We start from the raw sequence: 57174 nt of genomic DNA, 5'->3' as shown, positions 1-57174 counted from the left end.
ATACGAGCTCGGTTGGCGAGTGATTGGGTCTTGGTGATCTTCATTTCGCGCCCCTCTGCCTGATAAAACAATGGCCTGACTATACTCTGATGTCAGTCATAATCAAAACCATTGACATCTTTGATTACGATCGACATTATAAATCTGCATTGGCGAATCTCTACCAGCACGGCGCAGATCGCGTCATTGATTAACGATTATGGAATCCATATGAACGACAAGACTTTGTTTGAGCCGTACAACCTCGGCTCGCTGACGCTTTCCAATAGAATCGTTATGGCGCCACTGACGCGAAACCGCGCTGGAGCGGGCTTTGTTCCGAGCGAATTCGCTGCCACCTATTACGGCCAGCGAGCTTCCGCCGGCCTGCTGATTTCCGAGGCTACTCAGATCTCACAGCAAGGACAGGGCTATCAAGATACGCCAGGGATTTATACCCAAGCGCAGATAGAGGCTTGGCGTGCAGTCACAGAAGCCGTCCATGCGAAGGGCGGACGTATTTTCCTGCAGCTGTGGCACGTCGGGCGAGTGTCCCATGTTGACCTCCAGGAAAATGGCGCAGCTCCGGTAGCACCCTCTGCGCTGCGCGCATCGACGAAGGTTTTCGTTAACAACAACTTCGTGGATGTTTCGCAACCTCGAGCCCTCGAAATCGGCGAGCTCGCTGGGATCGTCAAGGATTTTCGCCAAGCCGCAGCAAACGCGATTGCTGCGGGTTTTGATGGCGTAGAAATCCATGGCGCGAACGGCTATTTGCTTGACCAGTTCCTCAAGGACGGAGCGAATGTGCGCACCGATGCCTACGGTGGCTCGGTTGAAAATCGTGCTCGTTTTCTACTTGAAGTCGTAGCGGCCGTAGTCAGCGAAATCGGTGCTGAGCGAACGGGTATTCGTATCTCTCCAGTCTCCCCCGCCAATGATGTTTGCAGTACCAACCCGCAAGCTCAATTCGACTACCTCGTCGATCAACTCGACGCCTTGGGCCTGGTTTTCCTGCATGTGGTCGAAGGCGCAACCGGCGGACCTCGCGACGTGGCGCCCTTTGACTTCAACTCCTTGCGTCAACGCTTCAAAAATACCTACATCGCCAACAATGGCTACGACCTGGATCTGGCCACCTCGACGCTGATCGAAGGCAAGGCCGATCTCATTGCCTTTGGACGTCCGTTTATTGGCAACCCTGATTTGGTCGAGCGACTCAAGACCGATGCCGCTTTATCCGGATTCGACCCTGCCACCTTGTACGGCGGCGGCGCAGACGGCTACATCGACTACCCGACGCTTACCGAGAGCGCCCACCAAAACCACTGACAAAATCACTGTTGCTCGCCTTCCGAGCGATACATGTGAATCGCCAATCGATATCTACAGCAGAGAATCTTGCCATGATCAACCCTACTACCGTTCTGATTACCGGCGCCTCCACTGGCATCGGCGCCACCTATGCAGAGCGCTTTGCGCAACGCGGACACAGTCTGGTACTGGTAGCCCGCGACAAAAATCGGCTGGACGCCCTCGCGGCGCAACTGCGTGAAACACACAATGTATCCGTTGATGTGCTCCAGGCCGACCTGACCCAAAGCGGCGACTTGACGGCGGTGGAAAAACGCCTGCGCGATGATTCCAGTATTGGCATCCTGGTAAACAATGCAGGCGCAGCACAATCCGGCAGCTTTATCGAACAGTCCACCGACAGCGTTGCTCAGTTGGTTACGCTCAACACTACTGCACTGGTAAGGCTTGCCAGCGCCATCGCCCCACGCCTGGCACAAGCTGGGGACGGCGCGATTATCAACATAGGTTCGGTTGTTGGCCTGGCGCCTGAGTTCGGCATGACGGTCTACGGTGCGACCAAGGCCTTCGTGCTGTTTCTGTCACAGGGCATGAGCCTGGAGCTGACGCCCAAAGGTGTCTACGTGCAAGCCGTTTTGCCAGCAGCCACCCGCACCGAAATCTGGGAGCGAGCGGGTATCGACATCAACACCCTGACTGACGTCATGGAAGTGGGTGATCTGGTCGATGCGGCGCTGGTCGGTTTTGATCGTCGCGAGCCGGTGACTATCCCGCCACTGCAGGATGCCGACTGCTGGGATGCCTTGCAGGCTGCGCGCCAGGGTTTGCTATCGCAGATTCGGCAAGCCGAAGTCGCCGAGCGCTACAAAGCCAAACAGTAAAACATCGCGAAGCAGGTGCTTGTGCAAGAGCGCCTGCCCAACATGACAACTCATGATTCGAGACCTCAACCACAATCACCCACAGGATTCGTCGATGCCGCGAGCCAATGCGATGAGAGTTGAATCAACATGAAGGCATTTACCATCGACCGTTACGGTAAAAACAATGGACGCATAAGCGAGGTACCCGCCCCTGACGTGGGTGCCCATGACGTTCTTGTTCAAGTGCATGCGACCAGCGTCAACGTGCTCGATTCGAAGATCAGGAGAGGCGAATTCAAACTGATCCTGCCGTATTCGTTCCCGTTGATACTGGGCAATGACCTGGCTGGTGTGGTGGTTGGCGTGGGCTCCGCTGTGCGGCGCTTCAAGCCGGGTGATGAGGTTTATGCGCGCCCTCCTGAACAGCGCATCGGCACATTTGCCGAGCTGATCGCGGTGCCCGAAGAAGCACTTGCGCTGAAACCCAAAAACATCGGCATGGAAGAGGCCGCCTCGCTCCCACTGGTTGCGCTCACGGCCTGGCAGGTGCTGGTTGAAACCGCCAAGCTGAAAAAAGGCCAGAAGGTCTTCATCCAGGCCGGCTCCGGTGGCGTCGGCAGCATTGCTATCCAGCTCGCCAAGCATCTGGGCGCCTTTGTCGCGACAACCACCAGCACAAACAATGTTGAATGGGTCAAGGCGCTGGGAGCGGACATTGTGATCGACTACAAGAAGCAAAAGGTCGAAAGCGTCCTGCAGGACTACGACGTCGTATTGAACAGCCTGGGCGCTGATGAGCTGGAAAAATCGCTCAGCATTCTCAAGCCTGGTGGCCAGCTCATTTCAATCTCCGGGCCGCCGACGCCAGAGTTCGCTGAAGAGCAACGGCTGTCCTGGGTATTCGGCCTGGTCATGCGTGTGTTGAGCAGCAGCATCCGCAGAAAGGCGCGCAAAAAAAATGTCAGATATGCGTTTGTCTATATGCGTCAGAGCGGTGCTCAGCTGGGCGAAATAACGGCACTCATCGAGTCCGGAATTATAAAGCCGGTGATCGACCAAACCTTCTCTTTCGAGTCGACAGCCAAGGCTTTGAGCTATGTCGAACAAGGAAGAGCAAAAGGCAAGGTAGTGATCAGGCTGATCTGACCCGACTCCAGACACGCTCTCGAGAAAATGAAGAAAGTGAAATGGATAAAATTGCCGAAAAACATTTCTTGATCGACCCAACGGTCGGGTTGCCAGACGAGGCATCTGAAAGGGCCGATGTCAGGGATGTATCAGAATGGCCTGATTCGCTGCCCACTCCCAAGCACGGGGCACTCCAGCCAACATCAAATCTCAAACCTTCAGCACCAGCTCCCACAATCGTCTGGCGCAAACTGATGTTGGAGCCGTAGCGGAAAGACCGGCAACTTAGTGCAGTCGAAAGTGGCGCACTCTGGTTATCAATTCGTTACCCGCCCCTGCTATATCGGGATTGGTCGATCCTTTCTTCATCTCATTGACGTTTTTAGAGGTGACTCCAAGCTCTTCAGCATTGAGCATCGCATTCTGACTCGGAGTCCGTCGACTGAAGACCAGTAACCGCACAACATAAATAAAGGCATACCCCTGCGCAATGTCTGATCGTTTACCATGGTCCAAATTTGGACTACTATCAGACCAGTCCTCGCCATCAGGACCAGCACCGTACCCCATGAGAGGGTCGGCATGGCTTATCTATAAATTGTCAGAGGCACCGACTTATGCGAGTCGAAACTATCAGCTACCTGAAGAAGAACGCAGCAACGCTGGACGTATCCGAACCCATGGTGGTGACGCAAAATGGCCTTCCCGCTTATGTGATCGAGTCCTACGCAGAGCGCAAGCGCCGGGATGAGGCCGTAGCCCTGATCAAGCTCATGGCTTTTGCCTCCCGCGACAAGGAGCAGGGAAAACTCATTTCGGGCGACACCCTCTTGAATCGCCTGGCCCAGCGTTGCCATCAGTACCAAGAGGAAAACGATGGCGAAGTTTAAGATCCAGTACGCTTCAACTGCTGAGCAAAGCCTGTATTCGCAGATCACCCATCTTCAGCCTCACATTGGCAATGCTGGGGCACAACAGAAGCTATCTCGGTTGATTGTCGAGGTCGAAGCCCTGCTTTCAAACAACCCACTCGCCTACCCTATTAGCTCCCAGGCTAGCCTCTTCGGCATCACCCAGTACAGAGAGCTGAACCACGACGGCTATCGAATTTTTTACGAACCTTTCGAGAATGAGCAACTGGTAGTGGTGGGCTTGATCCTGGCGCAAAAACAAAGCGTAGAAGATCAACTGATCCACTACTGCCTTATGTTCGACAGGTAAAGAGGCGATGCGGAACGGCTTTGGAATAATGCGGAACGTTTACGGGTTTACCCGCCAAATCGCCACCAAACCCCAGATACGAAAAAGCCCTGAAATCTCAGGGCTTTAGCGTTTAAAAAGTGGCGGAGACATAGAGATTCGAACTCTAGGACCTGTTACAGTCGGCAGTTTTCAAGACTGCTGCCTTAAACCACTCGGCCATATCTCCACTTGCATTGCGGGCGTCATAATACCCGAATGAAACACGCTGTCAAACTCTCTGGGTAGCCGTTTGCGGGCTCTCTGTTATGATCTTTGCAACTCAACATTTCAACCACTAGGAGTTTCGCCATGCGCGAACAGGATTACGCAGTTAATAACGGCGTGCAGGCCGATCAGCTAGAGGTTAGCCGCGTCCTGCGCAACACGTACGGCCTTCTGGCCCTAACCCTTGCATTCAGTGGCGTCATGGCTTTTGTCGCCCAGCAGATGCGTGTGGGCTATCCCAACATTTTTGTGGTGCTGATCGGCTTCTACGGCCTGTTCTTCCTCACCAACAAGCTGCGTGATTCCGCATGGGGCCTGGTTTCGACCTTCGCCTTGACCGGTTTCATGGGTTTCCTGCTGGGCCCGATCCTCAATCGTTATCTGGGCATGGCTGGCGGTGCTGAAATTGTCAGCTCGGCGTTTGCCATGACGGCGCTGGTGTTTGGTGGCTTGTCGGCATACGTGCTGATCTCCCGCAAGGACATGAGCTTCCTTGGTGGCTTCATCACTGCCGGTTTCTTCGTGCTGCTGGGCGCGACGCTGGCGAGCTTCTTCTTCCAGATCAGCGGGCTGCAACTGGCGATCAGCGCGGGTTTTGTGCTGTTCTCTTCCGTCTGCATCCTGTTCCAGACCAGTGCGATCATTCACGGTGGCGAGCGCAACTACATCATGGCGACCGTCAGCCTGTATGTATCGATCTACAACCTGTTCATCAGTCTGCTGCAAATCTTCGGCATCATGAGCCGCGACGATTGATAGATGGTCAAGCGTCAACAAAAAGCCCGCATCGCGGGCTTTTTGCTGTCTAGAGCCTGTGAATTCTTTATCATTGCCGGAGTTTCTCTGAACGAGCATCCCATGAAGTTCGCCATTGCCCTTTTTTCCGCCGCACATGCGCCCTCTTCTCGCCGGGCACTTTTGTTTGCCCAAGCTGTGCTTGCGGGTGGACATGAAATCGTGCGGCTGTTTTTTTACCAGGACGGCGTCTACAGCGCTTCTGCCAACGTCGTCGCACCCCAGGACGAACAGGACATCGCTGCGCAATGGCGCGAATTCGTCAGCGAGAACAAGCTTGATGGTGTCGTTTGCATCGCGGCGGCTTTACGCCGAGGGGTGTTGAACGAAGAAGAAGCGCAGCGCTATCAGCGACCTTCAGCCAATCTCACCGCGCCTTGGGAGCTTTCCGGGTTGGGTCAGTTGCACGACGCCGCGCAGTCAGCCGATCGCCTTATCTGTTTCGGAGGGCCTTGAGATGGCCAAGTCTTTACTGGTGATCAGCCGTCAGGCGCCCTGGTCTGGATTGAGCGCGCGCGAAGCATTGGACGTCGTGCTGGCAGGCGGCGCTTACGATTTGCCGATCGGGCTGCTGTTCATGGATGACGGCGTTCTTCAACTGAATCAAGCGCAAGACGCGGCCTCCTTGCAACAGAAAGACCTCACGGCAAATCTCAAGGCACTGGAGATGTTTGGCATCGAAGATATTTTTGCCTGTGGGAAAAGCCTTGCGGAGCGTGGGATGTTTCCCGGCAACTTGAACATTACTATCCGCCAGCTTCCCCAGGAGCAGGATATTTCCGAACTCATCGACCGCTACGACCACGTGATCACAATCTGATGGCCACCTTACATGTGTTATCTCACTCCCCATTCGCCGACAGCCGCTTGACCAGCTGTTTGCGCCTGCTTGGCAGCAACGATGCACTGTTGTTGTGCGGCGATGCCACTTACGCCCTCACCCAGGCAACCGCGCCATTGCAGGCGCTGCAAGATCGCGTCAATACCTTTGAGCTGTATGCCCTTGAAGAAGATATTCAGGCGCGCAACATGACGGTTCCTAGCTGGGTAAAGCGTGTGGACTATGCACAATTTGTTGAGCTTTCGATCCGTTACGACCGGGTCAATACCTGGCTATGAAACGATTAACCGTTGAAGGTCGCGCAATTGCCCTGGACAAGGATGGTTTTCTTGCAGATCTCGACGACTGGTCGCTGCAGGTTGCGCAGGCCTTGTCCATCCAGGAAGGCATCGAGCTAAGCCCTGAGCATGTGGAAATTCTGCAGACGCTGCGCGACTTTTACGCCGAATTCCAGTTGTCCCCCGCGACCCGACCGCTCATCAAATACACTGCGTTGAAGCTTGGCCCCGAAAAAGGCAATAGCATGCATCTCAATCGCCTGTTCAACGGCACTCCTGCCAAACTCGCCGCCAAACTGGCGGGCCTGCCAAAGCCGACCAATTGCATATGACTGAATACGCCCCGCTAACACTTGAAACTCCCGCTGAGCATCCATTTGCGCCCTTCGTGCGCATTCTTGGCAAAGGCAAACGCGGGGCCCGCAACATGACACGCGAGGAAGCTCGCGAGGCCATGGGCATGGTGCTCGACGAAAAAGTCGAAGACACGCAACTGGGTGCCTTTCTGATGTTGTTGCGCCACAAGGAAGAAAGCGCAGAAGAGCTGGCGGGTTTCACCGAGGCTGTACGCGAACGGCTGAATGCGCCGCCGCTACCCGTGGACATCGACTGGCCAACCTATGCCGGCAAGAAGCGTCATCTGCCGTGGTATCTGCTGGCGGCGAAATGCCTGGCGCAGAACGGCGTGAAAGTGCTGATGCACGGTGGCGGCGCGCATACCGCCGGACGTTTATATAGCGAACAGCTACTGGGATTACTGGGCATTCCACTGGCTCGAAACTGGCAGGCAGTCGGCTCCGCGCTTGAACAACATAATCTGGCGTTCATCCCTCTCGCTGACTGGGCGCCGCAATTGCAGCGCATGATTGATCTGCGCAACACGCTCGGCCTGCGCTCGCCCATTCACTCGCTGGCACGAATCCTCAATCCGCTGGGCGCGCGTTGTGGTTTGCAGAGCATTTTTCATCCGGGTTATCAGAGCGTTCATCGCGACGCCAGTGGCTTGCTTGGCGATCACACCATCGTAGTCAAAGGTGACGGCGGCGAAGTTGAAATCAATCCTGACACCATCAGTCATCTCTATGGCACCACCGATGGACAGCCTTGGGACGAAGAATGGCCTGCACTCTCGGATCGTCGCCATGTGAAGCCGGCAACGCTGGATCCGCAGCAATTGGTCGCTTTGTGGAAAGGTGAGGTGCAGGACAGCTATCCGCAACTCGCGCTGATATCCACCATTGCACTGGCCTTGCGCGGTCTTGGGTTACCGCGAGAAGAAGCCTTCGAACGTGCGGAACATTTTTGGGCAAATCGAGATACATCGATTTAACCGATCGTTACACCCCACCCTTTGCGCTTTTTGTTCGAACGAATCGGCCTAAACTGTCCTCCAAAGTACGTAATCAACGAATTGGGAGTCAGATATGGGCCTTCTCGTAGAAGGGCGCTGGCACGACCAGTGGTACGAAAGCAGTAAAGACGGGGCGTTCCAGCGTGAGCAAGCGCAGCGCCGTAACTGGATCACTGCGGACGGCAGGCCCGGCCCTTCCGGCGAAGGCGGCTTCAAGGCCGAAGCCGGTCGCTATCACCTCTATGTCTCGCTGGCCTGTCCATGGGCCCACCGCACGCTGATCTATCGCAAACTCAAAGGGCTGGAAAGCCTGATTGATGTGTCGGTGGTCAGCTGGTTGATGCGCGAAAACGGCTGGACCTTCGACGTTGAAAAAGGCTCCAGTGGCGACCCGCTCGACAACCACAATTTCCTGTACCAGCGTTACCTGGCTGATACCGCTGATTACACTGGGCGAGTCACCGTGCCGCTGTTGTGGGACAAAAAGCTGCAACGTATCGTCAGCAACGAGTCGGCTGAAATCATTCGCATGTTCAACTCTGCGTTCGATGAGCTGACCGGCAATCGCCTGGATCTGTATCCCGACGCCTTGCAGCAGCCGATCAATGAGCTGAACGACCGTATTTATCCTGCCGTGAATAACGGTGTTTATCGTGCCGGCTTTGCGACGTCGCAGGGCGCTTACGAGGAAGCCTTCGACGATGTATTCGCTGAACTCGATGCCCTCGAAGTGCTGTTGGGGGAAAAACGTTACCTGACCGGCGAATACCTGACCGAAGCCGACATCCGCCTGTTCACGACCATCGTGCGCTTCGACCCGGTGTATCACGGCCACTTCAAATGCAACGAGCGTCGTATCGCCGACTACCCGAACCTGCGCAACTGGCTTCTGGAGCTGTATCAATGGCCGGGCGTGGCTGAAACGGTCGATTTCGAGCACATCAAGCATCACTATTACGCCAGTCACAGCACCATCAATCCGACCGGCATAGTGCCTAAAGGTCCGCAGCAGGATTTGAGCGCAGCCCATGATCGGGAGCGCTTGACCGGACGCAACATCTGGCACAAAACCGGGCAATAAAAAACGCCGGACTGCTTGAAGACTCTCGAATCAGAGGCCTCAAACAGTCCGGCGTTTTTGTGTCCGGCGCTGTTACTCCAGCATTGTTATTCCGGCATCAGACCGAAGCCTGAGCGCCTTCGAACCAGGCCAGTTTCTCACGCAACTTGACCACTTCGCCCACAATCACCAAGGTCGGCGCATGGACTTCATGCTCGGCCACCAATTGCGGCAAATTAGCCAGAGTGCCAGTGAACACCCGCTGATTAACCGTCGTGCCTTGCTGGATCAGCGCCGCAGGCGTATCAGCCGAACGGCCATGCTTGATCAGCTCTTCACAGATAATTGGCAGACCGATCAGACCCATGTAGAACACCAGCGTCTGGGCAGGCGAAACAAGGTCGTTCCACGGCAGATCCGTAGTGCCATCTTTCAGGTGACCGGTCACAAAACGCACCGATTGCGCGTGATCCCGATGAGTCAGCGGAATCCCGGCGTAGGCCGCACAGCCGCTGGCGGCGGTGATACCCGGCACGACCTGGAACGGAATGCCGTGGGCTGCCAGTTCCTCGATTTCCTCGCCACCACGACCGAAGATGAACGGGTCGCCGCCCTTCAAGCGCAGTACACGTTTGCCTTGCTTGGCCAGATCCACCAACTGACGGTTAATCTGATCCTGAGGCAAAGCGTGATCGGCGCGCTGCTTGCCGACGTAGACTCGCTCGGCATCGCGACGGCACAGGTCCAGAATCGCCGGCGCCACGAGTCGGTCATAAAGCACCACATCGGCTTGCTGCATGAGCCGCAAGGCACGGAACGTCAGCAAGTCCGGATCGCCAGGCCCTGCGCCAACCAGGTACACCTCGCCGGGTGCATGAGGCGGCTCGCCCGCAACCTTGGCCATCAGCAGCCGTTCTGCTTCGGCACCCTGCCCGGCCAGTTGTCGATCCGCAATCGGACCCTGGAAAACCTCTTCCCAGAAAGCGCGACGCTGGGTGACGTCCGGATACAAATTCTTCACCTGACTGCGAAAACGTGCTGCCAGACCAGCTAACTGACCGTAAGTCGACGGAATCCAGGTTTCCAGCTTGGCGCGAATCAACCGCGCCAGAACCGGGGCGTCACCGCCACTGGAGACTGCAATGACCAACGGCGAGCGGTCAACGATGGCCGGGAAGATCACGCTGCACAGCGCCGGCGCGTCGACGACGTTTACCGGCACGCAACGCAACTTGGCATCCTCGGAAACCTGAGCGTTGAGCGGCTCGTCATCGGTGGCGGCGATGATCAGCACGCAACCATCAAGATCGCTTTCGCGGTAGCCGCGAAGAATCAGCTGGCCGCCATTACCCTTGACCAACTCCGCCAATTGCGGCTCGATTTGAGGCGCGACCACCCGCAATATCGCGCCGGCGTCGGCGATCAAGCGGGATTTGCGCAAGGCAATCTCGCCACCGCCCACGACCAGCACTTGGCTGCCACGCAGGTTATGGAACAGCGGCAGAAATTCCATTTAGCCGATGACCTCGATACCGCCCATGTAAGGCTTGAGCACCTCAGGCACGCGAATCGAACCGTCAGCCTGCTGGTAGTTTTCCAGCACGGCGACCAGGGTACGGCCAACCGCCAGACCCGAACCGTTCAGGGTATGAACCAGCTCCGGCTTGCCGGTTTCCGGATTGCGCCAGCGAGCCTGCATGCGCCGCGCCTGGAAATCACCGCAGTTGGAACACGAGGAAATTTCGCGGAATTTGTCCTGGCTCGGGATCCAGACTTCCAGATCGTAGGTTTTCACTGCGCTGAAACCCATGTCGCCGGTGCACAAGGCCAGTACGCGATAAGGCAGCTCAAGCAGTTGCAGGACGCGCTCGGCGTTGCCCGTCAGGGATTCAAGGGCCGCCTGCGACTGATCCGGCGCGACGATCTGCACCATCTCAACCTTGTCGAACTGATGCTGACGAATCATACCGCGGGTATCACGGCCCGACGCGCCCGCTTCACTGCGAAAGCACGGCGTATGCGCGACGAATTTCAGCGGCAGCTGCTTGGCGTCGAGGATCTCGCCGGAGACGATATTGGTCAGCGAAACTTCCGCCGTCGGGATCAGGTACAGATCCGCCTCGCCTTCGCGAGAGATCTTGAACAGATCCTCTTCAAATTTTGGCAACTGACCAGTGCCTTGCAGCGCTGGCGCTTGAACCAGGTACGGCGTGTAGGCTTCTTCGTAACCGTGTTCGTAGACGTGCAGATTGATCATGAACTGCGCCAGCGCGCGGTGCAGACGCGCGATAGGTCCGCGCAGCAAGGCGAAACGGGCACCGGAAAGCTTGGCGGCGGTTTCAAAATCCAGCCAGCCGTATTTCTCGCCCAGCGCAACGTGGTCCTGAACGGCGAAATCGAACGCAGTCGGCGTGCCCCAGGTGCGGACTTCGACGTTATCGTCTTCGTCCTTGCCAACCGGCACGGATTCATGAGGCAGGTTCGGCATGCTCAACAGCATCCCGTCCAGCTCGGCCTGGATCGCGTCCAGTTCCACTTTGCCAGTGCTCAGTTCTTCGGCCATGCGCTCGACATCAGCCATCAACGGCGCAATGTCTTCGCCGCGCTGCTTGGCCTGACCAATGGATTTGGAACGGGCATTACGCTCGGCCTGCAATTGCTCGGTGCGGGTCTGTACCGTCTTGCGCTGGGTTTCCAGCGCTTCAATACGGGCTACATCCAGTGTAAAGCCACGGGAAGCCAGGCGATCCGCTACGTCCTGAAGTTGAGTACGTAACAGTTTGGAATCGAGCATATCGTTCTCTCGTCTATCAAAGTCTGGTCAGGGACAGGCCAACCCACGTCGCGAGCAGCCCGCCGAACACGCTGATCCCTGCATAGCCCAGGGCCAGAGGCATTTGCCCGCTTTCCAGCAGGCGCAGCGTATCCAGTGAAAAGGATGAAAAGGTCGTAAGACCACCAACAAAGCCGACAATCAGCCCGGCGCGAATCTCGATGGGCACTTCCGGGCGCAACAGGAACAGCCCGTAAAGCACGCCAATAATCAGGCAACCGACGATGTTGACCGCCAGCGTCGCCGTATAGAAATGTCGCGGCCAGTTCGCGCTGACCCAAGTGCCAGCAGCGAAGCGCAATAATGTACCAGCGATACCGGCAACCGACACCGCAAGAATCGTTCTGATCACAACTACTTTCTCCGCTGCTGGGGGCTCGCTGCGTCCAGCGCAGCCAAATGACGCAACTTCTCGCCGATTTTCAGTTCCAGGCCGCGAGGCACTGGCTGGTAATACTGGCGCGGTTCAAGTTCGTCAGGGAAATAGTCTTCGCCGGCAGCGTAGGCATCCGGTTCGTCGTGGGCATAGCGGTATTCTTCGCCGTAGCCCAGCTGTTTCATTAGTTTGGTCGGCGCGTTGCGCAAGTGCAGCGGGACTTCGAGAGACCCGTGCTCGGTCGCTTCGCGCATCGCCGTCTTGAAGGCCATGTACACTGCATTGCTTTTCGGTGCACAGGCCAGATAGACAATCGCCTGCGCGACCGCCAGTTCGCCTTCCGGACTGCCCAGCCGCTCCTGCACATCCCAGGCGGACATGCACAGCGGCAGCGCGCGTGGATCCGCATTACCGATGTCTTCACTGGCCATGCGTACCACACGGCGCGCCAGATACAACGGATCGCAGCCGCCATCGATCATGCGCGCGAACCAGTACAGCGCCGCATCAGGATTGGAGCCGCGAATGGATTTATGCAGCGCAGAAATCTGGTCGTAGAACGCTTCGCCGCCCTTGTCGAAGCGACGTCGGCTGTCACCCAGCAGACTTTGCAGCAAGTCGAGACCGATTTCCGAGCCGTCTTCAGCCAGATCAGATGCGTTCTCCAGCAGATTGAGCATGCGTCGACCGTCTCCATCAGCGGCAGCCATCAGCATTGCAAAACCTTCATCACTCAGGCTCAAGCGATGCTGACCCAACCCACGGTCCTCGGTGAGCGCACGCTGCACCAGCTTGCGCAGCGCCGACTCGTCGAGACTCTTGAGCACATAGACCCGGGCGCGGGATAGCAAGGCGTTGTTAAGTTCGAACGAAGGATTTTCCGTGGTGGCACCGATGAAAATCAGCGTGCCGTCTTCGACGTAGGGCAGAAACGCATCCTGCTGAGACTTATTGAAGCGATGCACTTCGTCGACAAACAGGATTGTGCGGCGACCGTATTGCCCGGCCTGCTGCTTGGCCACTTCGACGGCCAGGCGAATTTCCTTCACGCCCGCCAGCACTGCTGAAACGGTTTCAAAATGCGCATCGGAAACCTTGGCCAGCAGCCGCGCCAACGTCGTTTTGCCAACGCCCGGCGGCCCCCAGAAGATCATCGAGTGCAAGGCGCCCTGCTCCAACGCTTCACGCAATGGCTTACCGTGGGCAAGCAAATGCTCCTGGCCGACGTATTCGTCCAGGTTGGTCGCACGCAAGCGGGCGGCCAGCGGCTGAGCTATCGGATCACTTCGAAACAGGTCCATGGGCGACGTTTAAAACCTCTTATTCCTGAATGACATCAGCGCCTTTGGGAATCTGGAACTGGAATTTGCTCGCCGCGATCGGCTCATTGGCCTTCACGCCAGTGAACAGGATATTAGTGCGCTGACCCACGCTGTCGATCAACTGCATGTCGTTGATGATGCCGTTGCGGAACGACAGGCGCAGGCTGTCGAACAGCGTGTCCTTGGTTTTGGGCTTGAGCACGAAGTCGATCACGCCGCCCGCTTCCTTGGAGGAGATTTCAAAGCTTTCGCTGATCTTCGATACATCACCAGACAGCAGCAGGGCCGGTGTTTGAGTCAGGCGCTGGTCCAGGGTCTTGATAGTGACTTGCTCAAGATCGGGGTCCCATAGCGAAACCTTCTTGCCATCCGAAACCATCAGCTGTTCCTGTGGCGCATCGGTGTGCCAGTTGAACAGCCCTGGACGCTGCAAGGCCATTTCGCCTGCGGTTTCCTGCAACTGAGTGCCGCTGCCATCCAGGGTCAGCTGGGAGAAGCGTGCCGTCAGTGTCTGGGATTTCTCCAGCAACTGGGTCAGCCGCGCGACATCCTTGCTGTCGGCATGGGCCGGAATCGCGGAAAAGGTCAGTGCAGTTACCAACAACATGCGGATAAGACGCATGGGAGTCCTCATTGAGTTCGGTGAAATCCCGCCGACGCATCCAATGCATCGGCGGACAGGTTGTTCATAGTCTTGCTGTCAGTCACGCATCGGCGCCGGTGCGATGACTTCGCGAGACCCGTTGGTGTTCATGGAAGTGACGACGCCCGCCATTTCCATGGCTTCGATCATGCGCGCGGCGCGGTTGTAGCCGATCTTCAGCTTGCGCTGGACCGCAGAAATCGAGGCGCGACGACTTTCCAGGACGAACTTGACCGCTTCGTCGTAAAGCGCATCACTTTCACTGTCGTCGGAGCCTTCGCTGCTGCCGCCATCGAAGCCACTGCCCGGCTCTTCAACGCCTGCCAGAATATCTTCGTTGTAGTCCGGCGTCCCGCGCAGTTTCCACGCTTCGACAACGCGGTGAACCTCATCGTCGGAAACGAAGGCGCCATGGACCCGGATTGGCAGGCTGGTGCCCGGCGGCATGTAAAGCATGTCACCGTGACCCAGCAATTGCTCGGCGCCGCCTTGGTCGATGATGGTCCGCGAGTCGATCTTGCTCGACACCTGGAACGCCATCCGCGTCGGAATGTTGGCCTTGATCAGACCGGTGATCACATCAACCGAAGGCCGCTGGGTTGCGAGAATCAGGTGAATCCCTGCCGCACGAGCCTTTTGTGCGATACGCGCGATCAGCTCTTCGACCTTTTTGCCGACGATCATCATCATGTCGGCAAATTCGTCCACCACCACCACGATGGTCGGCAACTTGGTCAACAGCGGTGCTTCGTCGTGAATGCTTTCACGCTTGTACAGAGGATCAACCAGCGGGGTTCCGGCTTCCTGCGCTTCCCTGACCTTCTGATTGAAGCCCGACAGGTTACGCACGCCCATCTTCGCCATCAGCTTGTAGCGACGCTCCATCTCGGCAACGCTCCAGCGCAAGGCGTTGGCGGCGTCCTTCATGTCGGTAACCACCGGACAGAGCAAGTGCGGGATGCCTTCGTAGATCGACAGTTCAAGCATTTTCGGGTCGATCATGATCAGCTTGGCGTCTTCCGGGCCGGACTTGAACAGGATCGACAGAATCATCGCGTTCACGCCCACCGATTTACCGGAACCGGTAGTACCGGCAACCAGCAAATGCGGCATCTTCGCCAGATCGGTAATCACCGGCTTGCCGCCGATATCGTGACCCAGGGCCAGCGTCACCGGCGATTTGGCATCGTCGTATTCAGGCGTCGACAGCACTTCGGAGAAGCGCACGATCTGCCGGTCTTCGTTAGGAATCTCGATGCCGACCGTGGTTTTGCCAGGAATGACCTCAACTACCCGAACGCTGGTGACCGCCAGGGAACGCGCCAGGTCCTTGGCGAGGTTGGAGATACGGCTGACTTTCACGCCCGCAGCGGGTTGAATTTCGTAACGGGTGATGACCGGGCCTGGATGAATCGAGTCGACGGTAACCTCTACGCCAAACTCCTTGAGCTTGATTTCCAGCAGATTGCCGACTGCGGCCAGGGACTCTGGCGAGTAATTGAGCTGCTTTTTTTCTGCCGGGTCGAGAATCGAGATGGGCGGCAACGTGCCTTCCACAGCGCTGTCGACGAAGAGCGGCGCCTGCTTTTCTTTCAGCACGCGCTTGCTTGGCTCGGGGGCCTTGGCGGGTGCTGGCGGGATGACCGCAGCAATGTGTTTTTCTCGCTCGGCCACCGGCTTGGTGAAGACTTGTTCACGTGGCGGCTCGATCGGGCGCTCTTTGGGCTTGACCGGCTCGCGCCGCTCGCCTGCGACAGACGCTACTTTGTCGTAGCTCCGATTATCGGCTTCCCGCAATTGCGCAACCATTTGCTTGCGCTCGTTGCGTGCAGTCCACCAACGGCTGGCCGCGCCCTGGAACAGCTCCAGCAGATCCAGGGTGATCTTGCCGGTCACGTCCATGACCTTGAACCAGGACAGATCGGTAAATACCGTCAGGCCGAACAAAAACAGGGCAATGAACAACAAGGTGCTGCCCTGGATGTTCAAGGCTTTCTTGGCCATATCGCCCAGAATTTCACCCAGAACGCCACCCGCCGAACCGGGGAAACCTGCCGCAAAGTGGAAATGAATATGCGCCAGCGCCGCACCGGCCAGAACCAGAAACACCAGGCCGATCAAGCGCCAGGAGAATAGCCAGCCGCTCCACTGCCAGGGTTCGTGGCGATGACGGAAGATCTGATACGTCTTGATCGCCAGCAGCAACGGGAATATGTAGGCAAAGTAGCCCAGCACCATGAACAGGATGTCAGCGCAAAAAGCACCCGCACGCCCGGCCGCGTTCTGGACTTGTACCGCGCTGCTGGTGTGGCTCCAGCCGGGATCATTCTGGTCGTAGGTCAGCAGTGCCATCATCAAATACAGGCACAGGGCGCCGAAAGCGATCAGCGCACCTTCCTTGAGCCGGTAGTGCAATTGCTGCCGCCAAAGCGGAACGGGGCTGGGTGCTGCGGTGGATTTCTTCAAAACGCTTTTTTTCCTGCGCTGGAGCGCGAACATCTGATGGTTGACGTCGAACGTACTGTATTCACGAAATAAGGATCGTCAATCCTGAAAACGGGTGTAGACGGTGCGCTGCCAGGCGCGGACCGGACGATGACTCGAAAGACAAGAAACAAGGTTGGCATTGTACGGGTTTGCACCGTCGATGCCACGCTAGTCTGGCTTGGGTGTAGCATATCTTCAAGACTCACCGGGAACGGTCAATTTGAGCACGCATTGCCTTTGCTGACAAAGACTTATGAGACGTACCTTGCTCAGCTTCGCGAAACGTTCCAGGCCGTACGAATTCAGGGTGACTTATCACCCAAAAAGCCATCATACGGTCAGGAGACCGACCTCAAAAGGACGACCGCTTATGACCACGCATGTCACGCAGAGTTGCAGCATTGCGTTTATCGCCCTCCCCTCTCGCACAGCCCTGACCTCATGCTGACCTGGTTGCAGCGCAACAGCCTGGTATTTCCGCCGCTGGAAAAAGCCCTGCGCGAGCCTGATGGCTTGCTCGCCGCGGGCGGTGATCTGTCTGCGGACCGGCTGATTCAAGCTTATCGCCACGGCTGCTTCCCGTGGTTCCAGGAAGGCCAGCCGATCCTCTGGTGGTCACCGGATCCGCGCACGGTGATATTTCCCGAAGAGCTGCATGTATCACGCAGCCTGGGCAAAGTCATTCGGCAGGGGCGTTTTCAGGTGACCTTCGATCAGGACTTTGCCGCAGTGATACGCGCCTGCGCAGGGCCGCGCAGTTATGCGGACGGCACCTGGATCACCGGACCGATGCAGGCCGCTTATCTGGAATTGCACGAGCGCGGTCATGCCCACAGCGTAGAAGTCTGGGAAAACGGTACGTTGGTGGGCGGCTTGTACGGTTTGGCCATGGGGCAGCTGTTCTTCGGGGAATCGATGTTCAGCCATGCCGATAACGCATCGAAAGTGGGTTTTGCCACCCTGGTGGAGCGTTTGAGCAACTGGGGTTTCGTACTGATCGACTGCCAGATGCCAACCGGCCATTTGCACAGCTTTGGCGCTCGCCCCATCCCGCGCCAGGCGTTTGCCGAATATCTGCGTCGGCATCTGGACCTGCCAAATAACGCCGACTGGCTGCCTAGGCGAGTTCAGCAGCCTGACATACACTCTAACTAAAGGTTTTTATCAGGGGGGCGATCATGACAGAGCTGGCCCGGCTTAAGTTTTATGCCACTCAACCCCATTCCTGCAGCTATTTGCCTGAGGAACAGGCGACCACGCTGTTCCTGGACCCCAGCCAGCCGATGGACGTCAAGGTCTATGCCGACCTCTCGGACATGGGCTTCCGCCGCAGTGGCGATCACCTGTATCGACCTCACTGCCAGAATTGCAGCGCGTGCGTCCCTGCCAGAATCCCTGTCGACCTGTTCGTACCTAATCGGCAACAGAAGCGCATTTTCAAACGCAACGCGGATATCCAGGTCAGCAGTACCAAGCCGCACTTCACCGAAGAGTATTTCGATCTCTATCAGCGCTATATCGAACAAAGGCACGCCGATGGCGACATGTTTCCACCCAGTCGCGACCAGTTTTCGACTTTTTTGGTTCGCGACCTGCCCTTCTGCAGATTCTACGAATTTCGCGTCGAGAAACGCTTGGTTGCAGTGGCGGTTACCGACCTGCTGCCCAATGGCCTTTCAGCGGTTTACACCTTCTACGAACCAACTGAAGAGCGCCGCAGTCTGGGGCGATACGCGATTTTGTGGCAAATAGCTGAAGCCTCGCGCCTCAAGCTCCACGCGGTCTATCTGGGGTACTGGATAAAGAACTGCCAAAAGATGAATTACAAGACTCAATATCGGCCCATTGAGCTGCTGACAAATCAGAGATGGGTCACTCTTTACTGAAGCCCTTGGCTTAAACATCATTTTTCGGGCACAATGCACGCCGCTTTTGCCTGGCGCCACTTGCACCGGGCCACTCATTGGATACCGAGGGCTTTACTGCATGTCGAAAGAAGACAGCTTCGAAATGGAAGGCACTGTCGTCGACACCCTGCCCAACACCATGTTTCGTGTGGAGTTGGAAAATGGGCACGTCGTAACCGCGCATATATCCGGCAAGATGCGCAAGAACTACATCCGTATTCTTACCGGCGACAAGGTGCGTGTTGAACTGACGCCCTACGACTTGAGCAAAGGGCGCATTACTTACCGCGCCCGTTAAGCAAGTCTTGACGAAAACGCCCGGCATCTGCCGGGCGTTTTTGTTCGTCTGAGTTTTGTCGCGCGCAAAGGGTTTTCCTGGAGCGAGGCTTGCCCGCGAAGGTCGATTACAAGGCTTGCCTGCCGTACCGCAGCGACTGATTCGCGGGCAAGCCTCGCTCCAACAGAATAGTGTCGCCAACAAAAAGCCCCGCGGCTCTTGCGAGACGCGGGGCTTTTTTTCGGGGCTGTGTTCGAGGCTTAGGCCATTTCCGCCGTGGTCTCGAAATCGAAGGTCATCTCGCCATCCTTGACGTCGATGTGCACAACACCACCGTGCTCAGCCAATTCGCCGAACAGGATCTCTTCAGCCAGCGGACGCTTGATCTTGTCCTGAATCAAACGCGCCATTGGTCGAGCGCCCATCTGTGCATCGTAACCACCCGCCGCCAACCAGCTGCGTGCCGCATCGGTGACTTCGAGCAGGACTCGCTTGTCTTCCAGCTGCGCCTGAAGCTCGGTAAGGAACTTGTCCACCACGCTCTTGATAACCTCGTGACTGAGGCGACCAAATTGAATGATGGTGTCCAGACGGTTGCGGAACTCAGGCGTGAAGCTCTTCTTGATCACTTCCATCGCATCAGACGAGTGGTCCTGATGGGTAAAGCCGATGGACGCACGCGCTGCCGTTTCGGCGCCTGCGTTCGTGGTCATGATGACGATCACATTGCGGAAGTCAGCCTTGCGCCCGTTGTTGTCGGTCAAGGTCCCGTGATCCATCACCTGCAGCAGCAGATTGAAGACTTCCGGATGCGCTTTTTCGATTTCATCGAGCAGCAATACGCAATGCGGCTGCTTGGTGATCGCTTCAGTGAGCAAACCGCCCTGATCAAAGCCGACATAACCTGGAGGCGCACCGATCAGACGCGATACGGTGTGACGCTCCATGTACTCGGACATATCGAAACGCACCAGCTCGATACCCAACGCCTTGGCCAGCTGACGAGCCGCTTCGGTCTTGCCGACACCGGTAGGACCGGCGAACAGGAAGGAACCGACCGGTTTGTCCGGCGACTTCAAGCCCGCACGCGACAGTTTGATAGCCGTTGACAGTGAGTCGATCGCCGCATCCTGACCAAACACCGTCAGCTTGAGATCGCGCTCAAGGTTACGCAGCAGCTCCTTGTCGGAGCTATTGACGTGTTTAGGCGGAATACGTGCGATTTTCGCCACGATGTCTTCAACTTGCGCCACTTCAATCCGTTTGACGCGCTTCTCGATCGGCTGCAGACGTTGATAGGCGCCCGCCTCATCGATCACATCGATAGCCTTGTCCGGCATATGCCGATCATTGATGTAGCGCGAAGCCAGCTCGGCAGCCGCGCGCAGCGCTTCGTCGCTGTACTCGATATTGTGATGCTGCTCGAAACGACCTTTGAGCCCTCTGAGAATGCCAATGGTGTCTTCCACCGAAGGCTCAGACACATCAACTTTCTGGAAGCGGCGTGCCAGGGCGCGATCTTTTTCGAAGATGCCACGAAATTCCTGGAACGTAGTCGAACCGATGCAGCGGATATCACCCGAAGAAAGCAACGGCTTGAGCAGATTCGAAGCATCCATCACGCCGCCGGATGCCGCACCGGCACCGATGATAGTGTGGATTTCATCGATGAACAGAATGGCATGTGGCCGTTTCTTCAGCTCATTGAGCAACGCTTTGAAGCGTTTTTCAAAGTCGCCACGGTACTTGGTCCCGGCCAGTAATGCGCCAAGATCAAGGGAGTAAACGACGCTATTGGCGAGCAGATCAGGCACCTGATTGTCGACAATACGCTTGGCCAGGCCTTCGGCGATTGCGGTCTTGCCTACGCCAGCCTCGCCAACCAGCAACGGGTTGTTTTTCCGGCGTCTGGCGAGGATTTGCGCAACGCGCTCGACCTCAAGCTCACGACCGACCAGCGGGTCGATTCGACCCTGGCGTGCCAGTTCGTTGAGGTTGCTGGCATAGGCATCCAGAGGATTGCCTGAAGAAGAAGACTCACCGCCCTCGTCGTCCTGCATATCTTGCTCACCTTCAGAGTGATCGCCGTGCCCAGGCACTTTAGAAATGCCATGCGCGATGTAATTGACAACGTCGATGCGTGCAACGCTCTGCTGCTTGAGCAGAAACACTGCCTGGCTTTCCTGCTCACTGAAAATCGCAACCAGCACGTTGGCGCCGGTGACTTCACGCTTGCCGGAACTCTGCACGTGGAAGACAGCACGCTGCAGCACACGCTGGAAGCCCAGGGTTGGCTGGGTTTCGCGATCCTCGTCGTGGACCGGGATCAACGGTGTGGTGGAGTCGATGAACTCCTGCAGATCATGCTTGAGCTTATCGAGGTTTGCGCCGCAGGCACGCAGAACAGTGGCGGCAGCCTCATTATCCAATAGAGCCAGCAGGAGGTGCTCGACGGTCATGAATTCATGACGCTTGGAGCGAGCCTCCTTGAAGGCCAGATTGAGGGTGACTTCGAGCTCACGGTTTAACATAGCTTCACCTCATACCCAAGTGGTCGGCGTTTAACCGTCCTTCTCGATCTCACAGAGTAGCGGATGCTGGCTTTCCCTGGCGTATTGGTTCACCTGCGTTGCCTTGGTCTCGGCGATGTCGCGGGTAAACAATCCACATACTGCCCGTCCCTCTGTATGGACGGCCAGCATGACCTTGGTCGCCAGCTCACGATTCAGGTTAAAAAACACCTCGAGCACTTCAACAACGAAATCCATCGGGGTGTAATCGTCGTTAAATAAAACCACCTTGTACATCGGCGGCGCCTGTAGCGTCGGCTTGGCGTCCTGAACTGCGATGCCAGCCGCGTCATCCTCACGGGAACCTGGACTGTCCTGATTGAATGTTAGTCGAATCTTGCTGATTGCATGCATGGAAAGAAAAGTTCGTAGAAGGCGGATTGAAAATAATTAGCCTCAGTCTGACCGGTTTTCAAACGGACCGCCGCATGACCTTGACTATCGGCTAAACGGTGTTACAAACAATAGAACCCACATTGGGTAAAAAGGGTCCGCGCAGTCAACCAAAATTTTTTTAGGTCCGGCGGATGAGGTGGATGATACTCCCAACGGAGTCCTTTGCAGAGGGATGTGACTATGCTCAGCGGTAAGGTCAAGTGGTTCAATAATGCAAAAGGCTATGGCTTCATCCTTGCCGACGGCAAAGAAGAAGATCTGTTCGCCCATTACTCGGCCATCAAGATGGACGGCTACAAAACCCTCAAGGCTGGCCAAGCGGTCAATTTTGAGATCATTCAGGGGCCCAAGGGCTTGCATGCTGTGAATATTCAGGCAGCCGTCGTAAGCGATAACGCTTCGGCACCCGCTGAAATCCCAAGTCACGCAAGCAAGACCGATAAAGTTACTGCCTGACGACCCCCGGCGTGCGACCCACTACGCCATCTGACAAATCGGCCGGTTCAGAGACTTGAACCGGCCGATTTGGCTTACCTCGCAGCAATCAGATTCACATGTGAGATATCAGCGCATCGCCGAAGGCTGATGAAGACAGCAGCGTCGCGCCCTCCATCAGGCGCTCGAAATCATAGGTAACAGTTTTCGCGGAAATAGCGCCGTTTGTGCCCTTGATGATCAGGTCTGCCGCTTCGAGCCAGCCCATGTGACGCAGCATCATCTCTGCGGACAAAATCAACGAACCCGGATTGACCTGATCCTTGCCTGCATATTTAGGTGCCGTGCCATGCGTGGCCTCGAACATCGCGACCGTGTCGGAAAGATTGGCCCCCGGCGCGATGCCGATCCCGCCCACCTCGGCTGCCAACGCATCAGAAAGATAGTCGCCGTTGAGATTCAGGGTCGCGATCACGTCATATTCGGCGGGGCGCAACAGAATCTGCTGGAGCATTGCATCGGCGATAGCGTCCTTGACGATGACATTCCTGCCGGTCTTTGGATTCTTGAACTGCATCCACGGACCACCATCAAGCAGCGTGGCACCGAACTCCTGAGCCGCAATCTCGTAGGCCCATTCCTTGAAGGCGCCTTCGGTGAACTTCATGATGTTGCCTTTATGCACAATGGTCAGCGACTCACGGTCGTTGTCCACGACGTACTGCAAGGCCTTGCGCGCCAGGCGCTGCGTCCCTTCCTTTGAAACCGGCTTGATGCCAATCCCGCAGTCCTGGTCGAAACGAATCTTGGTGACGCCCATTTCCTCCTTGAGGAACTTGATGACTTTGATAGCCTCGGGCGAACCGGCTTTCCACTCGATCCCGGCATAAATATCTTCGGAGTTTTCCCGGAAGATCGTCATGTCGACGTCGCCGGGCTTCTTGACCGGGCTGGGCACACCCTCGAACCAGCGCACCGGGCGCAGGCAGACATACAGGTCCAGCTGCTGGCGCAGGGCGACGTTCAAGGAACGAATTCCGCCACCGACCGGGGTCGTCAGCGGTCCCTTGATCGAAACGACGTAATCCTTGACTGCATCCAGCGTTTCCTGGGGCAGCCAGGTGTCCTGATCGTAAACCTGAGTCGCCTTTTCGCCGGCATAGACCTCCATCCAGGAGATCTTGCGCTGGCCGCCGTAGGCTTTTTCGACGGCCGCGTCGACCACCTTGATCATGACCGGGCTGATATCGACGCCGATTCCGTCACCTTCGATGAAGGGAATGATCGGGTTATCAGGCACGTTCAAGGAGTGATCCGCGTTGACGGTGATTTTTTCGCCGACGGCTGGAACCTGAATCTTCTGGTAGCCCATTGTTCTTGTACTCCCTATTGCTTGTATTGCGGTGGGGGTGTGGGTCTGTTGAGACATCCTGGCTGCGATTGAGCGTAGTCAGTGGTGGCTCTGCCCGCAAACTCCCGGCCGCGCCGCCCGGCTGGCAAAGCCCCGCGGGCCATTGCCGGGCAAGAATACAGAGGGGGTTGCACCCACGACCCTCGACCAACGGCCTATATCGCTCATTCGTTAGCACGCATAGCATTAATGCTTAAGACCAAGGGTTTGATATACTCCCGGCGTGACTACCGGGTCATAGGGGTTGACCAGTCTGAAACGTGACGTTCAGCCTTTATAGGCGTTGGGCTGCCATAACAGCTCACCGGTCGACGCTCGACTGATGCACCCACCATCATCAATCGCGAATAAACCTCGACTTAGGCTCATGAAGCGACTGTGAGCAAGAGTGCATACCCTGCGCGCATCGAGATTTTGTGCATGCTCAGCAAAAGAGAGTTCATACGAAATGTCCAACCGCTCGAAGATCATCTACACCTTCACCGACGAAGCCCCTGCCCTCGCCACCTACTCGCTTCTCCCTATCATCGAAGCGTTCACTGCCTCCTCTGATATCGACGTTGAAACGCGAGACATCTCTCTGGCAGCCCGCATTCTTTCCAGCTTCCCGGAATCGCTGCGCGCCGATCAGCAAGTAGCGGATCATCTTGCCGAACTGGGCAACCTGGCCACCACGCCAGAAGCCAACATCATCAAGCTGCCCAACATCAGCGCCTCGGTCCCGCAACTCAAAGCGACTATCAAAGAACTGCAGGAGCAGGGCTTTGCTATTCCCGACTACCCGGAAGCACCGAGCACCGACGCTGAAAAAGACGTACGCGCCCGCTACGACAAGACCAAAGGCAGCGCCGTGAACCCGGTTCTGCGCGAAGGCAACTCTGATCGCCGCGCCCCGCCGTCGGTCAAGAACTACGCCCGCAAGCACCCGCACAAGATGGGCGCGTGGAGCCCCGAGTCCAAATCTCACGTCTCTTACATGAGCGAAGGCGATTTCTACGGCAGCGAGAAAGCTGCCCTGATTGAAGCCGCCGGCAGCGTCAAGATCGAACTGATCGCTCAAGACGGCACGACCACCGTCCTGAAAGAAAAGACTGCCGTGAAAGCAGGCGAGATCCTCGATTGCTCCACCATGAGCAAAAAAGCCCTGCGCAACTTCATCGCCGCCGAGATCGAAGACGCCAAAGCCAAGGGCGTACTGTTCTCCGTGCACTTGAAAGCAACCATGATGAAGGTCTCCGACCCGATCATGTTTGGTCAGATCGTCGCCGAGTACTACAAGGACGCATTGACCAAGCACGCTGACATCCTCAAGCAAGTCGGCTTCAGCCTGAACAACGGCATTGGCGACCTGTACGACCGCATTACTGTGCTGCCAGCCGAGAAACAAGCCGAAATCAAGGCAGACATCGAAGCCGTCTACGCCGTGCGCGCACCGCTGGCGATGGTCAACTCCGACAAAGGCATCACCAACCTGCACGTGCCAAGCGACGTGATCGTCGACGCATCGATGCCGGCAATGATCCGTGACTCCGGCAAAATGTGGGGCGCCGACGGCGAACTGCACGACACCAAGGCTGTGATCCCGGACCGCTGCTACGCAACCATCTATCAGGCCACCATCGAAGACTGCAAGAAACACGGCGCCTTCGATCCGACCACCATGGGCAGCGTGCCTAACGTGGGTCTGATGGCGCAGAAAGCCGAAGAGTACGGCTCCCACGACAAGACCTTCCACATCCAGGCTGACGGCGTTGTTCGTGTAACCGACAGCGACGGCAAGTTGCTGATGGAACAAAAGGTTGAAGCTGGCGATATCTGGCGCATGTGCCAGGCCAAGGACGCGCCGATCCAGGATTGGGTCAAACTGGCCGTCAACCGCGCTCGCGCCAGCAACACCCCGGCGGTGTTCTGGCTCGACCCGGTCCGCGCCCACGACGGCGTGATGATCGAAAAGGTCCAGAAGTACCTGCGCGACCACGACACTTCGGGTCTGGACATCCGCATCATGTCGCCTGTCGACGCGATGAACTTCACCCTGGAGCGTACTCGCGCCGGCAAGGACACCATTTCGGTGACCGGTAACGTGCTGCGCGACTACCTGACTGACCTGTTCCCGATCATGGAACTGGGCACCAGCGCCAAAATGCTGTCGATCGTACCGCTGATGAGCGGTGGCGGCCTGTTTGAAACCGGCGCGGGCGGTTCGGCTCCGAAACACGTTCAGCAACTGGTCGAAGAAAACTTCCTGCGTTGGGATTCCCTGGGCGAGTTCCTGGCGTTGGCGGCTTCCCTGGAACACCTGGGCAGCACCTACAACAATCCGAAAGCGCTGGTTCTGTCCAAGACTCTGGATCAGGCTACCGGTGAGTTCCTGGACCGCAACAAGTCGCCTTCGCGCAAAGTCGGCAACATCGACAACCGCGGCAGCCACTTCTACCTGGCGCTTTACTGGGCCCAGGCACTCGCGGCTCAGAACGACGATGCAGCTCTGAAAGCGCAGTTCACCCCGCTGGCGAAAACCCTGGCCGACAACGAAGAAAAAATCGTTGCCGAGCTCAATGCCGTTCAAGGCAAGCCTGCGGACATCGGTGGTTACTACTACCCGAACGCCGAACTGACCAGCAAGATCATGCGTCCAAGTGCGACCTTCAACGCAGCGATCGCTTCGCTGGTTTAAGGCTGCATCGGTCAGGCGTCTGAAAACGCCTGCGCTAAAGGAACCCCGGCCTCGCGCCGGGGTTTCTGTATCTGCGACAGGCAAAACCTCAGCACTGTTGCGCCGACCGTTCGCACAGAGAAAATTGACCATGCAATGGCAAGCCCACGTTACCGTCGCGACCATTGTCGAAGATCAGGGCCGCTTCCTGATCGTCGAAGAGCTCAAAGGCGGGAAAGCCGTGCTCAACCAGCCCGCCGGCCATCTGGACCCGGATGAAACCCTGCAAAACGCCGCAGTGCGCGAAACCCTGGAGGAAACCGGCTGGGACGTCGAGCTCACCAGAGTCATCGGGATTTACCTGTACACCGCGCCCAGCAACGGCGTGACTTATCAGCGTATCTGCTTTGCCGCCAAGCCCCTGCGTCATCATCCCGACTATCAGCTGGACGATGGCATCATCGGCCCGCTGTGGCTGACCCGCGATCAATTGCAGGCTGAACAGGATCGCTGGCGCAGCGAGCTGGTAATGCGCTGCGTAGACGATTACCTGAGCGGCGAGCACTTCAGTCTGAGCATGCTGCGCGACAGCGTGTGAGACTCGGCGACCTCAGCCTGTTAGAATCGCGTCCTTTTCGAAGCCACACATTGAATCCCTATGCGTGATCCAGCCCTTTCCGATTCAGCAACGAAGCGCGTCATCGTCGGCATGTCCGGCGGCGTAGATTCTTCCGTTTCCGCCGTTCTGCTCATGGAGCAGGGTTATCAGGTGGAAGGCTTGTTCATGAAGAACTGGGAAGAAGACGATGGAACGGACTACTGCACCGCTCGCGAAGACCTGGCCGACGCCCAGGCCGTCTGCGACAAGATTGGCATAAAGCTGCACACCGCCAACTTCGCCGCAGAATACTGGGACAACGTGTTCGAGCATTTCCTGGCCGAATACAAGGCCGGTCGTACGCCGAACCCGGACATCCTCTGCAACCGCGAAATCAAGTTCAAGGCGTTTCTCGACTACGCCCTGATGCTCGGCGCCGACCTGATTGCCACCGGCCACTACGTGCGCCGCCGCGATATCGACGGCCGCACCGAACTGCTCAAGGGCCTGGACGCGAACAAAGACCAGAGCTACTTCCTGCATGCCGTGGGCGGTGAGCAGATCGCCAGGACATTATTTCCGGTCGGCGAACTGGAAAAACCCGCAGTGCGCGCCATCGCCGAGAAACACGGCCTGGCCACCGCCAAGAAGAAAGACTCCACCGGCATCTGCTTCATCGGCGAACGGCGCTTCACGGATTTCCTGCGTCAATACCTGCCCGCCCAACCCGGCGAGATCAAGACCACCGAAGGCGAAGTCATCGGGCGCCACAGCGGCCTGATGTACCACACCATCGGCCAGCGCCAGGGCCTGGGCATCGGCGGTTTGAAAGACGCCAGCGATGATCCGTGGTACGTGCTGGTCAAGGATCTGGAAAACAACGAGCTGATCGTCGGCCAGGGTAACGACCATCCATGGCTGTTTTCCCAGGCACTGATCGCCTCGCAGATCTACTGGGTCAACCCGGTCGACCTGAGCACGCCGCGCAGGCTGACAGCCAAAGTGCGTTATCGCCAGGGCGATCAGCAGTGCACGCTGGAACAGACCGCTGATGGCTATCGAGCCAGTTTCGACGAGCCTCAACGTGCCGTGACACCCGGTCAGTCCGTGGTGTTCTACGACGGCGAAATCTGCCTGGGTGGCGGCGTGATTGAAATCGCCGAACCGTGGCACAGCAAGGACAAGCGTTGATGACCCCGATTCAGGAACAACTCACCGCCCTGGGCGGTGTCTTTCAGGCCGCAGTGCTGGTCGACCGCATCGCCAAGACCGGGCAATCCAGCGAGGCCGCGATGACCTGCATGCTCGGCAGCCTGCTGGTGCTGGACCCCAAGGACACGCTGGACGTGTATGGCGGCGATGATCTGAACCTGCGCGAAGGCTATCGCGCACTGGCCAGCGCCCTGGAGCGCGACCCGGCGACCCTGCAACGCGAACCGCTGCGCTACGCCTTGTCGATGCTGGGCCTTGAGCGCCAGCTGGCCAAGCGTGACGACATGCTGGACGTCATCGGCAAGCGCCTGCCGCAGATTCAATCCCAGGCCGAGCATTTTGGTGTTGCCCATGAAAACGTGGTTTCCGCCTGCGGCGCGTTGTATCAGGACACGCTGAGCACCCTGCGCCAGCGGATCCAGGTCCACGGCGACATGCGCAACCTGCAACAACCGAACAACGCGTCGAAGATCCGCGCGCTGTTACTGACCGGTATACGCTCGGCCCGTCTGTGGCGACAAGTTGGCGGTCACCGCTGGCAGTTGGTCGTTAGTCGGCGCAAGCTATTGAAAGAATTGTACCCACTGATGCACGGCTGATTCGCCGGGCACCAGTAATCGATACTTACAAACGCCGCGCACCATACGCTGGTCAGACCGCACGGATCTGGCCCGTTTTTCATGTATGATACGCGCCCCATTTCGTTGCCCGACTGTCCGAGAACACCCCATGCAGCTTTCTTCGCTCACTGCGGTTTCCCCTGTAGACGGCCGCTACGCCGGCAGAACTCAGGCCCTGCGCCCAATTTTCAGCGAATACGGCCTGATCCGTTTTCGCGTCATGGTTGAAGTGCGCTGGCTCCAGCGCCTGGCCGCACACCCGGAAATCACTGAAGTCCCGGCGTTTTCTGCCGAAGCCAACGCGATTCTCAACACCCTGGCTGAAGACTTCTCGATCACCCACGCCGAGCGCGTGAAAGAGATCGAGCGCACCACCAACCACGACGTCAAGGCCGTGGAGTACCTGCTCAAGGAACAGGCTGCCAAGCTGCCTGAGCTGGACAAGGTCAGCGAATTCATCCACTTCGCCTGCACCAGCGAGGACATCAACAACCTGTCCCACGCCCTGATGCTGCGTGAAGGCCGCGACAACGTCATGCTGCCGTTGATGCGCCAGATCGCCGAGTCCATTCGCGAACTGGCCATCCGTTTCGCTGACGTACCAATGCTGTCCCGTACCCACGGCCAACCGGCTTCGCCGACGACCCTGGGCAAAGAGCTGGCGAACGTCGTCTACCGCCTGGAGCGTCAGATCACCCAGATCGCAGCGGTGCCGCTGCTGGGCAAGATCAATGGTGCGGTCGGCAACTACAACGCGCATATCTCGGCCTACCCGGCCATCGACTGGGAAGCCAACGCGCGCGCCTTCATCGAAGACGAACTGGGCCTGGGCTTCAACCCCTACACCACCCAGATCGAGCCGCATGACTACATCGCCGAGCTGTTCGACGCGATCGCCCGCTTCAACACGATCCTGATCGACTTCGACCGCGATATCTGGGGTTACATTTCCCTGGGCTATTTCAAGCAGCGCACCATCGCTGGCGAAATCGGTTCGTCGACCATGCCGCACAAGGTCAACCCGATCGACTTCGAAAACTCCGAAGGCAACCTGGGCATCGCCAACGCGCTGTTCCAGCATCTGGCCAGCAAGTTGCCGATCTCCCGCTGGCAGCGTGACCTGACTGACTCGACAGTGCTGCGTAATCTGGGCGTGGGCTTCGCTCATAGCGTCATTGCCTATGAAGCCAGCCTCAAGGGCATCAGCAAGCTGGAGCTCAACGAGCAGAAGATCGCCGCCGACCTGGACGCCTGCTGGGAAGTTCTGGCCGAGCCGATCCAGACAGTCATGCGCCGCTACGACATCGAAAACCCGTACGAGAAACTCAAGGAACTGACACGCGGCAAGGGCATCAGCCCTGAAGTGCTGCAGACGTTCATTGACGGCCTGGACATGCCAGCCGAAGCCAAGGCCGAGCTGAAAAAGCTCACCCCGGCCAATTACATCGGCAATGCCGTGGCTCAAGCCAAGCGCATTTGACCCGCGGTAAACAATTGCACACGCCCGGCAGTGCCGGGCGTTTTTATTCCTGTCTATAAAACACGTTTTTTCAATAGGTTACACATGAATCCTGATATTCCTCTTCAATTGTTGGGCGGCATCAGCGCTCGCGTCTTCCTGCGTGACTACTGGCAGAAAAAGCCCCTGCTGATCCGTCAGGCGATACCGGGTTTCGAAAGCCCGATCGATCCTGACGAACTGGCCGGCCTTGCCCTGGAAGAAGAAGTCGAGTCGCGTCTGGTCATCGAAAACGGCGAACGCCCGTGGGAGCTGCGTCGCGGCCCTTTCGCCGAGGACGAATTCAGCAAACTCCCGGAACGTGACTGGACCCTGCTGGTACAGGCCGTGGACCAATTCGTCCCGGAAGTCAGCGAGCTGCTGGAGAATTTCCGTTTCCTGCCCAGCTGGCGCATTGATGACGTGATGATCAGCTATGCCGCACCGGGTGGCAGCGTTGGCCCGCACTTCGATAACTACGATGTGTTCCTGCTGCAAGGCCACGGCAAGCGCCACTGGCAGATCGGTCAGATGTGCGACGCCGAGAGCGCGCTGTTGCAACATGCCGACCTGCGCATACTTGCTGACTTCCAGGGCACCGAAGAATGGACCCTGGAACCCGGCGACATGCTCTACCTGCCGCCGCGCCTGGCTCACTGCGGCGTCGCGGTCGATGAATGCCTGACCTACTCGGTCGGCTTTCGCGCACCCAGCGCTGCCGAAGTGCTGACCCACTTCACCGACTTCCTCAGCCAGTTCATCCCTGACGAAGAACGCTACACCGACGCCGACGCGCAACCGGTTAGCGATCCGCACCAGATTCAGCATGACGCGCTGGATCGCCTGAAAGCCCTGCTGGCCGAGCATATGGGCGATGAGCGCCTGCTGCTCACCTGGTTCGGCCAGTTCATGACCGAGCCGCGCTACCCTGAACTGGTAGTGGGTCCTGAGCTTGAGGAAGAAGACTTGCTCGGTAGCCTGGAACAGGGTGCAGTTCTCATCCGCAACCCAAGCGCACGCCTGGCGTGGTCCGAAGTTGACGAAGACCTGCTACTGTTCGCCAGCGGCCAGAGCCGCCTGCTGCCCGGTCACCTGCGTGAACTGTTGAAAATGATCTGTGCTGCCGATGCGTTGCACAGCGAAAATCTCGCTCCATGGCTGAGCGACGAACATGGACGAAACCTGCTCTGTGAACTGGTCAAACAAGGAAGCCTGGGATTTGCCGATGAATAAAATCCACGTCCGAGTCGCCGACTGGCAAAAGGACAACATTGAGATTCGCAGAATTCGCGAAGCGGTGTTTATCGCAGAACAGTCCGTACCTGCAGAACTGGAATGGGACGCCGAAGATGCTGGCGCGATTCATTTCCTGGCCTATGAAGGTGATTTCCCGATTGGCACCGCACGGCTGCTGCCGGACGGTGAAATCGGCAGACTGTCGGTTCTCAAGGACTGGCGCGGCTTGAAAGTCGGCGATGCGCTGCTTAACGCCGTCATCGACGATGCCGAGCGACGGGGTCTCAAACCACAGAAACTCAGCGCTCAGGTGCATGCCACAGCGTTTTATCAGCGCCACGGCTTTACTGTCGTCAGCGCAGAGTTTCTGGAGGCTGGCCTTCCGCACGTCGACATGGTTCGCGATACCCGCTGATCTCCCGATACAGCCAATAAGCGCCCCGCTTCCCCACTTCAGCCTGACCAGGCCGAAATGAGGTCGCGGGGCGTTTTGCCGTGCACGATTCAACTTGCCCCCTCTCAGGCCGACAAAGTGGCAAACTCAAGTCTTTCCAGACGTATCAGTGGAGATAGGGACATGTTCCTGCGCAGCCTGCTCACCTCAATACTCATCACATGTAGCGTGTGCGTCATGGCCGCTACCGAAGTAGTGCCACTCAATTTTCGCACCAGCGATGAGCTGCTGCCGGTGGCGAAATCATTCCTTGGCCAGGATGGCAAAGTTAGCGCTTACAACAACCAACTGATCATCAATGCCGAACCGCGCAAGATCGACGAGCTGCGCGCCCTGATCACGCAACTCGATACCGCGCCCAAGCGCCTGCTGATCAGCGTCGATACCAGCGACAGTGCAGCGCGCAACACACAAGGCGCCAATCAGTCGCGCATCATCAATTACGGCACCGCCAGCCGTGAAGGCGGCGTCCAGCAAGTACAGACCACTGAAGGTGCGCCAGCGCTGATCCAGATAGGGCAAAGCGTGCCGCTGACCACCTCGCAATCCGATTCCTACGGCTATGCACAGAGCAACACCGAGTACCGCAACGTTACCCAGGGTTTTTACGTGACCGCCAGCGTCACCGGCGACACGGTACACCTGAGCATCACCACCAACCGTGATCGCCTGAGCCAGGAACGGCCGGACGTCATCAAGGTACAAAGCACCGACAGCCAGGTCAGTGGACGCCTGGGCGAATGGATCACGCTCGCCGGTGCCAGCGACCAGTCGGTCGCCGATCAGCAAGGTCTGGCTAATCGCTATTCCACGCAAGGCCGGGAAGACATGACGCTGCGCGTCAAGGTCGAAACGCTCGACTGAAGCCGCTACCTGTCGGCGGTCGCAGAAAAATCAGCACTGAAGGGCCCGGAACTGACTGACTAGTCGTATTAGACCAAAGATGTAGTGGACGCATAAAAGCACTACAAAACGTTTGACGGGTTAAATACGACGAGGCATGATTGCCCCGCTCCCGCTAATCAGAGGCCCTGCAAAGAGCCTTCGGATCGCGCTCTAACCTACCCACTTGAGCCGATTCGTGTCTGTACCGCCCACAAGGCAGTTTGACGAGGTTGCTACTGGAACGAAGTTGTCCTGAGGGACGGAAGCGTAATAGGTCGATAGCTCAACCCGTCAAATGACTGCATGAAGGCATCCACGAGCCAAACTGCAGACATGGGTCAGGCCATATGCCCGCTCTTCCCGACTTGAGCTCATCGTTCACCCGTCGCAACCACGCAAACCAGGCTCGATCAGCCACTTCTCTGATCAGCGAGCAGCCATCCATGTGCCTTCGATAACCGGGGCGTTTTGGCGGAGCAAGGAATTTTCCACCCAAAACCGATGCGATACTTTTGCGACGAGGTTTATCTCCATGGCACTGACACGCGAACAACAAATAGCAGCTCTCGAAAAAGACTGGGCTGAAAATCCGCGCTGGAAAAACGTGACCCGTACTTATTCCGCCGCTGATGTCGTCCGCCTGCGTGGCTCGGTTCAACCTGAACACACATTCGCCAAACTGGGCGCGGAAAAGCTCTGGAATCTGGTCACCCAGGGTGCCAAGCCTTCGTTCCGTCCTGACAAGGACTTCGTCAACTGCATGGGCGCCCTGACCGGCGGTCAGGCTGTGCAGCAGGTCAAGGCCGGCATTCAGGCGATTTACCTGTCCGGCTGGCAAGTGGCCGCCGACAACAACTCGGCAGAGTCGATGTACCCGGATCAGTCGTTGTACCCGGTGGATTCGGTTCCAACTGTGGTCAAGCGCATCAACAATTCGTTCCGCCGCGCTGACCAGATCCAGTGGAAAGCCGGTAAAAATCCAGGCGATGAAGGCTATATCGACTACTTCGCACCAATCGTTGCCGATGCCGAAGCCGGTTTTGGCGGCGTGCTGAACGCTTACGAACTGATGAAAAGCATGATCGAAGCTGGCGCTGCAGGCGTTCACTTCGAAGATCAGCTGGCCTCGGTCAAGAAATGCGGCCACATGGGCGGCAAAGTACTGGTGCCAACTCAGGAGGCCGTGCAAAAGCTGACCGCTGCGCGTCTGGCAGCAGACGTCGCTGGTGTACCGACCATTATTCTGGCCCGTACCGACGCGAACGCTGCAGACTTGCTGACGTCGGATTGCGACCCGTACGACAAGGAGTTCGTGACTGGCACCCGCACGCCAGAAGGCTTCTATAAAGTTCGCGCCGGACTGGACCAGGCTATCTCCCGCGGTCTGGCCTACGCGCCGTACGCCGATCTGATCTGGTGTGAAACCGCCAAGCCGGATCTGGACGAAGCCCGTCGCTTCGCTGAAGCGATCAAAAAGGAATACCCGGACCAACTTCTGTCGTACAACTGCTCGCCATCCTTCAACTGGAAGAAGAACCTGGACGACGCGACCATTGCGAAATTTCAGCGCGAGCTGTCGGCAATGGGCTACAAGCACCAGTTCATCACTCTGGCCGGCATCCACAACATGTGGCACAGCATGTTCAACCTGGCGCACGACTACGCCCGCAACGACATGACTGCCTACGTGAAACTGCAAGAGCAGGAATTCGCTGACGCCGCCAAAGGCTACACCTTTGTGCAGCACCAGCAGGAAGTCGGCACTGGCTACTTCGACGACATGACCACGGTCATTCAGGGCGGCACTTCATCGGTAACGGCGCTGACCGGCTCCACCGAAGAAGAACAGTTCCACTGATTGGCTTGCACCTGATGTGAAGAAACCGCCCTTCGGGGCGGTTTTTTTATGTGTAATGCCTAAGTCGGCGGCCCACTGGATCACTTTCTTCCGTTGGAGCGAGGCTTGCCCGCGAAGAGGTCAACACGCTCACCGGACATCGAGAGCTGAAATATAGCCCTCGCGGGCAAGCCTCGCTCCAACGAACACGCTCCTGGCTGACAGTCCATTACTAGTTGCAACTTGCTGTTTTAATAAACACTCACTGTTCTGCGTGTTTTACTGAAAACTGCCGGGATAAGATCAAATGATACTTATTATCATTTAGCAATCACTCCTTGTTCCTTACATTTTGCAGGAAACATTATTAACCAAAACCCTGCCAATGCCCGCCCAGCCTGCCCGCGAGCCGATACCCCAGTGCGCAAGTGATTAATTCGTCAAATTAATTTGATGTAGAAAATTTACTTGCCAACTGTTTACCCATAAAATCACCGCGGTTGATGTCGCTGCGACATATAGTCACTGCCTATACTCTATTCAAGCCCAGAGACCTTTGATCTCTGTCAAGGAAATCCAGCATGCACGAACCGACAGGATTGATTGCCCACAACTGGGGCTTCGCCATTTTCCTTTTAGGTGTTGTCGGCCTCTGTGCCTTCATGCTTGGTGTCTCCAGCCTTCTGGGCAGCAAAGCCTGGGGCCGCAGCAAAAACGAACCGTTCGAGTCCGGCATGCTGCCTACTGGCAGCGCCCGCTTGCGCCTTTCGGCAAAATTCTATCTGGTCGCGATGCTTTTCGTGATCTTCGACATTGAAGCCCTCTTTCTCTTTGCCTGGTCTGTGTCCGTCCGCGAAAGCGGCTGGACCGGATTTGTCGAAGCACTCGTTTTCATAGCAATTCTGTTGGCAGGTCTTGTCTACCTATGGCGGGTTGGAGCGCTGGATTGGGCTCCTGAAGGTCGCCGTATTCGGCAAGCGAAGCTGAAACAATGAGGCTTTGGCGATGCAATACAATCTCACCAGGATCGACCCGGATGCTCCCAATGAAGAGTATCCAATCGGCAAACGGGAAACTGTTTCCGATCCGTTAGAAGACCAAGTCCACAAAAACATCTACATGGGCAAGCTGGAAGACGTGCTGAACGGTGCGGTCAACTGGGGGCGTAAAAACTCCTTGTGGCCGTACAACTTCGGCCTGTCGTGCTGCTATGTGGAAATGACCACCGCCTTCACGGCGCCCCACGACATCGCCCGCTTCGGCGCCGAGGTTATCCGGGCATCACCGCGTCAGGCGGATTTCATGGTTATTGCCGGGACCTGCTTCATAAAGATGGCGCCGATCATTCAGCGTCTCTACGAGCAAATGCTCGAACCCAAGTGGGTCATTTCCATGGGTTCGTGCGCCAACTCCGGTGGCATGTACGACATCTATTCCGTGGTTCAGGGCGTGGACAAGTTCCTGCCTGTGGATGTCTATGTGCCTGGCTGCCCGCCCCGCCCCGAAGCATTTCTGCAAGGCTTGATGCTGTTGCAGGAATCCATCGGCCAGGAGCGTCGCCCTCTGTCCTGGGTCGTCGGTGAACAAGGCGTCTATCGCGCCGAGATGCCGTCGCAAAAGGAACAGCGCCGCGAACAGCGAATCGCAGTGACCAATCTGCGCAGCCCCGACGAAGTCTGATCCAGTTCTGCTCCTGTTAAAGAGACGAGAACCTGGCTTCATTCTTTACGTTGACCGAAAGCGATAAAAAAATCATGACTACAGGCAGTGCTCTGTACATCCCGCCTTACAAGGCTGACGACCAAGATGTCGTCGTTGAACTGAACAACCGTTTTGGCGCCGAAGCGTTCAGCGCCCAGCCGACCCGCACTGGCATGCCTGTGCTGTGGGTCGAGCGCGCGCGGTTGATCGAAGTGCTGACGTTTTTGCGTCAGCTGCCCAAACCCTACGTCATGCTGTACGACCTGCATGGCATGGACGAGCGGCTGCGCACCAAGCGTCAAGGCTTGCCGGGCGCCGACTTCAGCGTGTTCTACCACTTGCTGTCGATCGAACGTAACAGCGACGTGATGATCAAGGTTGCCTTGTCCGAGAGCGACCTGAGCGTGCCGACGGTGACTGGCATCTGGCCAAACGCCAACTGGTACGAGCGCGAAGTCTGGGACATGTTCGGTATCGACTTCCCTGGTCACCCTCATCTGACCCGGATCATGATGCCGCCGACCTGGGAAGGTCACCCGTTGCGCAAGGACTTCCCGGCCCGTGCCACCGAATTCGACCCGTTCAGCCTGACCCTTGCCAAACAGCAACTGGAAGAGGAAGCCGCGCGTTTCCGTCCGGAAGACTGGGGCATGAAGCGTTCCGGCACCAACGAAGACTACATGTTCCTCAACCTCGGCCCGAACCACCCTTCGGCCCACGGTGCATTCCGCATCATTCTGCAGCTGGACGGTGAAGAGATCGTCGACTGCGTTCCCGATGTCGGTTACCACCACCGTGGTGCCGAGAAAATGGCCGAGCGCCAGTCCTGGCACAGCTTCATCCCGTACACCGACCGGATCGACTACCTCGGCGGCGTGATGAACAACCTGCCGTACGTGCTTTCGGTAGAAAAACTGGCCGGTATCAAGGTGCCGGAGAAAGTCGACGTCATCCGTATCATGATGGCCGAGTTCTTCCGGATCACCAGCCACCTACTGTTCCTGGGTACGTATATCCAGGACGTGGGCGCCATGACGCCAGTGTTCTTCACCTTCACCGACCGGCAAAAAGCCTACACGGTGATCGAAGCCATCACTGGTTTCCGCCTGCACCCGGCCTGGTATCGCATCGGTGGCGTCGCGCACGACCTGCCACGCGGCTGGGAAAAACTGGTCAAGGATTTCGTCGAGTGGATGCCCAAGCGTCTGGACGAATATCAAAAGGCGGCTCTGGACAACAGCATCCTGCGTGGCCGGACCATCGGCGTCGCGGCGTACAACACCAAGGAAGCCCTGGAATGGGGCGTCACTGGCGCAGGTCTGCGTTCCACCGGTTGCGATTTCGACATCCGCAAGGCGCGTCCTTATTCGGGTTACGAGAACTTCGAGTTCGAAGTGCCGCTGGCCGTCAATGGCGATGCCTATGACCGCTGCATCGTGCGCGTCGAAGAAATGCGCCAAAGCATCAAGATCATCGAGCAGTGCATGCGCAACATGCCGGAAGGCCCGTACAAGGCGGATCACCCGCTGACCACGCCGCCGCCCAAAGAGCGCACGCTGCAGCACATCGAAACCTTGATCACGCACTTCCTGCAAGTTTCGTGGGGCCCGGTCATGCCAGCCAACGAATCCTTCCAGATGATCGAAGCGACCAAGGGCATCAACAGTTATTACCTGACGAGCGACGGCGGCACCATGAGCTACCGTACCCGGATCCGCACCCCAAGCTTCCCGCACCTGCAACAGATCCCTTCGGTGATCAAAGGCAGCATGGTCGCGGACTTGATCGCGTACCTGGGTAGTATCGATTTCGTTATGGCCGACGTGGACCGCTAAGCATGAATAGCCCGCTTATCCAGACAGACCGTTTCGCCCTCAGCGAAACCGAGCGCTCGGCCATCGAGCATGAGCTGCATCACTACGAAGACCCGCGTGCGGCGTCTATCGAAGCCCTGAAAATAGTGCAGAAGGAACGCGGCTGGGTGCCGGACGGCGCCATTTACGCCATCGGCGACCTGCTGGGTATTCCCGCCAGCGACGTCGAAGGCGTGGCAACGTTCTATAGCCAGATCTTCCGTCAGCCGGTTGGCCGCCACATCATCCGCGTCTGCAACAGCATGGTCTGCTTCATTGCCGGTCACGAGTCAGTGGTCGAAGAAATCCAGAACTCCCTGGGCATTGCGCCAGGCCAGACCACTGCCGACGGGCGTTTCACCCTGTTGCCGGTCTGCTGCCTGGGTAACTGCGACAAGGCCCCGGCCGTGATGGTCGACGATGACACTTTCGGTGACGTGCAGCCTTCGGGCGTTGCCAAGATGCTGGAGGGTTACCCATGACCATCACTTCCTTCGGCCCTGCCAACCGCATAACGCGCACGGCAGAAACCCATCCACTGACTTGGCGCCTGCGCGACGACGGCGAGCCGGTCTGGCTTGACGAGTATCAGGCCAAAGACGGTTATGCAGCCGCCCGCAAGGCTTTCGCCGAGCAATCGCCTGACGACATCGTGCAGTCCGTGAAGGACTCCGGCCTCAAGGGGCGCGGCGGTGCAGGCTTCCCCACAGGTGTGAAGTGGGGACTGATGCCTAAAGACGAATCCATGAACATCCGCTACCTGCTGTGCAACGCGGATGAAATGGAACCCAACACCTGGAAAGACCGGATGTTGATGGAACAGCTGCCGCACCTGTTGGTGGAAGGCATGCTGATCAGTGCGCGGGCGTTGAAAGCCTATCGCGGCTACATCTTCCTGCGTGGCGAATACGTCACCGCTGCCAGGCATTTGAACCGCGCCGTGGCCGAAGCAAAGGCCGCGGGTCTGCTGGGCAAGAACATCCTGGGCACCGGCTTTGACTTCGAGCTGTTCGTGCACACCGGCGCCGGGCGTTACATCTGCGGCGAAGAAACCGCGCTGATCAACTCCCTGGAAGGCCGTCGCGCCAACCCACGCTCCAAGCCGCCCTTCCCCGCCGCCGTTGGCGTGTGGGGCAAGCCGACCTGCGTGAACAACGTCGAAACCCTGTGCAACGTGCCGGCCATCGTTGGCAATGGTAACGACTGGTACAAATCCCTGGCTCGCGAAGGCAGTGAAGACCACGGCACCAAACTGATGGGTTTCTCCGGCAAGGTGAAAAACCCTGGTCTGTGGGAACTGCCTTTCGGCGTGCAGGCGCGTGAGCTGTTCGAAGACTACGCGGGCGGCATGCGCGATGGCTTCAAGCTCAAGTGCTGGCAGCCAGGTGGCGCCGGTACCGGCTTCCTGTTGCCGGAACACCTGGACGCGCAAATGTACGCAGGCGGCATCGCCAAGGTCGGTACGCGGATGGGTACCGGTCTGGCCATGGCGGTCGACGACAAGGTCAACATGGTTTCGCTTCTGCGCAATATGGAAGAGTTCTTCTCCCAGGAGTCGTGCGGTTTCTGCACACCTTGCCGCGATGGCTTGCCGTGGAGCGTGAAGATTCTGCGCTCCATCGAGAAAGGTCATGGTCAGCCGGGGGATATCGAAACCCTGCTGGGCCTGGTGAACTTCCTCGGCCCTGGCAAGACCTTCTGCGCCCACGCACCGGGCGCCGTGGAACCTCTTGGCAGCGCGATCAAATACTTCAGGCCTGAATTCGAGGCAGGTATCGCGCCAGCAGTGGCGGGCAGCCTGACCCAGGTCATCAGCCCGACCCTGGTTGGCGCATAACAAGACAGACCGGTCGGCGGCCCACAAGGCTGCCGTCCTTATCCGACTGCGCCATGACAGGCTGTTTGAGTCGGATAGCACCGAGATTCCATTAGCCACGCCCGCTGACACCGGGCCAACGAAGAACTTTGAACCATGGCCACTATCCACGTAGACGGCAAAGCGCTCGAAGTCGACGGTGCAGACAACCTGTTACAGGCTTGTCTGTCCCTGGGCCTCGACATCCCTTATTTCTGCTGGCATCCCGCCCTCGGCAGCGTTGGCGCCTGTCGCCAGTGCGCGGTCAAGCAGTACACCGACGAGAACGACACCCGTGGTCGCATCGTCATGTCCTGCATGACCCCCGCCACCGACAACACCTGGATTTCCATCGAAGACGATGAATCCAAGGCCTTCCGCGCCAGTGTCGTCGAATGGCTGATGACCAACCACCCGCACGACTGCCCGGTCTGCGAAGAAGGTGGTCACTGTCATTTGCAAGACATGACCGTGATGACCGGCCACAACGAGCGCCGTTATCGCTTCAGCAAACGCACCCACCAGAATCAGGAACTCGGCCCGTTCATCGCTCACGAGATGAACCGCTGCATCGCCTGCTACCGCTGCGTGCGCTTCTATAAAGACTACGCGGGCGGCACTGACCTCGGCGTATTCGGCGCGCATGACAACGTGTACTTCGGACGCGTCGAAGACGGCACGCTGGAGAGCGAGTTTTCCGGCAACCTCACCGAGGTCTGCCCAACTGGCGTGTTCACCGACAAGACCCACTCCGAGCGCTACAACCGTAAATGGGACATGCAGTTTTCACCAAGCATCTGCCACGGCTGCTCAAGTGGCTGCAACATCAGCCCTGGTGAACGTTACGGCGAGATCCGCCGGATCGAAAACCGCTTCAACGGCTCGGTAAACCAGTATTTCCTGTGTGACCGTGGTCGTTTTGGCTACGGCTACGTGAACCGCGAAGACCGCCCTCGCCAGCCGCTGCTGGCTGACGGCCAGGTCAAGCTGAGCCTGGATGGCGCACTCGACAAGGCCGCCGATTTGCTGCGCGGTCGCAACATTGTCGGTATCGGCTCACCACGCGCCAGCCTCGAAAGCAACTTTGCCTTGCGTGAACTGGTCGGTGCCGAGCATTTCTATTCGGGTATCGAAGCCGGTGAACTGGAGCGTGTGCGCCTGATCCTCAAGGTGCTCAACGATAGCCCCCTGCCGATCCCGACCCTGCGCGACATCGAAGACCACGACGCGATTTTCGTCCTCGGCGAAGACTTGACCCAGACTGCTGCACGTATGGCCCTGGGCCTGCGTCAGGCGGTGAAAGGCAAGGCCGAAGACATGGCTGCGGCGATGAAAGTCCAGCCGTGGCTCGACGCTGCGGTGAAAAACATCGGCCAGCACGAGCTAAACCCGCTGTTCATCGCCAGCCTGGCTGAAACCAAGCTGGATGATGTTGCCGAAGAATGCGTTCACGCAGCACCGGATGATCTGGCCCGCATCGGTTTTGCCGTGGCCCACGCACTGGATGCCAGCGCCCCGGCCGTTGAAGGCCTGGACAGCGAAGCACTGGCGTTGGCGCAACGCATTGCCGATGCACTGCTGGCAGCCAAGCGTCCACTGATCATTTCCGGCAGCTCGCTGGGTTCGACCGCGTTGATCGAAGCCGCCGCCAACATCGCCAAGGCACTGAAACTGCGCGACAAGCAAGGCTCCATCAGCCTGATCGTGCCGGAAGCCAACAGCATGGGTCTGGCGATGTTCGGTGGTGATTCCGTCGACGCCGCGCTGCAAGCGGTGATTTCCGGACAGGCCGACGCCATCGTGGTTCTGGAAAACGACCTGTACCGTCGCGTCGATGCGGCCACAGTCGATGCCGCATTGAATGCCGCGAAAGTGGTGATCGTTGCGGACCACCAGAAAACCCCGACCAGCGAACGCGCTCATCTGATCCTGCCAGCCGCCAGCTTCGCGGAAGGCGACGGTACGCTGATCAGCCAGGAAGGCCGCGCCCAGCGCTTCTTCCAGGTGTTCGATCCAACTTATCTGGACGCCAGCATCCTGGTTCATGAAGGCTGGCGCTGGCTGCATGCTCTGCGTTCGACCCTGCTGAACAAGCCGGTGGACTGGACTCAACTCGATCACGTCACGGCCGCCTGTGCTGCAAGCACGCCGCAACTGGCCGGTATCGTCAACGCTGCACCTTCTGCGTCGTTCCGCATCAAAGGCCTGAAGCTGGCCCGCGAGCCATTGCGTTACAGCGGCCGGACTGCCATGCGCGCCGACATCAGCGTGCATGAGCCGCGTACTTCCCAGGACAACGACACCGCGTTCGCGTTCTCCATGGAAGGTTACTCGGGTTCGGTCGAGCCGCGTCAGCAAGTGCCATTCGCCTGGTCTCCGGGCTGGAACTCGCCGCAAGCCTGGAACAAGTTCCAGGACGAAGTCGGTGGTCACCTGCGTGCTGGCGATCCGGGCACTCGCCTGATCGAAAGCACTGGCGACGCGCTGTCCTGGTTCGCCAGCGTACCGGGCGCGTTTTCGCCAGCGCGCGGCACCTGGCAGGTGGTGCCGTTCTATCACCTGTTCGGCAGCGACGAAACATCGTCCCTTGCTGCGCCGGTCCAGGAGCGTATTCCAGAAGCTTACGTTGCTCTGGCCAAATCCGAAGCTGATCGCCTGGGCGTCAATGACGGTGCCCTGTTGAGCTTGACCGTTGCCGGCCAGACCTTGCGTCTGCCGCTGCGCATCAACGAAGAACTGGGTGCAGGTCTGGTTGGTTTGCCAGTCGGTCTTGCGGGCATTTCGCCAGCCGTGTTCGGCAAAACCGTTGATGGTCTGCAGGAGGCAGCGCTATGACCTGGTTCACACCTGAAGTGGTCGACGCGATCATCTCGGTAGTCAAGGCGATTGTCATCCTGCTGGCCGTGGTGGTCTGCGGTGCATTGCTCAGCTGGGTAGAGCGTCGTTTGCTCGCCCTCTGGCAGGATCGTTACGGCCCGAACCGGGTTGGCCCTTTCGGCGCCTTCCAGATTGCCGCCGACATGATCAAGATGTTCTTCAAGGAAGACTGGACGCCGCCGTTCGCTGACAAGGTGATCTTCACCCTGGCGCCGGTCGTGGCCATGAGTGCCTTGCTGATCGCCTTCGCCATCATCCCGATCACCCCGACCTGGGGCGTGGCGGACCTGAACATCGGCTTGCTGTTCTTCTTCGCCATGGCCGGTCTGTCGGTGTATGCGGTGCTGTTCGCTGGCTGGTCGAGCAACAACAAGTTTGCCTTGCTCGGCAGTCTGCGGGCTTCGGCCCAGACCGTGTCCTATGAAGTGTTCATGGGCCTGTCGCTGATGGGAATCGTGGCGCAAGTCGGTTCGTTCAACATGCGCGACATCGTTGAATACCAGGCTCAGAACCTGTGGTTCATCATTCCGCAGTTCTTCGGCTTCTGTACGTTCTTCATCGCAGGCGTTGCGGTGACTCACCGCCACCCGTTCGACCAACCGGAAGCCGAGCAGGAACTGGCCGATGGTTATCACATCGAATATGCCGGTATGAAATGGGGGATGTTCTTCGTTGGCGAATACATCGGGATCGTGCTGATCTCGGCGTTGCTGGTCACGCTGTTCTTCGGCGGCTGGCATGGCCCGTTCAACATCCTGCCTTCGCTGGCGTTTGTCTGGTTCGCCCTGAAGACCGCGTTCTTCATCATGCTGTTCATCCTGTTGCGCGCATCGATTCCGCGCCCACGTTATGACCAGGTGATGGATTTCAGCTGGAAATTCTGCCTGCCGCTGACCCTGATCAATCTGCTGGTGACCGCCGCGGTCGTGTTGCTGAACACGCCCGCCGGCGTGGCTCAGTGAGGATATAAACCATGCTCAAGTATTTGTTCAATATCGTGCATGGCACCTACACCCAGCTTCGCAGCCTGGTGATGGTGTTCTCACATGCATTTCGCAAGCGTGACACGTTGCAGTACCCGGAAGAGCAGGTTTACCTGCCGCCGCGTTACCGTGGCCGCATCGTCCTGACCCGTGATCCCGACGGCGAAGAGCGTTGCGTGGCCTGCAACCTGTGCGCGGTGGCCTGCCCGGTCGGCTGCATCTCGCTGCAAAAAGCCGAGACTGACGACGGTCGCTGGTATCCGGAGTTCTTCCGCATCAACTTTTCGCGCTGCATTTTCTGCGGCCTGTGCGAAGAAGCCTGCCCGACCACGGCAATCCAGTTGACACCGGATTTCGAAATGGCCGAGTTCAAGCGTCAGGATCTGGTCTACGAGAAGGAAGATCTGCTGATCTCCGGCCCCGGCAAGAACCCCGACTACAACTTCTATCGCGTCGCCGGCATGGCCATCGCTGGCAAGCCTAAAGGCTCTGCGCAGAATGAAGCCGAACCGATCAACGTCAAGAGCTTGCTGCCTTAAGGAAGAAAGATGGAATTCGCTTTCTATTTCGCATCGGGTGTCGCTGTGGTGTCCACTCTTCGAGTGATCACCAACACCAACCCGGTGCACGCCCTGCTCTACCTCATCATTTCGCTGATCGCCGTGGCGATGACATTTTTCAGCCTCGGCGCACCGTTTGCCGGCGTGCTGGAAGTCATCGCTTATGCAGGCGCAATCATGGTGCTGTTCGTCTTCGTGGTGATGATGCTCAACCTGGGTCCGGCTTCGGTCCAGCAGGAGCGCACCTGGCTCAAACCCGGCATCTGGATCGGCCCGGTCATCCTCGGCGCGCTGTTGCTGGCTGAACTGCTGTACGTACTGTTCAGCAGTTCGACCGGCGCCAGCATCGGCCATACCACTGTCGATGCCAAAGCGGTCGGCATCAGTCTGTTTGGACCGTATCTGCTGGTGGTGGAACTCGCTTCGATGCTGCTGCTCGCTGCAGCCGTCACGGCATTCCACCTGGGCCGTAACGAGGCGAAGGAGCCAAGCCAATGAATGCAATCCCTCTGGAACACGGGCTGGCTGTCGCCGGCGTCCTGTTCTGCCTCGGTCTGGTCGGCCTGATGGTGCGCCGCAACATACTCTTCGTGCTGATGAGCCTGGAGATCATGATGAACGCATCAGCTCTGGCGTTCGTCGTTGCCGGCAGCCGCTGGGCACAACCGGATGGACAGATCATGTTCATCCTGGTGATCAGCCTTGCTGCTGCCGAGGCCAGTATTGGCCTGGCGATCCTGATGCAGCTGTATCGCCGCTTCCACACTCTCGATATCGACGCTGCCAGCGAGATGCGCGGATGAACCTTCTCTTTCTGACTTTCGTATTCCCCCTGATCGGGTTTCTGCTGCTGTCGTTCTCTCGCGGACGCATCTCGGAAAACCTCGCGGCGCTGATCGGCGTCGGCTCCATCGGGCTGTCGGCCATTGTTTCGGCCTGGGTCATCTTCCAGTTCAATGTTGCACCGCCTGACGGTGGTCACTACACCCAGGTGCTGTGGCGCTGGATGACTGTGGATGGCTTCGAACCGAACTTCGCGCTGTATCTGGACGGTCTTTCCGTCACGATGCTCGGCGTCGTGGTCGGTGTCGGCTTCCTGATCCACCTGTTTGCATCGTGGTACATGCGTGGCGAGGCGGGTTACTCACGCTTCTTCGCGTACACCAACCTGTTCATCGCCAGCATGCTGTTCCTGATCCTGGGCGATAACCTGTTGTTCCTGTACTTCGGCTGGGAAGGCGTGGGCCTGTGCAGTTATCTGTTGATCGGTTTCTACTACAGCAACCGCAACAACGGTAACGCCGCACTCAAAGCCTTTATCGTGACCCGAATCGGCGATGTGTTCATGGCCATTGGCCTGTTCATCCTGTTCCAGCAACTGGGCACCCTGAACGTGCAGGAGCTGCTGGTGCGGGCGCCGGAGCATTTCAAGGTCGGCGATTTCTGGATTGTCCTGGCAACCCTGATGTTGCTCGGCGGTGCGGTCGGTAAATCCGCGCAACTGCCGCTGCAAACCTGGCTGGCAGATGCGATGGCCGGTCCTACCCCGGTTTCGGCACTGATCCACGCCGCAACCATGGTGACCGCAGGCGTCTACTTGATCGCCCGTACCCACGGCCTGTTCGCGCTGGCTCCAGACATCCTGCATCTGGTCGGCATTGTCGGCGGCGTAACCCTGGTGCTGGCGGGTTTTGCGGCACTGGTGCAAACCGACATCAAACGTATCCTCGCCTACTCGACCATGAGCCAGATCGGCTACATGTTCCTGGCGCTGGGCGTGGGTGCCTGGGAAGGCGCGATCTTCCACCTGATGACGCACGCTTTCTTCAAGGCGCTGCTGTTCCTTGCATCCGGTGCGGTCATCGTTGCCTGCCACCACGAGCAGAACATCTTCAAGATGGGCGGCCTGTGGAAGAAACTGCCATTGGCCTACGCCAGCTTCATCGTTGGCGGCGCGGCTTTGTCGGCCCTGCCACTGCTGACCGCCGGCTTCTACTCCAAGGATGAAATTCTTTGGGAAGCCTTCGCCAGCGGCAACCATGCGCTGCTGTATGCAGGTCTGGTCGGCGCATTCATGACTTCGCTGTACACCTTCCGCCTGATCTTCATCGCGTTCCATGGTGAAGCCAAGACTGAAGCCCACGCAGGTCACGGGATCGCTCACTGGCTGCCGCTGTCAGTGTTGATCATTCTGTCGACGTTTATCGGCGCGATGATCACCCCACCACTGGCTGATGTACTGCCGCAAAGCGTCGGTCATGCCGGCGGCGCAGCCAAGCACAGTCTGGAAATCGCCTCGGGTGCCATCGCCCTGGCCGGTATCCTGCTGGCAGCCTTGCTGTTCCTCGGCAAGCGCCGTCTGGTTACTGCCATTGCCAACAGTGGTCCGGGCCGTTTCCTTTCGGCCTGGTGGTTCGCGGCATGGGGCTTCGATTGGGTTTACGACAAATTGTTCGTCAAACCTTATCTGGCTATCAGCCATGTGCTGCGCGGCGATCCGCTGGATCGCACCATTGGTTTGATCCCACGTCTGGTCAAGGGGGGTCATGACGCCATGAGCCGCACCGAAACCGGCCAACTGCGTTGGTACGCTGCTTCGATTGCCGTAGGTGCCGTACTGGTACTCGGCGCCGTCGTTGCGGTTGCGGTCTGACATGAACCTTGCGAATTTGCGAAAGGAATTGAGCCCGTCATGATTCTGCCTTGGCTAATCCTGATCCCCTTTATCGGCGGCCTGCTGTGCTGGCTGGGTGAGCAATACAGCTCCACCCTGCCGCGCTGGATCGCGCTGCTGACCATGTCCCTCGAACTGGCCCTGGGCCTCTGGTTGTGGAGTACTGGCAACTTCAGTTACGCACCGGCTCCCGGCGTCGACCCAACCTGGGCGCTTGAATTCAAGCACCTGTGGATCTCGCGCTTCGGTATCAGCGTGCACCTGGCGCTGGATGGCCTGTCGCTGCTGATGATCCTGCTCACCGGCCTGCTCGGCATTCTGTCAGTGCTGTGCTCGTGGAACGAGATCCAGCGCAAGGTCGGGTTCTTCCACCTGAACCTGATGTGGATCCTGGGCGGTGTCATTGGCGTGTTCCTCGCCATCGACCTGTTCATGTTCTTCTTCTTCTGGGAAATGATGCTGGTGCCGATGTACTTCCTCATCGCGCTCTGGGGTCATAGCTCATCGGACGGCAAGAAGACTCGAATCTACGCTGCGACCAAGTTCTTCATCTTCACTCAGGCCAGCGGCCTGATCATGTTGGTGGCGATCCTGGGGCTGGTACTGGTCAACTTCAACCAGACCGGTGTGATCACCTTCGATTACGCCACACTGCTGAAGACCCAACTGGCGCCAGGCACTGAATACATCCTGATGCTGGGCTTCTTCATTGCCTTCGCGGTGAAGCTGCCGGTCGTGCCTTTCCACTCCTGGCTGCCGGACGCTCACGCCCAGGCGCCGACAGCGGGTTCGGTCGATCTGGCCGGTATCCTGCTGAAAACCGCTGCTTATGGTCTGCTGCGCTTCGCCCTGCCGTTGTTCCCCAACGCATCGGCCGAATTCGCTCCGATCGCGATGGTGCTGGGTCTGATCGGCATTTTCTACGGTGCCTTCCTGGCCTTCGCCCAGACCGACATCAAGCGTCTGATCGCGTATTCCAGCGTTTCGCACATGGGTTTCGTCCTGATCGGTATCTATTCCGGCAGCCAACAAGCGCTACAAGGCGTAGTGGTGCAGATGATTGCCCACGGCCTGTCGGCAGCTGCGCTGTTTATCCTCAGCGGTCAGTTGTACGAACGTATGCACACGCGGGACATGCGTGAAATGGGCGGTTTGTGGTCGCGCATCGCCTATCTGCCGGCGATCAGCCTGTTCTTCGCCGCCGCTTCGTTGGGGCTGCCGGGTACCGGTAACTTCGTCGGCGAGTTCCTGATCCTGCTGGGCAACTTTGTCGCCTCGCCATGGATCACGGCAATCGCCACTTCCGGTCTGGTGTTTGGCTCCGTCTACTCGCTGATCATGATCCACCGCGCCTACTTCGGACCGTCCAAATCGGACGCGATCCTCAAGGGTATGGACGCACGGGAACTGATTATGGTGCTGGGACTTGCCGTATTGCTGGTGGTGCTCGGGGTTTACCCGCAGCCGTTCCTCGATACTTCGGCAGCGACCATGCATGGCGTGCAGCAATGGCTCGGCACCGCCTTCACTCAACTCGCTTCGGCCCGGTAAGAGCGCTATGGACCTGACGATTCAACACTTTATTGCGCTTGCGCCGCTGCTGATTACCAGTGCCACGATTGTCGTGGTGATGCTGGCAATCGCGTGGCGTCGCAATCACTCGCAAACATTCCTGCTGTCCGTTGCAGGCCTCAACCTGGCATTGCTGTCGATCTACCCGGCACTGAAAGTCGCGCCGCTGGTCGTCACGCCGCTGCTACACATCGACAGCTTCGCCTGCCTTTACATGGCGCTGATCCTGGCGTCGACCCTGGCCTGTGTGACCATGGCCCACGCCTATCTAGGTGATGGCAAGGTCGGCTACCCCGGCAATCGCGAAGAGCTTTACCTGCTGATCCTGATGGCCGCTGCCGGCGGCATGGTTCTGGTCAGCGCGCAGCATCTGGCCGGATTGTTCATCGGTCTGGAGCTGCTGTCGGTGCCGGTGTACGGACTGGTGGCATATGCCTTCTTCAACAAGCGCTCGCTGGAAGGCGGCATCAAGTACATGGTCCTGTCAGCCGCAGGCTCCGCATTCCTGCTGTTCGGCATGGCGCTGCTGTACGCCGAAGCCGGCACCTTGAGCTTCGACGGGATTGGCAAGGCATTGGCTGCAACCGGCCTGCCGAGCCCGATCGCAAGCCTGGGCCTGGGCATGATGCTGGTCGGTCTGGCGTTCAAACTGTCGCTGGTACCTTTCCACTTGTGGACGCCGGACGTCTACGAAGGCGCCCCTGCCCCGGTAGCGGCGTTCCTGGCAACCGCCAGTAAAGTCGCGGTGTTTGCCGTGCTGGTGCGTTTGTTCCAGATTTCGCCGGCGGCCAGCAGCGGTGTGCTGCATGACGTACTGGCGGTGATCGCCGTTGCCTCGATCCTCGTCGGCAACCTGCTGGCGCTGACTCAGACCAACCTCAAGCGTCTGCTGGGTTATTCGTCCATCGCTCACTTCGGCTATCTGATGATCGCGCTGGTTGCCAGCAAAGGCATGGCGGTTGAAGCGATTGGTGTTTATCTGGTGACCTACGTCATCACTACCCTGGGCAGCTTCGGCGTCATCACCATGATGTCCTCGCCTTACAGCGGTCGTGATGCCGACGCGATGTTCGAGTACCGCGGCCTGTTCTGGCGCCGTCCGTACCTGACTGCCGTGATGACCCTGATGATGCTGTCCCTTGCGGGCATTCCGCTGACTGCGGGCTTCATCGGCAAGTTCTACATCATTGCTACCGGTGTTGAAGCGCACCTGTGGTGGCTGACCGGTTCGCTGATCATCGGTAGTGCCATTGGCGTGTTCTACTACCTGCGCGTGATGGTCACTTTGTATCTGGTTGACTCCAAGCTGCCGCGTCACGATGCACAGTTCAACTGGGCACAACGCACTGGCGGCGTGATGTTGCTGGCCATTGCTGTCCTGGCGTTCGCGCTTGGGGTTTACCCACAACCTTTGCTGGACCTGGTGCTGCACGCGGGCCTGCAACTCGCGAGCTGATCCAGTAGACCTAAAAAAACCTGCTCACATGAGCAGGTTTTTTTTGGTCAATACAAACGTCTTGTTTGCAGCGCTAGCCCGGCAAGCGCACGGCTTTCTTGGCGCCGACGAACAGGCCCCAGGTCGACATGAACAGCGCAGCGACCATTGGCCCGATGACGAAGCCGTTCAGGCCGAACACGGCCATGCCACCCAGGGTTGAGATCAGGATCAGGTAATCCGGCATCTTGGTGTCCTTGCCGACCAGAATCGGACGCAGGACGTTGTCCACCAGACCAATCACGAATACCCCGAACAGCGAGAGCACTACGCCCTGCCAGATCATACCGCTGAGCAGGAAGTACGCCGCAACTGGCGCCCAGACGATCCCCGCCCCGACCGCCGGCAACAGCGACAGGAACGCCATGATGACCGCCCAAAGCAATGCGCTGGGAATGTCGAGACTCCAGAAGATAAACCCACCCAAAGCACCCTGAGTGATCGCCACCACTACGTTGCCTTTGACCGTAGCGCGAACCACGCGGGTGAACTTCAGTTGCAGGCGGCGCTTCTGCGGTTCGGCCAGTGGCACGGCGATGCGAATCTTGCGTACCAGATCCTGGCCGTCTCGCAGAAAGAAGAACAGCAGGTAAAGCATGATGAAGAAGCTCACCACGAAATCAAACGTACCCTGCCCAAAGCTGAAGGCTTGAGTTGCAAGGTACTGGCTGCCCTGCATCGCGCCCTTGGCAATTTTGTCGCGCAGACCGTTGAGGTCGCCCATACCGAGGCGATCAAGCCAGTGCTGCAGGTAAGGTGGCAGCAATCCCTTGAATTCAGCGAGATAGCTGGCGATATCCAACTGCCCGCTTTCCAAGTTTTTGTACAACGTGGCACCCTCTTGAACCAGCAAGGCACTGATGACAATGACGGGCAGGATGGCTATCACCAGGCAAATCAACAGCGTGCACAAGGACGTCAGGTTCCGTTGCCAGCCGAATCGCAGCAGCAAGCGACGTTGCAGCGGAGCAAAGATGATGCCGAGGATCACTGCCCAGAATACCGCTCCGTAAAACGGCAATAGGATCCACACGAAAGCGATGGTGACCAGCACCAGCAACATCAATAAGGTTTTGTATTGCAACGTGGTTTCGTTCATGTACTTTCCATGTCAGAGGCCCGCGAATCGCTGGACCTAGTGCTTAGTCCGCCAATCCACGGGCAAGTGCCATCATCCTGGCAATCAGCGAACTGATTACCTGAGGATGGTGGATACAATCTGGAGACGAGCGAATCAGGACAGGACGCGTCCTTGAAGGATCAGACGCGGAACTGGTTTACCAGCGCACCCAGGCGACGGCCAAGGTCATCCAGATTGCGAGAGGTTTCGGCACTCTGGCGGGTTTCATCGGCCACGATATCCACTGCCGAAGCGATCTGGTGCACGCTGCGATTGATCTCTTCAGCCACGGCAGTCTGCTCTTCGGCTGCACTGGCAATTTGCGCGTTCATCGAGTTGATGGTGCCGATCAAATGGCCGATCGCATCCAGAGACGCTCCTGCCTGATTGGCCTGCACGGAAGTACCATCGCCAGCCTCGCTGGAGCGGCGCATGGCATCTACTGCCGTCTGAGTGCCCTTTTGCAGTCGATCAATCATCCCCTGAATTTCCTGGGTGCTTTGCTGAGTGCGACTGGCCAGGGCCCGCACTTCGTCAGCTACAACCGCGAAACCACGTCCCGCCTCCCCGGCCCGCGCGGCTTCAATAGCGGCGTTGAGGGCAAGCAGGTTGGTCTGCTCGGCAATGGAGCGAATCACGCCGAGTACGCTGACAATAGAGGAAACGTCCTGCTGCAGGCTGTCCAGAGACGTACCGCTATTGCGGATATCCTCCACCAACGCATGAATCTGCTTGATGCTGCCGTCCACCACACGCTTGGCGGACTGACCTTGCTCGTCGGTCTGCTGCGCGGCGACCGATGCGCCCTGCGCACTCTTCGCCACTTCCTGGGCTGCCGCAGACATTTGGTTGATCGCGGTGGCCACCTGATCGGTTTCGTGGCGCTGACGCTCCATCGCCTGTTCGGACCGTTGCGCCTGGCTGGAAACCTGCCCGACAAGCCCGGTCAATTGCGTTGTCATGCCCGCGATCTGCTGCACCAGACCATGGATTTTGTCGACGAAACGGTTGAAGGATCCGGCAAGGTCACCGAGTTCATCCTGGCTGGTAATCGTCAGGCGGCGAGTTAGATCACCCTCCCCCGCAGCGATATCATCAAGATTGGCTTTCATCAGGCGCAGTGGGCGCAGCAAGGTGCCCGCCAGGATGGTCCCGACTGCAGTGATGATGATCAGAACCAGCACCGCGATGCCAATGATGCTAAGCAGCATCTCCTGCAAACGTGCTTCGACGCTTTTCTCGACCACTGCTACCTGAGCGTCGATACCATCCAGATTTACCGATGACCCGACCGCCATGTCCCATTTAGGCAAATACTCGGTGTAACCCAGTTTTGGCAGTAACTCGGTCTTACCCGGCAGCGGTGATGAATAAAGGAGGTAATGCGTACCGGCTTTAGCAACGGCAACCAGTTCGTTGTTGACATAAACGCCGTTGGGATCGCGGGCGTCCTTGAAACTTTTGCCAACGCCATCCGGACTGCTGGCCTTGAACAGGCGCACCGATTGGGAATCGTAACCGAAGAAGTAGCCGTCTTTGCCGTAGGTGATATTGGAGAGCAGCTTGATGACCTGAGCGCGCGCAGCGTCGTCACCCGGCGCAGCAGCATCGTAGATTGGCTTGATGGTGGTCATGGCGACCGCGACATAGCTTTGCAGGGTCGACTTGGCTTCCGCGAGCAAGCGCTCACGCGTCTCACTGACCTCGCGCTGCGCCTGCTCGCGCAGCATGACAACGGTCGCTACGCTGATCACCAGCGCAAATATCAGCACCGGCAGCACCGCCAGCGAAAGTACTTTGGCTTTCAGGCTAATACGCATAGAGCTCCAGAAATCAGTTTGTTTTTATTGGGTAAGGTGCAGTTAACCTGTTTAACGGCCATTTGTCTGGAAAGTTGAGAATCCTCCGAATTGTTTGCAGGACCAAACTTCTATCGACTGCAGCAGTGTCGTACAGCCTCAGAGCAAGACCGGTCCCAACGGCAAATCGATACGCACCTGTAATCCGCCAAGCGGACTTTCCAACAGCCTGAGTTCGCCACCCCAGGCGTGGATGATGTCTCGCACAATGCCCAGGCCCAATCCGTGCCCGGTGATTTGCTCATCCAGCCGGGCGCCGCGGCTGAACACTTCCTCGCGTCTGGATTCAGGAATGCCCGGACCATCATCTTCAACCAACAAACAAAAGCCCTGCTCTTGCTCGGTAATGGTCAGCAACACCTCACTGTCAGCCCACTTGCAGGCGTTGTCCATCAGGTTGCCGAGCAGCTCAAGAATGTCTTCGCGATCCCAAGGCAGACATAGGCCGCTGGCCACCTTGGTCGACAGCTCCAGATGATCGCCGTGAATCATGCGCAACGTCGCCAGCAGCCCACCGAGTTCTGCATCGCAGTCGAAACGCGCACCGGGTAGTGCATCTCCGGACAAGCGTGCCCGATTGAGCTCGCGAACCAACCGCTGCTCAATGTGCTCCAACTGTTCGCGCAAGGTGTTGCGCAACGCGGGGTAGGCATCAAGCTGGGAATTCGATGCCAGGCTGACAAGAACAGCCAATGGAGTTTTCAGCGCATGTCCGAGGTTGCCCAAAGCATTACGGGAGCGCTTGAGACTGTCTTCGGTGTGGGCGAGCAAATGATTGATCTGCGCAACAAGCGGCTCCAGCTCAAGCGGCACCTCGCTATCAAGCTGCGATCGCTGGCCCTGCTGCAACTGGAATATCTGCTTGCGAACATTCTCCAACGGCCTTAATGCGCGACGCACGGTAATGCGCTGTAGAACAAGAATGACCAGCAGCGCTGCAAGCCCGAGCCCAAGGCCAAATTGCTGTACTCGCTGAAAGCTTGCTCTGACGGGCGTGTAATCCTGTGCGACGGTGATCGAAATAGACTGCCCGAACTTGCGATATTCCGTATTGAGCAACAGCAGGGATTGGCCGGTCGTGCCCAACTCGAGATTGGCGTGCAGCCCGATGCCGTCAAGCTCAGGCAATTCGAGGTCCCACAGCGACCTGGATCGCCAGTGCCCCTGATCGAAGTCCACGCGAAAATAATGACCCGAGTAAGGTCGCTGATACGCCGGGGACAAGCGATGTTCATCAAGTTGCAAGCCAGTTGGTCCACGCACCAGCGCAACCAGCAGGTTTTCGCTCTCATTACGCAGGCCGGCTTCAAGATAACGCTGCAAACCGACTTCAAAAAGCCACAGGCTGATTTGCGCCAGAATCACGCATACGACCACCATGACGCTGATCAGACCCAGACTGAGACGCCCCTGAATAGACTTCAAACAGGCGCTCCACCGAATCGATAACCTTGGCCCCGGCGGGTTTCTATGACGGCTTTGCCAAGCTTGCGACGCAGGTGATTGACATGCACTTCAATCACATTGGAATCACGCTCGTTTTCTCCATCGTACAAGTGTTCAGCCAAATGACTCTTGGACAGGATCTGTTCGGGGTGAAGCATGAAGTAGCGCAGCAGTCGGAACTCCGCGGAAGTGAGTTGGATATCCACTCCATCACTGCTGACGCTTTGCCGCCCCTCATCAAGATGAAGACCTGCGGATTCCAGACGGGGTTGATTGGCGAGGCCATGAGAGCGTCGCAACAGTGCTTGGATGCGCAACTGCAATTCTTCAGGATGAAACGGCTTGGTCAGATAATCATCCGCTCCGGCCTTCAGTCCTTCGATACGCTCGGACCATGATCCCCGGGCTGTCAGAATCAATACTGGGATGACCAGGCCAGAAGCGCGCCACTGCTCCAGAACCTGCAACCCCGGGAGACCGGGAAGCCCCAGATCCAGCACAATCAAATCGTAAGGCTCACTCAGGCCCTGATGCACTGCATCGCGGCCATCAGCGAGCCAGTCCACGGCGTACCCCTGCTTACCCAGGCCGACAAGTAGCTCATCGGCCAATGGAACGTGATCTTCCACCAATAACAAGCGCATCAGTCGTCTTCCTCGTCTTTCAACAGTCGGCTGTCACGCGCGTCGAACTTCAGTTCGCGGACAACGCCTTCCCTGGTCAACACCTCAAACTCATACACATAGACGCCGTGTTTCTCTTCAAGCTCGGCTTCGAGCAACCTGGCGCCGGGGTAACGACCCAATGCTAAGTCGACCAGCTGCTCGAGGGGCAGGATGACACCGGTCTGGCGCAAGGTCAGTGCTTCGTCTTGATCAAGATCTCGTGCTTGCCCAGCGATGCACACCAGCATCAGGCCGCAAATGACTGCGAGACGCTTTTCAACTGTCATCTACTTGTCCTGATGGTCCTTGAGTATGGTGCCATTGGTGGCATCTACCTCCACGTCCCACTCAATACCTTGCGGATCACGTAAGTCGACCTGATAAACGTGTTTGCCGTACTCCTCGTCCAGCTCACTATCAGTAATAGTTGCACCGGGGTGCGCCGCTAGCGCTGCGGCCTTCAGCTGTTCCGTTGATTGAATAATGCCGGCGGTGCGCAGCTTCGCTGCCTCCTCCTGACCAATATCGCGGGCGGAGGCTAAACCGACAGAACAGACGAACAACGCGGCAGTAAAAAGGGTTAACAATGTCTTCATTATTGATCTCCACTGAGACATTTTTTTCCAGACTCAGAGGATACCCCCATCAACTTAATTGAAGCTGAATCTGTCTGGCCAGAGGCCATCAACACAGGCTTCAACATCCTTTGATGCAGAACGCGCGTTCGTCGGTATCGCAGACAGGAGCCTGAAAGCGGTTTTAAACGCATCCGTCAAACCATTGCTGATAAACTCGTGACTGCACGTCTCGTTACGGCGATCGCCATTTTTAAGAGTTGATTGATTGTGGAAATTTTTAAAGAGTTTACCTTCGAGTCCGCCCATCGTCTTCCACACGTGCCAGAGGGCCACAAGTGCGGCCGCCTGCACGGGCATTCGTTTCGGGTGGCAATCTATCTGGCTGGCGATGTCGATCCACACACCGGGTGGATACGTGACTTTTCCGAGATAAAAGCAACCTTCAAGCCACTTTATGAGCGCCTCGATCACAACTATCTGAACGACATTCCAGGCCTCGACAATCCAACCAGCGAAAATCTGGCGAAATGGATTTGGAACGAACTGAAGCCACTACTGCCCGAACTCTCTGCAATTCGCATCCATGAGACTTGCACCAGCGGGTGTGAGTATCGCGGCGACTGATGCCGCAATAGATGAAAAGCCACCCAATGAGGTGGCTTTTTTATGTCTGCGATATAAATCGAGCAGATAAACAAAACCCCTGAACGCGTAAGCGATCAGGGGTTCTGGAATTCAATCTTGACGATGACCTACTCTCACATGGGGAAACCCCACACTACCATCGGCGATGCATCGTTTCACTGCTGAGTTCGGGATGGGATCAGGTGGTTCCAATGCTCTATGGTCGTCAAGAAATTCGGGTACCGACGCGTCTTGCGACGTTTCGGCAAATCGGGTATGTGATAGTCAGGTGTCTTTTGTGCGTGTGCGTCGCGAACTTTCGGTTCGTGTCGTCTTCACAGTCACCGCAATCTGATGCTCATTCGAGTCACAGATTGCTTGGGTGTTATATGGTCAAGCCTCACGGGCAATTAGTATGGGTTAGCTCAACGCCTCACAGCGCTTACACACCCCACCTATCAACGTCGTAGTCTTCGACGGCCCTTCAGGGGACTCAAGGTCCCAGTGAGATCTCATCTTGAGGCTAGTTTCCCGCTTAGATGCTTTCAGCGGTTATCTATTCCGAACATAGCTACCCGGCAAT

Annotated in this window: 56 protein-coding genes, 1 tRNA gene, 2 rRNA genes and 1 pseudogene (1 of these 60 only partly in view); 40 read left to right on the top strand and 20 right to left on the bottom strand. The window is 57.7% G+C overall.

The genetic code is table 11. From position 1 onward, the window contains the following. Window positions 1-44 carry the 5' end (the start) of a TetR/AcrR family transcriptional regulator gene (locus AFK24_RS14175; RefSeq protein ID WP_065833797.1) on the bottom strand. It extends 565 nt beyond the left edge of the window, so the window shows 44 of its 609 coding nt (coding positions 1-44); it begins with the start codon at window positions 42-44; the stop codon falls past the left edge of the window. Window positions 45-210: 166 nt separating this feature from the next. On the opposite strand from AFK24_RS14175, the gene AFK24_RS14170 reads away from it, so the two are divergent. From AFK24_RS14170 to AFK24_RS14150, 6 genes are all read left to right on the top strand, one after another. After that, complete coding sequence (locus AFK24_RS14170; protein WP_065833796.1) at window positions 211-1311, top strand: alkene reductase; 1101 nt, start codon at window positions 211-213, stop codon at window positions 1309-1311. Between the two features lie 74 nt (window positions 1312-1385). Beyond that, window positions 1386-2174: an SDR family NAD(P)-dependent oxidoreductase gene (locus AFK24_RS14165; protein WP_065833795.1), complete on the top strand. Its 789-nt coding sequence runs from the start codon at window positions 1386-1388 to the stop codon at window positions 2172-2174. Window positions 2175-2303: 129 nt separating this feature from the next. Continuing rightward, window positions 2304-3302, top strand: coding sequence for an NADP-dependent oxidoreductase (locus tag AFK24_RS14160; protein WP_065833794.1), 999 nt, complete (start codon window positions 2304-2306; stop codon window positions 3300-3302). Between the two features lie 41 nt (window positions 3303-3343). After that, entirely contained in the window at window positions 3344-3553 is a 210-nt protein-coding gene (locus AFK24_RS30765; RefSeq protein ID WP_139110506.1) for a hypothetical protein, read from the top strand. A 348-nt stretch (window positions 3554-3901) separates the two neighbouring features. Continuing rightward, the gene (locus AFK24_RS14155) at window positions 3902-4174 is read left to right on the top strand and encodes a type II toxin-antitoxin system Phd/YefM family antitoxin (protein WP_065833793.1); all 273 of its coding nucleotides are present in this window, start codon (window positions 3902-3904) and stop codon (window positions 4172-4174) included. Further along, on the top strand, window positions 4161-4505 hold the full coding sequence (locus AFK24_RS14150) for a type II toxin-antitoxin system RelE/ParE family toxin (RefSeq protein WP_065833792.1): 345 nt from the start codon (window positions 4161-4163) through the stop codon (window positions 4503-4505). Before AFK24_RS14155 ends, AFK24_RS14150 begins: the two co-directional genes overlap by 14 nt. 120 nt (window positions 4506-4625) lie before the next feature. Here AFK24_RS14150 and AFK24_RS14145 read toward each other — a convergent pair. Beyond that, window positions 4626-4713: transfer RNA gene (locus AFK24_RS14145), tRNA-Ser, on the bottom strand. Between the two features lie 122 nt (window positions 4714-4835). Between AFK24_RS14145 and AFK24_RS14140 the strand changes: the two genes are divergently transcribed. The 7 genes from AFK24_RS14140 to AFK24_RS14110 all read left to right on the top strand — a co-directional run bounded on the left by AFK24_RS14140 (window position 4836) and on the right by AFK24_RS14110 (window position 9097). After that, window positions 4836-5507, top strand: coding sequence for a Bax inhibitor-1/YccA family protein (locus AFK24_RS14140; protein WP_020290233.1), 672 nt, complete (start codon window positions 4836-4838; stop codon window positions 5505-5507). A gap of 102 nt (window positions 5508-5609) precedes the next feature. Further along, a complete protein-coding gene (gene tusD / locus AFK24_RS14135) occupies window positions 5610-6002 on the top strand; it encodes a sulfurtransferase complex subunit TusD (protein WP_065833837.1) in 393 nt (130 codons plus the stop codon). A gap of 1 nt (window position 6003) precedes the next feature. Continuing rightward, window positions 6004-6366: a sulfurtransferase complex subunit TusC gene (tusC, locus tag AFK24_RS14130; protein ID WP_065833791.1), complete on the top strand. Its 363-nt coding sequence runs from the start codon at window positions 6004-6006 to the stop codon at window positions 6364-6366. Further along, on the top strand, window positions 6366-6665 hold the full coding sequence (tusB, locus tag AFK24_RS14125) for a sulfurtransferase complex subunit TusB (protein ID WP_065833790.1): 300 nt from the start codon (window positions 6366-6368) through the stop codon (window positions 6663-6665). Before tusC ends, tusB begins: the two co-directional genes overlap by 1 nt. Further along, entirely contained in the window at window positions 6662-6997 is a 336-nt protein-coding gene (locus AFK24_RS14120) for a TusE/DsrC/DsvC family sulfur relay protein (protein WP_065833789.1), read from the top strand. The genes tusB and AFK24_RS14120 overlap by 4 nt, the downstream gene beginning before the upstream one ends. Next, window positions 6994-7995, top strand: a complete 1002-nt coding sequence (locus tag AFK24_RS14115) for a glycosyl transferase family protein (protein WP_065833788.1) — start codon at window positions 6994-6996, stop codon at window positions 7993-7995. The genes AFK24_RS14120 and AFK24_RS14115 overlap by 4 nt, the downstream gene beginning before the upstream one ends. Before the next feature lie 94 nt (window positions 7996-8089). After that, window positions 8090-9097, top strand: a complete 1008-nt coding sequence (locus tag AFK24_RS14110) for a glutathione S-transferase family protein (RefSeq protein ID WP_065833787.1) — start codon at window positions 8090-8092, stop codon at window positions 9095-9097. Between the two features lie 97 nt (window positions 9098-9194). Here the strand turns inward: AFK24_RS14110 and cysG are convergent, their stop codons facing one another. From cysG to AFK24_RS14080, 6 genes are all read right to left on the bottom strand, one after another. Beyond that, window positions 9195-10589 (bottom strand): siroheme synthase CysG, encoded by a 1395-nt coding sequence (gene cysG, locus AFK24_RS14105; protein WP_065833786.1) that lies wholly within the window; start codon window positions 10587-10589, stop codon window positions 9195-9197. Further along, the gene (gene serS / locus AFK24_RS14100) at window positions 10590-11870 is read right to left on the bottom strand and encodes a serine--tRNA ligase (protein WP_065833785.1); all 1281 of its coding nucleotides are present in this window, start codon (window positions 11868-11870) and stop codon (window positions 10590-10592) included. It lies immediately after the preceding gene. 16 nt (window positions 11871-11886) lie between these two features. Beyond that, the gene (crcB, locus tag AFK24_RS14095) at window positions 11887-12261 is read right to left on the bottom strand and encodes a fluoride efflux transporter CrcB (RefSeq protein ID WP_020290224.1); all 375 of its coding nucleotides are present in this window, start codon (window positions 12259-12261) and stop codon (window positions 11887-11889) included. A 2-nt stretch (window positions 12262-12263) separates the two neighbouring features. Next, the gene (locus AFK24_RS14090; protein WP_065833784.1) at window positions 12264-13586 is read right to left on the bottom strand and encodes a replication-associated recombination protein A; all 1323 of its coding nucleotides are present in this window, start codon (window positions 13584-13586) and stop codon (window positions 12264-12266) included. A gap of 19 nt (window positions 13587-13605) precedes the next feature. Further along, entirely contained in the window at window positions 13606-14229 is a 624-nt protein-coding gene (gene lolA / locus AFK24_RS14085; RefSeq protein ID WP_065833783.1) for an outer membrane lipoprotein chaperone LolA, read from the bottom strand. A gap of 78 nt (window positions 14230-14307) precedes the next feature. Then, entirely contained in the window at window positions 14308-16749 is a 2442-nt protein-coding gene (locus tag AFK24_RS14080; RefSeq protein ID WP_170826330.1) for a DNA translocase FtsK, read from the bottom strand. A 429-nt stretch (window positions 16750-17178) separates the two neighbouring features. Here AFK24_RS14080 and aat point away from each other — a divergent pair, with 429 nt between their 5' ends. From aat to infA, 3 genes are all read left to right on the top strand, one after another. Next, on the top strand, window positions 17179-17892 hold the full coding sequence (gene aat / locus AFK24_RS14075; protein WP_065833782.1) for a leucyl/phenylalanyl-tRNA--protein transferase: 714 nt from the start codon (window positions 17179-17181) through the stop codon (window positions 17890-17892). Window positions 17893-17915: 23 nt separating this feature from the next. Continuing rightward, a complete protein-coding gene (locus tag AFK24_RS14070) occupies window positions 17916-18623 on the top strand; it encodes an arginyltransferase (RefSeq protein WP_065833781.1) in 708 nt (235 codons plus the stop codon). Window positions 18624-18723: 100 nt separating this feature from the next. Further along, complete coding sequence (gene infA, locus AFK24_RS14065) at window positions 18724-18942, top strand: translation initiation factor IF-1 (RefSeq protein ID WP_002553999.1); 219 nt, start codon at window positions 18724-18726, stop codon at window positions 18940-18942. A gap of 239 nt (window positions 18943-19181) precedes the next feature. On the opposite strand, the gene clpA is transcribed toward infA, so the two are convergent. Both clpA and clpS read right to left on the bottom strand, forming a co-directional pair. Beyond that, a complete protein-coding gene (gene clpA / locus AFK24_RS14060; RefSeq protein ID WP_065833780.1) occupies window positions 19182-21452 on the bottom strand; it encodes an ATP-dependent Clp protease ATP-binding subunit ClpA in 2271 nt (756 codons plus the stop codon). Between the two features lie 30 nt (window positions 21453-21482). After that, window positions 21483-21845, bottom strand: a complete 363-nt coding sequence (clpS, locus tag AFK24_RS14055; protein WP_020290217.1) for an ATP-dependent Clp protease adapter ClpS — start codon at window positions 21843-21845, stop codon at window positions 21483-21485. A 222-nt stretch (window positions 21846-22067) separates the two neighbouring features. On the opposite strand from clpS, the gene cspD reads away from it, so the two are divergent. After that, a complete protein-coding gene (gene cspD, locus AFK24_RS14050; RefSeq protein WP_065833779.1) occupies window positions 22068-22343 on the top strand; it encodes a cold shock domain-containing protein CspD in 276 nt (91 codons plus the stop codon). Between the two features lie 94 nt (window positions 22344-22437). On the opposite strand, the gene icd is transcribed toward cspD, so the two are convergent. Then, entirely contained in the window at window positions 22438-23694 is a 1257-nt protein-coding gene (gene icd / locus AFK24_RS14045) for an NADP-dependent isocitrate dehydrogenase (RefSeq protein ID WP_065833778.1), read from the bottom strand. 487 nt (window positions 23695-24181) lie between these two features. Between icd and AFK24_RS14040 the strand changes: the two genes are divergently transcribed. From AFK24_RS14040 to nuoN, 22 genes are all read left to right on the top strand, one after another. After that, the gene (locus tag AFK24_RS14040) at window positions 24182-26410 is read left to right on the top strand and encodes an NADP-dependent isocitrate dehydrogenase (protein WP_065833777.1); all 2229 of its coding nucleotides are present in this window, start codon (window positions 24182-24184) and stop codon (window positions 26408-26410) included. Window positions 26411-26540: 130 nt separating this feature from the next. Further along, on the top strand, window positions 26541-26987 hold the full coding sequence (locus AFK24_RS14035; RefSeq protein ID WP_065833776.1) for an NUDIX hydrolase: 447 nt from the start codon (window positions 26541-26543) through the stop codon (window positions 26985-26987). Window positions 26988-27047: 60 nt separating this feature from the next. Beyond that, window positions 27048-28178, top strand: a complete 1131-nt coding sequence (gene mnmA, locus AFK24_RS14030; RefSeq protein WP_047571881.1) for a tRNA 2-thiouridine(34) synthase MnmA — start codon at window positions 27048-27050, stop codon at window positions 28176-28178. Then, entirely contained in the window at window positions 28178-28798 is a 621-nt protein-coding gene (hflD, locus tag AFK24_RS14025) for a high frequency lysogenization protein HflD (RefSeq protein WP_065833775.1), read from the top strand. The genes mnmA and hflD overlap by 1 nt, the downstream gene beginning before the upstream one ends. Window positions 28799-28928: 130 nt before the next feature. Next, on the top strand, window positions 28929-30299 hold the full coding sequence (purB, locus tag AFK24_RS14020; protein ID WP_065833774.1) for an adenylosuccinate lyase: 1371 nt from the start codon (window positions 28929-28931) through the stop codon (window positions 30297-30299). Between the two features lie 84 nt (window positions 30300-30383). Next, window positions 30384-31550, top strand: a complete 1167-nt coding sequence (locus AFK24_RS14015; protein WP_065833773.1) for a cupin domain-containing protein — start codon at window positions 30384-30386, stop codon at window positions 31548-31550. Then, entirely contained in the window at window positions 31543-31968 is a 426-nt protein-coding gene (locus AFK24_RS14010) for a GNAT family N-acetyltransferase (protein WP_065833772.1), read from the top strand. The genes AFK24_RS14015 and AFK24_RS14010 overlap by 8 nt, the downstream gene beginning before the upstream one ends. Before the next feature lie 162 nt (window positions 31969-32130). After that, a complete protein-coding gene (locus tag AFK24_RS14005; protein ID WP_065833771.1) occupies window positions 32131-32871 on the top strand; it encodes a secretin N-terminal domain-containing protein in 741 nt (246 codons plus the stop codon). Window positions 32872-33424: 553 nt separating this feature from the next. Next, the gene (aceA, locus tag AFK24_RS14000) at window positions 33425-34750 is read left to right on the top strand and encodes an isocitrate lyase (RefSeq protein ID WP_065833770.1); all 1326 of its coding nucleotides are present in this window, start codon (window positions 33425-33427) and stop codon (window positions 34748-34750) included. 560 nt (window positions 34751-35310) lie between these two features. Further along, window positions 35311-35724: an NADH-quinone oxidoreductase subunit A gene (locus AFK24_RS13995; RefSeq protein WP_020290205.1), complete on the top strand. Its 414-nt coding sequence runs from the start codon at window positions 35311-35313 to the stop codon at window positions 35722-35724. Window positions 35725-35734: 10 nt separating this feature from the next. Continuing rightward, the gene (locus tag AFK24_RS13990) at window positions 35735-36409 is read left to right on the top strand and encodes a NuoB/complex I 20 kDa subunit family protein (protein ID WP_020290204.1); all 675 of its coding nucleotides are present in this window, start codon (window positions 35735-35737) and stop codon (window positions 36407-36409) included. Window positions 36410-36483: 74 nt separating this feature from the next. Beyond that, window positions 36484-38265: an NADH-quinone oxidoreductase subunit C/D gene (gene nuoC, locus AFK24_RS13985; protein WP_065833835.1), complete on the top strand. Its 1782-nt coding sequence runs from the start codon at window positions 36484-36486 to the stop codon at window positions 38263-38265. A gap of 2 nt (window positions 38266-38267) precedes the next feature. Further along, the gene (gene nuoE / locus AFK24_RS13980) at window positions 38268-38765 is read left to right on the top strand and encodes an NADH-quinone oxidoreductase subunit NuoE (protein ID WP_020290202.1); all 498 of its coding nucleotides are present in this window, start codon (window positions 38268-38270) and stop codon (window positions 38763-38765) included. Further along, entirely contained in the window at window positions 38762-40120 is a 1359-nt protein-coding gene (nuoF, locus tag AFK24_RS13975; RefSeq protein WP_065833769.1) for an NADH-quinone oxidoreductase subunit NuoF, read from the top strand. The genes nuoE and nuoF overlap by 4 nt, the downstream gene beginning before the upstream one ends. A 135-nt stretch (window positions 40121-40255) precedes the next feature. Beyond that, on the top strand, window positions 40256-42973 hold the full coding sequence (gene nuoG / locus AFK24_RS13970; protein WP_065833768.1) for an NADH-quinone oxidoreductase subunit NuoG: 2718 nt from the start codon (window positions 40256-40258) through the stop codon (window positions 42971-42973). Continuing rightward, the gene (gene nuoH / locus AFK24_RS13965) at window positions 42970-43977 is read left to right on the top strand and encodes an NADH-quinone oxidoreductase subunit NuoH (protein ID WP_065833767.1); all 1008 of its coding nucleotides are present in this window, start codon (window positions 42970-42972) and stop codon (window positions 43975-43977) included. The genes nuoG and nuoH overlap by 4 nt, the downstream gene beginning before the upstream one ends. A gap of 11 nt (window positions 43978-43988) precedes the next feature. Continuing rightward, window positions 43989-44537, top strand: a complete 549-nt coding sequence (gene nuoI, locus AFK24_RS13960; protein WP_020290198.1) for an NADH-quinone oxidoreductase subunit NuoI — start codon at window positions 43989-43991, stop codon at window positions 44535-44537. A gap of 9 nt (window positions 44538-44546) precedes the next feature. Further along, a complete protein-coding gene (gene nuoJ / locus AFK24_RS13955) occupies window positions 44547-45056 on the top strand; it encodes an NADH-quinone oxidoreductase subunit J (protein ID WP_065833766.1) in 510 nt (169 codons plus the stop codon). Then, window positions 45053-45361: an NADH-quinone oxidoreductase subunit NuoK gene (nuoK, locus tag AFK24_RS13950; protein ID WP_065833765.1), complete on the top strand. Its 309-nt coding sequence runs from the start codon at window positions 45053-45055 to the stop codon at window positions 45359-45361. The genes nuoJ and nuoK overlap by 4 nt, the downstream gene beginning before the upstream one ends. Further along, on the top strand, window positions 45358-47211 hold the full coding sequence (gene nuoL / locus AFK24_RS13945; RefSeq protein ID WP_065833764.1) for an NADH-quinone oxidoreductase subunit L: 1854 nt from the start codon (window positions 45358-45360) through the stop codon (window positions 47209-47211). Before nuoK ends, nuoL begins: the two co-directional genes overlap by 4 nt. Before the next feature lie 39 nt (window positions 47212-47250). Further along, window positions 47251-48783, top strand: coding sequence for an NADH-quinone oxidoreductase subunit M (gene nuoM, locus AFK24_RS13940; RefSeq protein WP_065833763.1), 1533 nt, complete (start codon window positions 47251-47253; stop codon window positions 48781-48783). Window positions 48784-48790: 7 nt separating this feature from the next. Next, entirely contained in the window at window positions 48791-50260 is a 1470-nt protein-coding gene (gene nuoN, locus AFK24_RS13935) for an NADH-quinone oxidoreductase subunit NuoN (RefSeq protein WP_065833762.1), read from the top strand. Between the two features lie 73 nt (window positions 50261-50333). Here nuoN and AFK24_RS13930 read toward each other — a convergent pair whose 3' ends face one another. The 7 genes and pseudogenes from AFK24_RS13930 to AFK24_RS13905 all read right to left on the bottom strand — a co-directional run bounded on the left by AFK24_RS13930 (window position 50334) and on the right by AFK24_RS13905 (window position 55985). Then, the gene (locus AFK24_RS13930) at window positions 50334-51398 is read right to left on the bottom strand and encodes an AI-2E family transporter (RefSeq protein ID WP_065833761.1); all 1065 of its coding nucleotides are present in this window, start codon (window positions 51396-51398) and stop codon (window positions 50334-50336) included. Window positions 51399-51559: 161 nt separating this feature from the next. Next, window positions 51560-52315, bottom strand: coding sequence for a methyl-accepting chemotaxis protein (locus AFK24_RS32060; protein ID WP_430962161.1), 756 nt, complete (start codon window positions 52313-52315; stop codon window positions 51560-51562). A 102-nt stretch (window positions 52316-52417) separates the two neighbouring features. Beyond that, a pseudogene (locus tag AFK24_RS32055) lies at window positions 52418-53149 on the bottom strand (cache domain-containing protein); the annotation flags it as partial. Window positions 53150-53377: 228 nt separating this feature from the next. Continuing rightward, the gene (locus AFK24_RS13920) at window positions 53378-54703 is read right to left on the bottom strand and encodes a sensor histidine kinase (protein WP_065833759.1); all 1326 of its coding nucleotides are present in this window, start codon (window positions 54701-54703) and stop codon (window positions 53378-53380) included. Continuing rightward, entirely contained in the window at window positions 54700-55368 is a 669-nt protein-coding gene (locus AFK24_RS13915; protein ID WP_065833758.1) for a response regulator transcription factor, read from the bottom strand. The genes AFK24_RS13920 and AFK24_RS13915 overlap by 4 nt, the downstream gene beginning before the upstream one ends. Beyond that, a complete protein-coding gene (locus tag AFK24_RS13910) occupies window positions 55368-55676 on the bottom strand; it encodes a PepSY domain-containing protein (RefSeq protein WP_065833757.1) in 309 nt (102 codons plus the stop codon). The genes AFK24_RS13915 and AFK24_RS13910 overlap by 1 nt, the downstream gene beginning before the upstream one ends. Continuing rightward, entirely contained in the window at window positions 55677-55985 is a 309-nt protein-coding gene (locus tag AFK24_RS13905; RefSeq protein WP_065833756.1) for a PepSY domain-containing protein, read from the bottom strand. 249 nt (window positions 55986-56234) lie between these two features. Here AFK24_RS13905 and queD point away from each other — a divergent pair, with 249 nt between their 5' ends. After that, a complete protein-coding gene (queD, locus tag AFK24_RS13900) occupies window positions 56235-56591 on the top strand; it encodes a 6-carboxytetrahydropterin synthase QueD (protein WP_080482152.1) in 357 nt (118 codons plus the stop codon). A 115-nt stretch (window positions 56592-56706) separates the two neighbouring features. On the opposite strand, the gene rrf is transcribed toward queD, so the two are convergent. Continuing rightward, window positions 56707-56822, bottom strand: a 5S ribosomal RNA gene (gene rrf / locus AFK24_RS13895). 158 nt (window positions 56823-56980) lie between these two features. Continuing rightward, a 23S ribosomal RNA gene (locus tag AFK24_RS13890) occupies window positions 56981-57174 on the bottom strand; the annotation flags it as partial.

Source organism: Pseudomonas syringae (genome assembly GCF_001698815.1).
Lineage (GTDB): Bacteria > Pseudomonadota > Gammaproteobacteria > Pseudomonadales > Pseudomonadaceae > Aquipseudomonas > Aquipseudomonas syringae_A.
Note: the sequence above shows the minus strand (reverse complement) of the source record. Positions and strands in the feature narration are given on the sequence as shown.

Bases quoted from the DNA above. Each gene is read 5' to 3' on its own strand.
- AFK24_RS13990 (WP_020290204.1), top strand. From the start codon at position 35,735: ATGCAATACAATCTCACCAGGATCGACCCGGATGCTCCCAATGAAGAG.
- AFK24_RS14140 (WP_020290233.1), top strand. From the start codon at position 4,836: ATGCGCGAACAGGATTACGCAGTTAATAACGGCGTGCAGGCCGATCAG.
- AFK24_RS30765 (WP_139110506.1), top strand. From the start codon at position 3,344: ATGGATAAAATTGCCGAAAAACATTTCTTGATCGACCCAACGGTCGGG.
- AFK24_RS13910 (WP_065833757.1), bottom strand. From the start codon at position 55,676: ATGACAGTTGAAAAGCGTCTCGCAGTCATTTGCGGCCTGATGCTGGTG.
- nuoF (WP_065833769.1), top strand. From the start codon at position 38,762: ATGACCATCACTTCCTTCGGCCCTGCCAACCGCATAACGCGCACGGCA.
- AFK24_RS14115 (WP_065833788.1), top strand. From the start codon at position 6,994: ATGACTGAATACGCCCCGCTAACACTTGAAACTCCCGCTGAGCATCCA.
- AFK24_RS14040 (WP_065833777.1), top strand. From the start codon at position 24,182: ATGTCCAACCGCTCGAAGATCATCTACACCTTCACCGACGAAGCCCCT.
- purB (WP_065833774.1), top strand. From the start codon at position 28,929: ATGCAGCTTTCTTCGCTCACTGCGGTTTCCCCTGTAGACGGCCGCTAC.
- nuoL (WP_065833764.1), top strand. From the start codon at position 45,358: ATGAACCTTCTCTTTCTGACTTTCGTATTCCCCCTGATCGGGTTTCTG.
- lolA (WP_065833783.1), bottom strand. From the start codon at position 14,229: ATGCGTCTTATCCGCATGTTGTTGGTAACTGCACTGACCTTTTCCGCG.
- cspD (WP_065833779.1), top strand. From the start codon at position 22,068: ATGCTCAGCGGTAAGGTCAAGTGGTTCAATAATGCAAAAGGCTATGGC.
- AFK24_RS14120 (WP_065833789.1), top strand. From the start codon at position 6,662: ATGAAACGATTAACCGTTGAAGGTCGCGCAATTGCCCTGGACAAGGAT.
- nuoJ (WP_065833766.1), top strand. From the start codon at position 44,547: ATGGAATTCGCTTTCTATTTCGCATCGGGTGTCGCTGTGGTGTCCACT.
- hflD (WP_065833775.1), top strand. From the start codon at position 28,178: ATGACCCCGATTCAGGAACAACTCACCGCCCTGGGCGGTGTCTTTCAG.
- clpS (WP_020290217.1), bottom strand. From the start codon at position 21,845: ATGCATGCAATCAGCAAGATTCGACTAACATTCAATCAGGACAGTCCA.
- tusB (WP_065833790.1), top strand. From the start codon at position 6,366: ATGGCCACCTTACATGTGTTATCTCACTCCCCATTCGCCGACAGCCGC.
- AFK24_RS14160 (WP_065833794.1), top strand. From the start codon at position 2,304: ATGAAGGCATTTACCATCGACCGTTACGGTAAAAACAATGGACGCATA.
- infA (WP_002553999.1), top strand. From the start codon at position 18,724: ATGTCGAAAGAAGACAGCTTCGAAATGGAAGGCACTGTCGTCGACACC.
- clpA (WP_065833780.1), bottom strand. From the start codon at position 21,452: ATGTTAAACCGTGAGCTCGAAGTCACCCTCAATCTGGCCTTCAAGGAG.
- AFK24_RS14035 (WP_065833776.1), top strand. From the start codon at position 26,541: ATGCAATGGCAAGCCCACGTTACCGTCGCGACCATTGTCGAAGATCAG.
- AFK24_RS13905 (WP_065833756.1), bottom strand. From the start codon at position 55,985: ATGAAGACATTGTTAACCCTTTTTACTGCCGCGTTGTTCGTCTGTTCT.
- nuoN (WP_065833762.1), top strand. From the start codon at position 48,791: ATGGACCTGACGATTCAACACTTTATTGCGCTTGCGCCGCTGCTGATT.
- AFK24_RS13915 (WP_065833758.1), bottom strand. From the start codon at position 55,368: ATGCGCTTGTTATTGGTGGAAGATCACGTTCCATTGGCCGATGAGCTA.
- AFK24_RS13930 (WP_065833761.1), bottom strand. From the start codon at position 51,398: ATGAACGAAACCACGTTGCAATACAAAACCTTATTGATGTTGCTGGTG.
- nuoM (WP_065833763.1), top strand. From the start codon at position 47,251: ATGATTCTGCCTTGGCTAATCCTGATCCCCTTTATCGGCGGCCTGCTG.
- AFK24_RS14155 (WP_065833793.1), top strand. From the start codon at position 3,902: ATGCGAGTCGAAACTATCAGCTACCTGAAGAAGAACGCAGCAACGCTG.
- aceA (WP_065833770.1), top strand. From the start codon at position 33,425: ATGGCACTGACACGCGAACAACAAATAGCAGCTCTCGAAAAAGACTGG.
- AFK24_RS13995 (WP_020290205.1), top strand. From the start codon at position 35,311: ATGCACGAACCGACAGGATTGATTGCCCACAACTGGGGCTTCGCCATT.
- tusD (WP_065833837.1), top strand. From the start codon at position 5,610: ATGAAGTTCGCCATTGCCCTTTTTTCCGCCGCACATGCGCCCTCTTCT.
- AFK24_RS14150 (WP_065833792.1), top strand. From the start codon at position 4,161: ATGGCGAAGTTTAAGATCCAGTACGCTTCAACTGCTGAGCAAAGCCTG.
- nuoC (WP_065833835.1), top strand. From the start codon at position 36,484: ATGACTACAGGCAGTGCTCTGTACATCCCGCCTTACAAGGCTGACGAC.
- AFK24_RS14005 (WP_065833771.1), top strand. From the start codon at position 32,131: ATGTTCCTGCGCAGCCTGCTCACCTCAATACTCATCACATGTAGCGTG.
- nuoI (WP_020290198.1), top strand. From the start codon at position 43,989: ATGCTCAAGTATTTGTTCAATATCGTGCATGGCACCTACACCCAGCTT.
- tusC (WP_065833791.1), top strand. From the start codon at position 6,004: ATGGCCAAGTCTTTACTGGTGATCAGCCGTCAGGCGCCCTGGTCTGGA.
- nuoH (WP_065833767.1), top strand. From the start codon at position 42,970: ATGACCTGGTTCACACCTGAAGTGGTCGACGCGATCATCTCGGTAGTC.
- AFK24_RS14080 (WP_170826330.1), bottom strand. From the start codon at position 16,749: ATGTTCGCGCTCCAGCGCAGGAAAAAAAGCGTTTTGAAGAAATCCACC.
- aat (WP_065833782.1), top strand. From the start codon at position 17,179: ATGCTGACCTGGTTGCAGCGCAACAGCCTGGTATTTCCGCCGCTGGAA.
- cysG (WP_065833786.1), bottom strand. From the start codon at position 10,589: ATGGAATTTCTGCCGCTGTTCCATAACCTGCGTGGCAGCCAAGTGCTG.
- AFK24_RS14010 (WP_065833772.1), top strand. From the start codon at position 31,543: ATGAATAAAATCCACGTCCGAGTCGCCGACTGGCAAAAGGACAACATT.
- mnmA (WP_047571881.1), top strand. From the start codon at position 27,048: ATGCGTGATCCAGCCCTTTCCGATTCAGCAACGAAGCGCGTCATCGTC.
- AFK24_RS14090 (WP_065833784.1), bottom strand. From the start codon at position 13,586: ATGGACCTGTTTCGAAGTGATCCGATAGCTCAGCCGCTGGCCGCCCGC.
- icd (WP_065833778.1), bottom strand. From the start codon at position 23,694: ATGGGCTACCAGAAGATTCAGGTTCCAGCCGTCGGCGAAAAAATCACC.
- AFK24_RS14165 (WP_065833795.1), top strand. From the start codon at position 1,386: ATGATCAACCCTACTACCGTTCTGATTACCGGCGCCTCCACTGGCATC.
- AFK24_RS14015 (WP_065833773.1), top strand. From the start codon at position 30,384: ATGAATCCTGATATTCCTCTTCAATTGTTGGGCGGCATCAGCGCTCGC.
- nuoE (WP_020290202.1), top strand. From the start codon at position 38,268: ATGAATAGCCCGCTTATCCAGACAGACCGTTTCGCCCTCAGCGAAACC.
- nuoG (WP_065833768.1), top strand. From the start codon at position 40,256: ATGGCCACTATCCACGTAGACGGCAAAGCGCTCGAAGTCGACGGTGCA.
- AFK24_RS14070 (WP_065833781.1), top strand. From the start codon at position 17,916: ATGACAGAGCTGGCCCGGCTTAAGTTTTATGCCACTCAACCCCATTCC.
- AFK24_RS32060 (WP_430962161.1), bottom strand. From the start codon at position 52,315: ATGGAGCGTCAGCGCCACGAAACCGATCAGGTGGCCACCGCGATCAAC.
- AFK24_RS14110 (WP_065833787.1), top strand. From the start codon at position 8,090: ATGGGCCTTCTCGTAGAAGGGCGCTGGCACGACCAGTGGTACGAAAGC.
- nuoK (WP_065833765.1), top strand. From the start codon at position 45,053: ATGAATGCAATCCCTCTGGAACACGGGCTGGCTGTCGCCGGCGTCCTG.
- AFK24_RS14170 (WP_065833796.1), top strand. From the start codon at position 211: ATGAACGACAAGACTTTGTTTGAGCCGTACAACCTCGGCTCGCTGACG.
- serS (WP_065833785.1), bottom strand. From the start codon at position 11,870: ATGCTCGATTCCAAACTGTTACGTACTCAACTTCAGGACGTAGCGGAT.